Raw genomic sequence first — 55,869 nt, 5'->3', positions numbered from 1 at the left:
CGTTGCAGGCTGGTCCTGTTCGCGCCGTTGACGAACTCCCATGCCGCGTCGATGGCCGCGCGCGGACGGGGATCCCCCGGCACCGCCTGCTCGAACACGGGGAGGACCTCCTGGGCGGTCTCCGCCACGAAGCGCGCCACGACCCGCAGTTCGTCCATGGTCAGGGTGAAGTCACCGGACACAGTCGTCATGGGGCGATCCTGCCACCGGTCGGCCGCCGGGGTGGTGGTGATGGGGGCAAGCCGGGGCCGGCCGGGCTACCAGTGGCCGGGGCGCTCCAGGCCGGCCGGGAGGTGGGTCGCCGCGTCGCCCTTGGCGGCGTTGACCTGGGGCTGGGTGAGGAACAGGGCACCGGTGAAGTCGGCTCCCGCCACCTTGGCGTCGCGCAGGTCGGCGCCGATGAGGTCGGCCCGGCGCAGGTCGGCGCCGCGCAGGTCGGCGGCGATGAGCAGGGCGCCGCGCAGGTCCACCCCACGCAGGTCGGCGCCCTTGAGGTTGGCGCCCAGCAGGTCGGCGCCGCGCCGGTCGCGCCGCTTGCCGCGAACCGGGGCGTCGGCGCGGGCCAGCTCGCTGGCGCGCAGCAGCAGCGGGTTCACCTGGGCGCGCTCCGCGGCGAGGTCCACGCGCGCCAGCTCCTCGGGTGTGCCGCCCGCCAGGCCGTCGATGCGCGCCAGTTCCGCGCGTACCTGCGGGTGCAGGGACTCGGCCTCCGGCAGGGACAGCGCCTCGGTGAGGTACCACAGCAGCTCGTGCAGCCGCTGCACGACCGGGAACGCGGCGAACATGGGCTGCGCCGAGCCGGGGTCCGCCCGCCAGGACCGCCCGCCGAACGTCTCCTGGGAGACCCGCTGACCGGCGCCGAAGCAGTCGAAGACCGTGCAGCCGGAGTACCCGCGCTCGCGCAGCCGCGCGTGGATGCCGCAGCGGAAGTCAGCCTGGAGGTTGCCGCACGGCTGACCCGCGGGTTTGTCGGCCGCGAAGTCGGCGGAGGCGGCGAAGGGCAGGGCCGTGCAGCACAGGCCGAAGCAGTTCGCGCAGTCCCCGCGCAGCGCCGGGCCACCGCCGTCCAGCGGGACGACGGGCAGGGATCGGAACGAGGACGACACGGCGCGGATGCTCCCGGGCGGGTGAAAGGGATGAAGGGGCTGGTGGCGGCCGCGGACACCGGCGGCCCCTCCGAGTCTAGGCGCGGGTGCCGAGCGCTCGGCGCTAGCCGCGGGCTATCCGCCGAGGGCCGAGGCCATGCGGTCGAGGTCGGTGAGCAGGGCGGCCAGGCGCTCTGGGGGAACGGCGGCGATCATCCGGCTCTCCACGGCGTAGACGGCGCGTCGGGCGCCGTCGAGGCGGTCGCGTCCCTCCGGGGTGAGGTGGGCGGGCAGGGCGCGGCCGTGGTCGGAGGTCGTCGGCCGGGTGATGAGCCCGGCGTCCTGGAGCCCGCGCAGGACGACGTTCATGGACTGCCGGGTGACGAAGGCGGCGCGGGCGAGTTCGGCGTTGGACAGCCCGGGGCGCTCGTCCAGGAGTTCCAGGCAGGCGTACTGCGGCACGGTCAGGCCGTGCTCGCGCAGCTCCCGGTCCATGGCGCCGCGCAGCGCGGCGGCGGACCGCTTGAGGCGGTAGCCGACGTGCTCGGTGACGTCCTGGGCGGGGTGGGGAGGTTCGACGGGCGCGCGATCTTCCATGTCAGGATTTTGACATAGAGGAGGAGATGTGCGTACCGTCAGAGATGTCAAAGTCCTGACATGAGAAACGGGGAGACCCATGACCCACAGCACCGGTATCAGCGACACCACCGGCACCGACACCGGAGCCACCGCCGTCGCAGCCACGTCCGCCGCCGTCGCCGGTCCCGACTTCATCGCCCTCCAGGTGCGCGACGTCGCCGCGGCCGCCGCCTTCTACGAGGAGCACCTGGGCCTGCGCCGGGCGCCCGCCTCCCCGCCCGGCGCCGTGGTGTTCGCCACCGAGCCCGTCCCGTTCGCCGTGCGCGAGCCCCTGCCCGGCGTGGACCTCGACGGGGTCGAGCGCCCCGGCCTCGGGGTGGCCCTGTGGCTGCGCGCCACCGACGCCCAGCAGGTGCACGACCGCCTCGCCGCCGCCGGGGTCCCCGTCCTCGCCCCGCCCCGGGACACCCCCTTCGGCCGCGCCTTCACCTTCGCCGATCCCGAGGGTTACGCGATCACCGTCCACGACGCCTGACCCCGTCCCCGCCCCCGGCCACCGTCGCCCGGCGGGACGGCGGGACCGGGGGACGCGGCCGTCACCCCAGATTCCCCAGCGCCCGCGCGGCGATGCCGAGCAGCACGTCCTCATCGCCCCGGTAGTCCGGATCGCCCTCGGTGCCATCGGAGAACTCGTAGCCCGAGACCGCGACGTTCATGTTGTCCTGACGGACGAACACCATGACCGTGGGCGACGGCCTCCTGGCATCGAGGTTCAGGTCCGCGTAGACGAGCAGCGACTGCTCCCCCAGACCCGGTACGTGGCGCATCTCCTCCACCGTGACGTGGCTGCCCTCGGCGGTGAACTGCGCGGTGTCCTGGCGGTACCGGCGCATCGCCGCCGCCTCCGCATCCCACGCGTCGCCGCTGTCCGCGACCCCGGGCCGGTAGGTGATGTCCAGCCCGCCCCGGGTGCCGTCGGCGAAGACCGCGAACCAGGCGCACGACGCCGAGGTGTCGACGCTGATGGAGGTGGCGGGCAGCACGGCGGAGAGGCGGCGCAACTGGTCCACGGTGGCGCCCGCGCAGGGGTCGTCGGGCAGGGCGTACTGGCGCGGCCGCCGCTGCCCCTCCTCCTGCGCCGCCGCACCCTCCGGGGTGCCCGCCGAGGGCAGCAGCGGTCCGGTCACCTCGATGCCCACCAGGGTGGCGGCCACGGTGACGACCGCCAGGCCCAGGGCAAGGCCCACCAGCGGCGGCCGGGCGCGGGCGGTACCGCGCGCCGGGGCCGGCCGCCCGGGGGCGGCGGGCGCGGGGGAGGGGGATGACGCGGGGTCCTGGCGCATGCTCGGTTCCGTTCTCGTCGCGGAGGGGGAGCGGGGGCGGGGCGGCGACGCGCTACCGGCCCATGTCCTCGGCCATGGCGACCAGCAGCGCGTCAACGCCGTCGGACGCGGGAACGGCCTCGTCGCCCGTGACGGAGTACTCGATCGCCGTGAGCCGCTCCCCGTCCAGCACCAGAAGGCTGGTGGTCCCGGTGTGCTCCCCGGTGCCGCCGGTGGAGTTGACGTGGACGAGTACGCCGCGATCCCCCATGTCCAGCCGGTCCTCGCGGACGACCTCGATCTCCGTTGCCCCGGCGAGCGGGTCGGGAGTGCTGAGGTTCTCGCGCTGGACGCTGAACAGTTCGCCGGGCGTGGTCGGGTACTCGTCGTCGGGGTTGTGTTCGGAGGCGAGCGCCGCCGCCTCCTCCGACAGCGGGAGGTAGATCCGGACCAGCAGGTCCCCGGCGGGAAGGCCCTCGGGGCCGACCACCCAGACGCACCCGCTGGTCTCGGCGTTCAGGTGGCGAATCGCCTCCTTCGCGTCCAGTTCCGCCAGCCGGGCGGGCTCCACCAGCGAGCAGGGTTCCTCGGGCAGGCCCGGCGGCAGATCCTGCGCGGCGCGGCGCTCCACCGGCGCGCTCGCGCGCTCCTGCCCCAGGCCCGGCAGCGCGAGTGCGACGACCGCGTGCGTCAGGACGATCGAGCCCACGACGGAGACGAGCGAGACGGCAATCGCGCTGCGGTAACCGGGCCGCGCGCCGGGGGTCCCGGTCGGGGGAGCGGCGGACGGCGGCGCGGAGGGTGGCGGCGCGGATGGCAGTGTGTCGGTCGGGGGCGTGTCGGCCGGGGGCGTGTCGGTCGGCGGCGGCCGCTCACCGGAGGCTGGGCACGGCTCGGACGCGGGGCGGGGCAGGGTCATGGCCGCCTTCGGGGGGATGCGGACTGGGCCGCCTGAATCCTCTCAGCACCCCCCGCCCACCGGTACGCCGAGCGCTGGCCGAATCCGGCCGGGCCGGAAAGCGCGTCGGCACCGGGACGGCTACCGGCCGTCCGGGGTGTCCGGGGTGTCCGGGGTGCCCGCGCTGACCAGGCCGGACTCGTAGGCCAGCACGACCAGTTGGGCGCGGTCGCGGCAGCCGGTCTTGGTCATCGCGCGGCTGACGTGAGTCTTGGCCGTGGCGGGGCTGATGATCATTCTGGCGGCGATCTCGTCGTTGGACAGGCCGCGGGCGACCAGGGCCGTCACCTCGCGCTCCCGGTTGGTCAAGGCGTTCAGCGCCCCCGCCGAGGGGCCGACCGCCGGGCGCGAGACGTACTCCTGGATGAGCCTGCGGGTGATCGACGGCGACAGCAGCGCGTCGCCGCGCGCGGCAACCCGCACGCCCTGGAGGAGGTCGGCCGGGTCGATGTCCTTGACCAGGAACCCGGCGGCGCCGGCGCGCAGGGCGTTGTACACGTACTCGTCGAAGCCGTAGTTGGTCAGCATCAGCACGTGGGTGCCGTCGAGCCGGGGGTCGGCGGCGATCCGGCGGGTGGCCTCGATGCCGTCCACGACGGGCATCTGCACGTCGGCCAGCACCACGTCGGGCAGGTGCTCGCGGGCCAGCGCCACCCCCTCGGCGCCGTCGGCGGCCTCGCCGACCACCGTCAGGTCGTCCTCGGCCTCCAGCAGCGCCCGGAACCCGGCCCGGATGAGCGGCTGGTCGTCCATCAGCAGGACCCGGATCACCGCGACCCCCTTCCGCCGCGCCCGTGGCCGCCAGGCTGCGGGGTCACCGGGGCGCCTCCTCGGTCGCGGGAGAGCCCGGTGCGGTCGGTCCCGCCGGTGCCGCCGACGCCTCCCCGCCCGTCCGCTCCGGCGCCGGAAGCTCGGCGGCGACCCGGAAGCCGCCCTTTGCCCGGGGCTCGGCGCGCACGGTGCCGCCCAGCGCCGCCACGCGCTCGCGGATGCCCAGCAGCCCGGTGCCGGGCACCGGCGGCGCGGCGGGGTCCGCGCCGCCGTCGTCCTCCACGCGGACGGTCAGCACCCCCGGCCCGTAGCCGATACGCACCACCGCGCTCGCGCCCTCGCCCGCGTGGCGGGCGGCGTTGGTCACGGCCTCCTGCACGATCCGGTACGCGGCCCGCTCGACCTCCTCGGGCAGTGCGCGGCGCTCCCCCTCGATCTCCACCGACACCGGCAGCCCGGCACGCCGCGTGCTCTCGGCCAGCGCCGCCAGGTCCGCCAGCCCGCGCGCCGACGCCGGGCCGACCGGAGCCTCGTCCCCCGGCCGGCGCAGCACCTCCAGGGTGGCGCGCAGTTCGCGGGTGGCCTCGCCGCTGGCCTCCTGGATCGCCAGCAGCGCCTCGGGCACCTCCTCGCCGCGCTTGCGCGCCAGGTGCACGGCCACCCCCGCCTGCACCTTGATGATCGAGATGGCGTGCGTGAGGGAGTCGTGCAGCTCCCGCGCGATGCGCAGCCGCTCCTCACCGGCCCTGCGCAGGGCCGCCTCCTCGCGGGTACGCCGCGCCTCGGCGGCGGCGCGCTCGGCCTCGGCGAGGTAGGCCGCGTACTGCCGGAACACCTCGCCCAGCACGCCCGCCGCCGCGAACCAGCCCACCGCAAGCACCTGCTCCTGGAGTTCGGCGGAGTCGGCCCCGCCCTGCGCCAGCGTGGCGCCCACCGCCACGGCCAGGAACACCCCCACCGTCCACGCCGTGAACGAGCGGTGCCCGGCGCGCACGGCGGTGAACACCATTACCAGCGCGGGAAGCACGGTCAGCGGCCCCAGCGTGCCCAGCAGCGCGCCGACGGCCGCCACCCACACCAGCACGGCCACCAGCACCGCGCGCGGCGCGCGCGTCCGCACCGCCAGCAGCGCGGGACCCGCCAGCAGCAGGGGGTAGGCGGGCGCGGCCAGCCCGCCGGCGGGGGCCGCCGCCAGGAGCGCGTTGAGCACGACGAGCACGGCCGTGCCCGCCGCGATCACGGCATCGCGCACCGGGCCGCGCGGCGGCCAGACGTCGAACCTCGTACCGGCGCTCATAGCGGCACCCTAGCCCGGGGGTGCGCGCCGTACCTCCTCCCTGAGGAGGCACTCGCGGCTACTCCCCTGGTGGTAGCCGGGCGTCCGCTGCGCCCGGGCGGGTAGCGCCCGGAGCCGCCACCGGGGCGACGACGCGCGGCCCGCCCCCGCGCCAGGATCGGCCCCGACCACCGTGCGGCCGAAGCCGCGCGGGCACCGACGCGAAGGGCGGGGCCGCAGCCGATGACGACGAACGCCGACAGCCACAACCTCCACGACATCCCAAACGTGCACAACGTCCACCAGTTCGAGGCGTGGAACGGCTACGAGGGGCGGCACTGGGCCGACAACCGGGAGCGCTACGACGCCATGGTCGGCGGGCTGAACCGGCCGCTGTTCCGCGCCGCCGCCATCGCCCCCGGCGACCGGGTGCTCGACGTCGGCTGCGGCACCGGCTGGACCACGCGCCGCGCAGCCCTGGCCGCGCCGCGGGGCAGTGCGCTGGGCGTGGACCTGTCGGGGCCGATGCTGGAGCGCGCCCGGGCCGTGGCCGCCGAGAAGGGGATCGCCAACGCCGCCTTCGAGCAGGGCGACGCCCAGGTGCACCCCTTCACCCCTGAGGGCTTCGACACCGCCATCAGCCGGGGCGGCATGTGGTACTTCTCCGACCCCCTCGCCGCCTGCGCCAACATCGCGGCGGCCCTGCGCCCGGGCGGGCGGCTGGCGTTCGTGACCCCCGACGCCGAGGCGGCCGACCCCGGCGGCGACTTTCCGGATGTGTTCGGCCTGATGGGGGAGTACCTGCCCGAGCGGCCCACGTTCAGCGTCGAGGACGGGCGGAGCGGCGCCGCCGCCATGTCGCGCGCCGCCGACGTGCGCCGGGTGCTGGGCGGCGCGGGCTTCGCGTCGGTGGAGGTCGAGCCGCTGCGCTACACGACGCTGCTGGGCCGCACCGCCGAGGACGCGACCGACTTCCTCTTCGCCTTCGGCCCGGTACGCCACTGGTTCGGCGACACCGACCCGGAAGCGGAGGAGCGCGCCCGCGCGGCCGTGCGCGCCGCGCTGGAGCCCTGCGCGGGGCCGGGCGGCGTGCGCCAGCCCGGCGCGATGCTGCTGGTCACGGCATTGAGAGTGTGAGGTGGGGATGGGCGAGGGCGAACGGGGGAGGCGGTGCGGGCGGCGGGGGTGGATGGGGGGTGGATGATCATCGATCCGCGCCCCAGCGGTTGACGCGGGCGACGAGGCGGCGGGGGCGGCGGGTGATCGGCGCGGGAGGACAAGTCGGGCGCCAGGTGCCTGGAATCTCACGCGGCGAGACGAGAACGGCCTCTTTCACCACGAGATGAGTCTCGGAACGCCGTTCTGAGCGGTGGAGCACTTTCATGGTCCAGGGAAACGGGCATTGCGGACCAACGGGTGCGGCAAGCGCCTTGGGTGTCTCGGTGCCCGTCGCCACCCCGTTCACCCGCCCCGCTGGACGACGACCGCGCGCGGAAAAACCGGTGGAGTCCGGGCGGGGACGGCCGTTAGCGTGGGTGGGTGATCCCGGGTGCCGCGTCCGGGGCGGGTGCGCGTACTGCGCTACGGAAGCACGGAAAGAGGCAGTCGATTTATGACCCGGAACGAGCCGAGCGCTCCTCTTCGCACCATCGGCCGCCGTACCCGTCGCACCCTCCGCAGCCGCTGATCCCGGTCGCGTCCTGACCGGTCCGGCCGCCTCCCGGTGTGCCGGTCCGGGTCCTCCGCGACCGCTGCCGCCGCTGCGTGCCCGCGCCGCGCCGCTCGTCCACAGCCTGGGGGCAACCCCGGCCCGCCGAGCCGCCGCCGGCCGCGCGAAGAGGAAGCCCTCGGCCGCTCCTGCCGTTCACCGTTCGATCCTTCGGCAAGGAGTTCCCCGGGTGTCCACCCACAACACCGGTTCCGCACGCACGACCGACACCACCACCACCTCCACCGCCCCGACCAACCCCGCCGCGTCCGGCTCGGCCGCGTCCAGTCCGCACCTGCGCACCGAGACCTTCACGTGCGTGCGCTGCGGTCTGACCGTCGGCGTCCTCGACCCCTCCGGCGGGCGGCGCGACCACTGCCCGAGCTGCCTGCACTCGCGGCACCTGCGCGACCACGTCACCGGCGGTCCCGCCGACTGCGGCGCGCGCATGACGCCCATCGCCATCGCGGTGCCGCGCGGCGGCGGCTGGACGCTGGTCCACCGCTGCACGGCCTGCGCCACGCTGTCCACCGGCCAGGTCGCGCCCGACGACAACCAGTTGGTGCTGGTGCGCCTGGCGGTACGGCCGATCGCGCAGCCGCCCTTCCCGCTCGAAGCCTTCGGCGACCTGTGAGAGGGGAGGAGACCGCCGTGCCGCGAAAGCGCAACCCGCGCGGGCCGCGCCCCCAGCGGCGCAAACCCGCCTACCGCACCTCCACCGGCGCCGACGGCGCCCCGCACGCCGCCAGTGGTGCGTTCCGGTGCCTGGGCTGCGGGCTCGACGTCCCGCTCGCCGCCCCCGGCACCGCCCACCGCAACCACTGCCCGCACTGCCTGACCAGTCGGCACGTGGACCTGCGGATCCCCGGTGACCGCCGCTCGGCGTGCAAGGGCCGCATGGAGGCGCTCAGCCTCACCGCGCGCCCCGACGGCGAGTGGCTGGTCATCCACCAGTGCCGGACCTGCGGCGCGCTCAGCGCCAACCGCGCGGCGGGCGACGACAACGCCCTGGCGCTGCTGCGGATGGCGCTGCGCCCGCTGGCCGACCCCCGGGTGCCGGTGCGGGCGATGATCGACCACTGATCCCGCCCGCCCCACCGGCCGGGGGGCGGCGGCGTCCCGCCTCCTACCGTTCCCCGGCCGCCTCCGGCGGCGCGTCCTCGCGCGACAGCGGCAGCGTGACGGTCACCGTCAGCCCGCCGCCCTCGCGGGGCCGCGCCGCCACCTCGCCCCCGTGCGCCCGCGCCACCGACCGCACGATCGACAGCCCCAGGCCCGCGCCCTTGGCGGTGACCAGGCGGTCGGTGCCCAGGCGGCGGAACGGCTCGAACAGCACCGGGATCTCGTAGGGCGGCACGAGCGGACCGGTGTTGGCGACCTCCAGTTCCACCAGGCCGTCGGCGCCCACCCGCGTGGCCACCCGGACCCAGCCGCGCGCGCTGCCGCCCGTGCCGCCGCCTCTGCCCGAACCGCCCGCCGCGTCGGCGCCGCCCGCGCCCGCCGCACCGCCCCCGGCCGCGTCGGGTTCCACGTTGTGCCGGATCCCGTTCTCCACAAGGTTGTGGACGAGCCGCTCCAGCAGCAGCGCGTTGCCCAGCGTCGGCGCCTCGCCCACCCCGGAGTCCTCCACCGCGATGCCCGCCCGCCGCGCCTCCGGTGCCGTCTGGGCGATGACGTGGCCCACCACGTCGGCCAGGTCCACGGGGTGGCGCTCGCCGACCTCGTTCTCCGAACTCGCCAGCAGCAGCAGGCCGCTGATCAGCCGCTCGTGCCGCGAGTTGATCTCCAGCAGGTCCTCGCCCAGCCGCTTGACGTCGGGCGACGCCGACTTGCGGTGCATCGCCATCTCGACCAGCGCCCGCCCCAGCGTCAGCGGGGTGCGCAGCTCGTGGGAGGCGTTGGCGACGAACCGGCGCTGCCCGTCGAAGGACCGGTCCAGCCGCTCCACCATCGTGTCGAAGTTGTCGGCGAGGTCCTTCACCTCGTCCACCGGCCCGCGCAGCGCGATGCGCTCGTGCAGTCCCCGGTCGGCGGCGGGCGCGGCGGCGATGCGGCGGGCGGTGTCGGTGACCGTGCGCAGCGGCGCGAGCATCCGCCCCGCCACCAGCCAGCCCAGCCCGGTCGCGGCGGTGCACACGATCAGCAGCGCCACCGACCCCTGCACCAGCAGGGAGGTCACGGCGGCGTCGTTGATGCGGTCCTGCTGCCCGATCAGCCAGTCCCGGGCGTCAGGCCCGGTCAGCCGCGTGCCGTCGGGGGCGATGATGTAGAGCCGCTGCTCGCGTTCAAGGGAGTGGGACTCGGTCCCCGGCCCTGAACCGGCCCCTGCCCCGTCCTCGGATCCGGACTCGCCGTCCGGCTCGCCCACCGGACCCGGACCCTCCACCGCCCCGGGCGGCAGCGGCATCTCGTCGGAGATCCCCGTGCTGTAGGTGCGCGGCAGCGCCCGGTTGAGCTGCTGGGTGAACAGCGCGTAGGTGGCCGCCAGCAGCACCAGCCCCGCCAGCAGGAAGACACCGGTGTAGACGAAGGTCAGCCGGGCGCGCAGGGAGACGCGGCGCGGGCCGCGGGCGGCGCGCCTCATGGGATCCGGTACCCCACGCCCGTGACGGTCTCGATGACCGGTGGGTCCCCGAGCTTGCGCCGCAGCTTCATCACCGCCAGCCGCACCGCCCCGGTGAACGGGTCGGCGTGCTCGTCCCACACCTTCTCCAGCAGCCGCTCCGCCGACACCGCCGCGCCCTCGGCGCGCAGCAGCTCCGCCAGCACGCCGAACTCCTTCTTGGCCAGGGGCACGTAGCGGCCGTCGCGGAACACCTCGCGCCGGGCCGGGTCCAGGCTGATCCCGGCGCGGCGCAGCACCGGCGGGACGAGCGGGCGCGAGCGCCGCCCCAGCGCCTGCACGCGCGCGGCCAGCTCGGGGAACGCGAACGGCTTGGTGAGGTAGTCGTCGGCGCCCAGGGACAGCCCGTCCACCCGGTCGGCGACGTCGGCCGCGGCGGTCAGCATCAGCACCCGCGCGTCGGACCCGGAGGCCACCAGCCTGTGGCAGACCGCGTCGCCGTGCACGCCCGGAAGGTCGCGGTCCAGCAGCACCACGTCGTAGTCGTTGACGTCCACCCGCTCCAGCGCCTGCGCGCCGTCGTAGGCGACGTCGACCGCGTGCGCGTCCTCGCGCAGCCACTCCGCCACCGCGTCGGCCAGCAGCGGCTCGTCCTCGACCACCAGCACCCGCATCGACCGAGCCCCTTCCGCCCGTGGGCCGCGGCGACCGGCGCGCGGACCCGACCGCGCCCATCATCGCCGATCGCGGTGTTTCCTGGCGATAAGTCGCCCCTGGTCAGGGCTTTGGCGGCGGAAACGCGGAGGAAACGGCCCGCCGCGTTGGATCGCGTCTCGACGGCCGGGGAGCCGCCCCGGCCGGTACCTCCCACGAAGACGAGGAGACAGCGATGCGATCGACGCTATCGAGGCGATCGACGCGGACGCCGCTGATCCGCACCGCGCTGGCGGCGGTGCCGCTGGCGCTCGCGCTCGGCCTGTCCGGGTGCGGGTCCGACGGGGGCGCGGCCGACGCCGCCGCCTCGCCCAGCATGGACCCCGACGAGATGGCCGTCGCGTTCGCCGAGTGCATGCGCGAGCACGGGGTGCCCATGGAGGACCCCGAGCCCGGCGAGGGCGTGCGGATCCAGATGGGTCCCGACAGCGGCGTCGACCAGGAGACCATGGACGCCGCCATGCGCGAGTGCGAGGAGTACCGCATGGGCGGCGACGCCATGGGCGGCCCCGACCCGGAGATGCAGGAGGCCGCGCAGGCGTTCGCCGAGTGCATGCGCGAGGAGGGCGTGGAGGACTATCCCGACCCCGATCCTGACATGCCGGGCATCAAGATCACGCCCGAGCTGAAGGCCGACCCCGAGCTCGAAGCGGCCATGGAGACGTGCCGCGAGCACCTGCCCAACGGCGGCCCCGGCGGGGGAGGCCAGTGATGGGCGAGCCGCTGGTCGAGGGACGGGACGGCGCCAACGACCCCGGCGCCCGGCCGGGGCGGCACGAGGCGCGCGCGGACCCGGCGGACCGGGCGGACCGGGACGCGCCGGCGGGCGGCCCCGCCGGGGGCGAGCCGGACGCGAGGGGCGGACGGGGTGCGCGGGACGCACCCGGCGCGGCCGGTGCCGGCACCGGCGCGGAGGCGGCCGCACCGGTGGTCGGCACCGGCCCCGGTGACGCCCCCGCCACGGGCGGCGGCGCCGACACCGCCCCTGGTCCCGGCTCCGACTCCGCCTCCGACTCCACCCCCGACACCGCCTCCGGCGCCGACTCCGGCGGCGCGCCCCCGCCGGGCGGGCGGCGCCCCCGGCGCCGCTGGGACCGGCGCCGCGCCGTCGCGGTCGCCGCGGGCGCGGTGCTGCTGGCAGCCGCCGGCGGCGCGCTCTCCTACGGCCTGGGCGGGGGCACCCCCGAGAGCGAGGCGTCCAGCGGGCTGCCCCCCGCCACCACCGAGGTCGCCCGCGAGACCATCAGCGACGTCGAGACCACCTCGGGCGAACTCGGGTTCGGCCCGGCCTCCACCGCCTCCTCCGGCGCCGGCGGCACGCTGACCCACGTGCCCGGCACCGGCGACGAGGTGGGGCGCGGCGAGACCCTGTTCGAGGTCGACACCGTCCCGGTCACCGTCATGTACGGCGACGAGCCCGCCTACCGGGCGATGTCGGTGGGCGCCGAGGGCGCGGACGTCGAGCAGTTGGAGAAGAACCTCGGCAAGCTGGGCTACGACGGGTTCACCGTCGACTCCTCCTTCACCGAGGGCACGGCCGCCGCCGTCATGGAGTGGCAGGACGACCGCGGCCTGGAGGTCACGGGCACCGTGGAGCCGGGCAGCGTGCTGTTCGCCCCCGGCGCCGTGCGCGTCGACAGCCTCGCCGCCGAGGAGGGCGACAAGGTGCAGCCCGGCGCGCCCGTGCTCGACTACACCGGCACCGAGAAGCTGGTCACCACCGAACTGGAGCCCGCCGACCAGCGGCTGATCGAGGACGGCGGCGAGGTCGAGGTCACCCTGCCCGACGGGCAGACCGTCGCGGGCGAGGTCGAGGAGGCCACCACCGTCATCGAGCCCGCCACCGAGCAGCAGGAGGCCCAAACCCTCATCGAGGTGGTCGTCGCGCTGGAGGGCGAGGACGCCCAGGAGGCCGCGGCCGACTACCCGCTGGCCGCCGTGGACGTGGAGTTCGTCTCCGAGACCCGCGAGGACGTGCTCACCGTGCCCATCGCCGCCCTGATGGCGCTCAGCGAGGGCGGGTTCGGCCTGGAGGTCGTGGACGGCTCGACCACCTCCTACGTGCCGGTGGAGACCGGCCTGTTCGCCGACGGCAAGGTCGAGGTCTCCGGCGAGGGCATCACCGAGGGCACCGTCGTGGGGATGCCGCGATGATCTCCCTCACCGACGTCACCAAGGTCTACCCCGGCGGGGTGGCGGCGCTGGACGGCGTCTCGGTCGAGATCGCGCGCGGCGAGCTGCTCGCCATCGTCGGCCCCTCCGGATCGGGCAAGTCCACCATGCTCAACATGCTGGGCACCCTGGACCGGCCCTCCACCGGGCGGGTGGTGGTGGACGGCCACCCCGTGGACCGCCTCTCCGACGCCGAGCTGTCGGCGCTGCGGGCCACCCGCATCGGGTTCGTCTTCCAGCAGTTCCACCTGGCGGCGGGCACCCCGGCGATCGACAACGTCGCCGACGGCCTGCTGTACACGGGGCTGCGGCCGGCCGAGCGGCGCCGCCGCGCCGCCGCCGCGCTGGAGCGCGTCGGGCTGGGCCACCGCACCGACCACCGGCCGCACGAGCTGTCAGGCGGGGAGCGCCAGCGCGTGGCCATCGCCCGCGCCGTGGCCGGCGAGCCGCCGCTGCTGCTGGCCGACGAGCCCACGGGCGCGCTGGACTCCGCCTCGGGGGCCGGGGTCATGGGGCTGCTGCGGGACCTGCACGCCGCCGGGACCACGGTCGTGATCATCACCCACGACGTGGAGATCGCCGCGTCGCTGCCCCGGCGGGTGCGCATGCGCGACGGCCGCGTGGTCGAGGACGTCGCCGACGCCGACGCCGAAGCCGGTGCGGGGCGGCCCGGGGCGGTGGTGGGCTGATGGCCACCGGCACACCCCTGCGCCCGGCCCGGCTGCGCGCCGGCGACGTCGTCAAGGTCGGCGCGGTGGGTCTGCGCACCCGCCCGCTGCGGGCGTTCCTGTCGGCGCTGGGCATCGCGATCGGCATCGCGGCGATGGTGGGCGTGGTGGGCATCTCCGCCTCCTCCAGCGCCGAGCTGAACCGCATGCTCGACGCGCTGGGCACCAACATGCTCACCGTCAAGCCGGGCTCCACCATGTTCGGCGAGGACGCCGAGCTGCCGCTGACCGCGGAGCCGATGGTGGACCGCATCGAGCAGGTCACCGACTCCTCGGCGATCGGCACCGTGGACGACGCCAACGTCTACCGGACCGACCTGATCCCCGAGGGCGAGACCAACGGCCTGAACGTCTACGCGGCCCGCCCCGACCTGCGCGGCACGGTCGGCGCGGAGCTGGCCAGCGGCACGTGGCTCAACGAGGGCACCAGCCGCTACCCGGCGACGGTGCTGGGCGCCACGGCGGCCGAGCGGCTGGGGATCGGGCGGGCGAGCCCGCAGACCCAGGTCCTCATCGGTGACACCTGGTTCACCGTGGTGGGGATCCTGGAGCCGGCGCCGCTGGCGCCGGAGCTGGACACCGCCGCCCTGGTGGGCTGGGCGGCGGCCGAGGAGGAGCTGGGCTTCGACGGCCACGCCACCAGCATCTACACCCGCTCGGCCAACGAGGACGTCACGGAGGTCCGCGAACTGCTGCGGCCCACCGCCAACCCCGAGGCGCCCGACGAGGTCGACGTCACCCTGCCCTCCGAGGCGCTGGCCGCCCAGCAGGCCGCCGACGAGACGTTCACCGGGCTGCTGCTGGGCCTGGGCGCGGTGGCGCTGCTGGTGGGCGGGGTCGGGGTGGCCAACACGATGGTCATCTCGGTGCTGGAGCGCCGCTCGGAGATCGGCCTGCGCCGGTCGCTGGGCGCCACGCGCGGCCAGATCCGCACGCAGTTCCTGGCGGAGTCGCTGCTGCTGTCGGCCATGGGCGGGATCGGCGGCGCGGTGCTGGGCTCGGCGGTCACCGCCGGGTACGCCCTCTACCAGGAGTGGCCGGTGGTCGTGCCGCCCTGGGCGCTGCTGGGCGGCGTGGCCGCCACCCTGCTGATCGGCGGCCTGGCCGGCCTGTACCCGGCGATCCGCGCCTCGCGCCTGTCCCCCACCGAGGCCCTGGCCGCCCCGTAGGCGGCCCCCCGGACACCGGGGCCCTCCTCGGCGCGTGGGAGGCCCCCGGTCGGGCGCCGCACCCGGCGGCGCCCAGCGGTGGGCGGAGCGGTCCAACGACCGCCCCGCCCACCGCCCGCGCGTCGCGGCCCAGGTGTGGCCGCAACACCTGCGGCACCGGCCTTTCCGGTCCAAGCGCCGCTACCACCGCAAACGTAAGCAACATTTACCAAACTCGGCGAAAGCTGTACTGTTCCGCGCGGCAAAGCGACACGCGGGCGCCGCGAGCGCCCGCTGGACCCGCGTTCCCGGCATTCGCCGACGGCGCCCTGCGGACGGCGGCGGCCGCGCCTGTGTATGCGAAATGCATACGTTGACCGCGCGTCCGCCCCGGATCGCGCCCGCCGCCGCGCGGAGCGGCACCCCTGAGCCGTACCGGTGCCCGGTCGGCGCGAGCCCGGCATCACATGGATCGGAGCTGCCAGTGTCAACGGTCAACGACGTGCGGTCGCCCAACCACGGTCCGGGAGACGAGAACGCACACCCCGCCGGCGGCGCCCCCACGCGGCAGCGGCGCGGTGTGCGCGCCCTGGGTGGCGCCGTGCTGGCGGCGCTCGCGCTGGGGGCGCTGGCGGGCGCGGGCTCCGCCCACGCCGACGAGCCCGAGCCGTCCGCCGGCCCCACTCCCATGATCATCGGGGGCACGCCCGCCGACCAGCCCTACCCCTTCGCGGCGTCCCTCCAGTACGAGCGCAACGGCGTGCCCGACTCCCACCGCTGCACGGGCGCCCTGGTGGAGGAGGAGTGGGTGGTCACCGCCGCCCACTGCGTCACCGCCCTGAGCGACAGCGGCGAGCCCTTCGAGGTGCTGGACCCCGGCATGTTCCACCTGCGGCTGGGCTCCAACGACCGCACTGAGGGCGGCCACGTGGTCGCGGTCGCCGACATCGCGGTGCACCCCGACTACCGTTATCTGGCCGACGAGGGCTCGGGCTCCGACATCGCCCTGCTGCGCCTGGCAGAGGAGGCACCCGTCGAGCCCATCCGCCTGGACCGCCGCATGCCCCGGCCCGGCACCGAGGTCCGCCAGATCGGTTGGGGCTACACCAGTACCGACGCGAGCGACCCCAGCCAGCTCCCCGAGTCGCTGCGGCAACTGGACACCGTGACCCTGCCCGGCTCGGCGCGGGAGTGCCGCGTGGACGAGGAGGGCGACGCCGCTTGGGGCATCCGCCCCGGCGACATCTGCACCGACAACCCCGACGGCGTGCGCGGCCCCTGCGGCGGCGACTCCGGCTCGCCCCTGTTGACGCGGGTGCGGGGGGAGTGGCGCGTCGCGGGCGTGGACTCCCGCGGAGTCGGCAGTGTCTGCGGCACCACCCCCGACATCTACACCAGCGTCGCCGCCCACGACGCCTGGATGGACCGGGTCATGGGCTGACCCCCTTTACCCGCAGGCGGCCCCCGGTGCCCCACCGGGGGCCGCCGTTCGCCGCCGTGCCCAGGCGGCTCGACCGGACCGCGCCACCGCATCCACCGTCCGCACCCGCGCCGCCTCTCCGCGTCCCGGCCGCGCCGGGGGCTGATCAGCGGTCGTCGCGAGCGGGCGGCTCCTCGGGGCGGGGGGACACCACGTCGGCGTCGATCTCGGTGCCGGCGATGGCCGCGCGCAGGCGGTTGAGGCGCTGGCGGGCGGCGACCGAGCCGGAGCGGTCGCGGGAGGCCAGGTCCATGGTGAGGGCGTGGGCCACCAGCCACGGGGCGAAGTTCTCGTCGGCCGCGCCCGCCGTGGACGGCGGGGTGGCCAGCACCGTGTGCGCGCGCCCGCGCAGCGCGGGGCCCAGCGCCTCGGTGATCACCACCACCGGGGCGCCCGCCTCCGCGCAGTGGTCCAGCAGCGCCTCGATCTCCCGGAACAGCCGTAGCGGCGCGACCACGACCACCACGTCCCCCGCGCCGATGTCCAGCAGGTCGTCGGCCAGGCGGAAGCCTGAGGCCTCCACCGCGCGGCTGCGCCGCCCCAGGCGGCCGACCTCGATCGCCAGGTAGCGGGCGGTCGCCGACGCCGGGCCGATCCCGTAGGCCACCACCCGCTCGGCGCCGGCCATCGCCTCCACCGCCGCCGCGAACGCCGCCGCGTCCAACACGTCGGGCAGCCGCCGCAGCAGGTCGGCGCTGTCGGCGATCACGCGCTCCAGCACCGGCGCGCCGCCCAGGCCCTCCAGCCGCTGGTCGAGCACCAGAGCGGGGTCGCGGCGCGCCGTCAGCATGTCCAGCACCGCCCGCTTCAGCTCGCGCAGGCCGCTGTAGCCCAGGGAGCGGGCCGTGCGCACCACCGTGGCGTCGCTGGTGCCGGTCAGCGCCGCGAGCCGGGCCGCCGAGGCCGTCACCGCCTCGGCCGGGCGGTTGAGCAGGAAGTCGGTGACCGCGCGCTCGCGCGGGGAGAGCGCGCCCAGCCGCGCGGTCACGCGCGCGCGGAAACCGCCGTCCTCGCCGCGTTTGTCGGCGCCCGGTGCCCCGTCACCTGGGGCGTCCCCGTCGCCGGGAGTCTGTGAAGTTTTCATTTCATCCTTGAATCGAACATGAAGTGAATACTACGCTCACTGTGAAGCAGATCTCGTCGCAAGGAACCCGAACCCGATGAAGCACCAGTTCGTGATTATCGGCGGCGGCGTCCACGGCTGCGCCGCCGCCTGGACCCTCGCCGACGCCGGAGAGGACGTCCTCCTCCTCGAAGCCGCCGGGCTCGCCTCCGGCGCCTCGGGCGGGTTCGGGCGGCGCGGTGTCCGGGGCAACCGCCGCGACCTGCGCGAACTCCCGCTCATGCGGGCCGCCTACCGGCTGTGGCCCACCCTGTCCGACCGCCTCGGCCACGACACCGGCTACCAGCGCACCGGCGGTCTCAACCTCATCGAGCAGGAGACCACCGGCACCCGCGGCGGCCTGGTCGCCGCCCGCGCCCACGCCGCCGTGCAGACCGCCCAGGGCGTGCCCACCGAGGTGCTCGGCCGCGACCGCGTGCTCGACCTCGAACCCCACCTCGGCCCGGCCGTGCGCGGCGCCCTGTACTGCCCCCTCGACGGCACCGCCGACCACACCGCCACCACCACCGCCTTCGCCGCCGCCGCCCAGGAGCGCGGCGCCGTGGTCCGCGAGCACACCCCGGTCACCGGTGTGGAGCACGCGGGCGGCCGCGTCACCGCCGTGACCACCGCCGGCGGCGAGCGGATCGAGGTCGGCCGCGCCCTGCTGGTGCTCAACAACACCGGCGCCCCCGACCTGCTGCGCGACGCCTTCGGCGTCGACCTGCCCGTGTGGCGCATCCTGCCCCAGGCGCTGCGCGTGCGACCCAAGGCCGACCCGCCCATGACCCACCTCATCGGCCACGACCACCGATCGCTCTCCCTCAAGCCGCTGCCCGACGGCGCCGTCATGGTCAGCGGCGGCTGGCGCGGCCGGTGGAACGCCGACCTCGGCCGGGGCGAGCCCGTGGAGGCCAACGTGCGCGGCAACCTGGCCACCGCCGCCGAGGTCTACGCCGCCCTCGCCGACGCCGAACTCGACCTCGCCGACGCCGCGCGCCCGGAGTCCTGCTCCGCCGACGAGATCCCCGTCGTGGACCGCGTCCCCGGCACCGCCAACGCCTTCGTGGGCACCGGCTGGACCGGCCACGGGTTCGCCATCGCCCCCGCCGTGGCCGAGGCCCTGGCCTTCTGGGCGCGCACGGGCGCCCGCCCCGACAGCCTGGCGCCGTTCACGGCGGCGCGGTTCGGCCACCGCCCCTGACCCCCGCGCACCCGCCGCGTCCGCCGAGCCCACCGCGCCCGCCGCACCGCCCGGCGCCGCGGCCGGCGCGGGAGCCCCTCCCTGAATCCCCCCATCGGCCATCTGCCCGCAAGGAGCGCCATGTTCCCCACAGCCGAAGTCAGCGGCGACACCGCCAACACCCTGTTCTTCGCCCTCACCGCCCTCGGGCTGCTCATCCTCGCGGGCGTGGTCCTGCGCCTGCTCCTGGTGCCGCTGCGCCGGCTGTTCATCCCGGCCGCGCTCATCGGCGGCGTGCTGGGCGCCGCGCTCGGCCCCTACGGCGCCGGCCTGTTCCCCGAGAGCATGATCACCACCTGGGCGGGGCTGCCGGGGATCCTCATCACCGTGGTGTTCGCACCCATGCTGATCGGGATGCGCATCCCCAACGTGCGGCAGAGCTACCACCTCATCGCACCGCAGTTGCTGTTCGGCTACATCGGCGACTTCCTGATGATCGGCATTCCCATGCTGGTGTGCGGGGCGCTGCTGATGCCGGTGTGGGACGTCGGACCCATGTTCGGCACCCTCATCGAGGTCGGCTGGCCCGGCGGCCACGGCACCGCCGGCGGCATGGCCCCCGTCTACGCCGACCTCGGCTGGGCCGACGGCGGCCCCCTCGGCCTCGCCTCGGCCACCGGCGGCCTCATCTTCGGCATCGTCATGGGCATGGTGATGATCAACATCGGCGCCCGGCGCGGCCACCTGCGCCACGCCGCCGGCACCGGCGCCGAGACCGCACCGGAGATCCTGCCCCGCGAGGAGCGCTCCGGCCTGGGCAGCGTCACCCTCAACCGCGACCTGGTCGACGGCCTGGCCTTCCACGGCGCGCTGATCGCGGTCGCGGTGTTCATCGGCTGGGTGCTCCAGTACCTGCTGGGCCTGGTCGTGCCGGGCGTGCCGCTGTTCCCGCTGGCCATGATCGGCGGCGCGGTGGTGCAGGCGGTCATCGGGCGCACCCGGCTGGGCGACGCCGTGGACACCGGCAGCCTGCGCGCCATCCAGGGCGCCGCCCTGGACCTGCTGGTCGTCTCGGCGGTGGCCTCGATCTCGGTGCCGGTCGTGCTGGCCAACATCGTGCCGCTGAGCCTGCTCATGGTCGTGGCGGCCGCGGTGGCGGTGGGGTTCTTCTACTGGGCCGGACCGCGCATGTTCCGCGACTCCTGGTTCGAGCACTCCATCGTCAACTTCGGCTCGCTGACGGCGGTGGCCTCGGTCGGCCTGATGCTGCTGCGCACCGCCGACCCCGGGCTCAAGACCGACGCGGCGCGCGCCTACGCCCTGCGGGCGCCCTTCTTCAGCCCGTTCGTGGGCGGCGGCCTGGTCACCGCCGTGCTGCCGGCCATCGCCTTCAACTACGGGCCGTGGGCGCTGGGTGCCGGCGCGGTGGTCGCGGCGCTGCTGCTCATCGCGCTGGCCCGGGTGCTGCGCATCTGGCAGCGGCCGGGAGTGGCGGCGCCGACGGCGGACACGGCGGCCTGACCCGCCGCGCCGCGACCCCGCCGGTGCGGGGGCGCGGCCACGAGGGGAACCGCGAACGCGGCGGCGAGGACTTTTTCGGCGTCGCGCTCGAAGGTCCAGCGGGCGGCGAGCATGCACAGGCCGCCCACCACCTTGGGCACCGACAGGATGATGAACGCGGTGGCCAGCGACCCTGTGGCGTCGGAGGCCACGCCCACCGCCAGCGGCCCCACCGCGCCGCCCACGGTGACCAGCAGGTTCAGCGCCGCGAACCCCAGGCCGCGCGAGTGGGCGCCGACCACGTCGGCCACCGACGCCATCACGCACGGGATCGCCAGGGCACCGAAGAACGACGACAGGAACAGCATCGCCGTGAACAGCGGCAGCGAGTCGGCCAGCAGCCCGGCGACCAGCGCGGCGGCGCCCAGCAGGGTGCCCGCACCGGCCAGGGTGACCCGCCCACCGCGCAGGGCGCCGTGCGCGCGGCGGCCCAGCCACGCCCCGGCGAGGGTGCCGGTGACCACGCCGAGCACCGACATCCCGCCCGACAGCGACCCGGCCAGCGCCGTGCCGACGTCGTGGGCGCGGGTGAGGTAGCTGGGCATCCAGTAGGCGATCCCCAGCAGCCCGGCGGTGAGGAACATCAGGCCCACCGACAGCAGGCCCAGGGTGGGGATGGCCGCGACCTCGCGCACCTGGCGGGGGAAGGGCGGAGCGGTGGCGGTGGGGGCGGCCGTGGCGGAGGCGTGGGTGGCGCCGGGGGCGGGGCCGGTTCCCGGGCCGGGGGCGGGCGCGTCGGGACCGCCGGGGACACCGGTGGTGTCGGGCGCGGGCGCGGGCGGGGACGTGGGTGCGGACCCGGTGCCCGGCAGGCCGGCGCCGGCCGGGGAGGCGGTCGGGGAGGCGGTCGGGGAGGCGGTGTCGGCCCCGACCGCCGTGCCCGCGCGGGCCATCAGGGCGTCGAGGAGGCCGCGCCGGGGCTCGGCCAGCCGCCAGCAGACGAGGGCCACGAGCACGCCGGGCACGGCCATGATCACGAACGCCGCCCGCCAGCCCAGGAACTCCCCCAGGATCCCGGCGAGGATCGTGCCGATGCCCCCGAGGTAGGTGGTCATCCGCACCCAGCCGTAGGCCTTGGGCCGGTTGACCGGCGGGTAGTAGTCGGCCAGCAGGCTGCTGGAGGCGGGGTTGTCGACCTGCTCGGCGGTGGCCAGCAGCACCCGCATGGCGTAGAACATCGCGAACCCGATCGCCAGCCCCGAGCCCACCGTGGCCAGCGCCCAGCAGAACACGACGATCGCGATGATGCGGGTTCGGTTGCGGCGGTCGCTGAGGTAGCCGGCCGGGATGGCGATGAGCGCGGAGGCGATCGCGGCGGCGGTGGGGATGCTGCCGGCGGCGGTGTCGCTGAAGCCCCACTCCGCCTGGATCAGCGGCAGGGTTCCGGTCAGCAGGGACGCCTCGATCCGGTCGACCAGCCCGACGAGGAAGAGCACCACCAGGGGAGCCCAGCCGTAGGGCGCGGGGTCCGAGACACTGATGCCGCCCGCCCGCGGCGCGCCCAGTTTCCAACGAGTCCTCGGGGAGACGGCTGCCATGACACTCCATTCCTAGAAGAGTGTTCTAGTAATGCGCCCAAGAGTGCCATGGGTCACATTTTCTGACCAGACCCGCAACCCGTGCTTTCGGGGGAGGTGGGCGGCGAGGGCGGCGGGTGGGCAGGGCAGTCGGTGCATCTACCCCAGCGGCGACAACGGGTCCATCCGCCGGATCAGCGCCGCCGTGGCATCGGCGACCGCCTCGGCCTCCTCCTCGCTGGCGCACTCGGCGACCTCGCGGGCCGCCTCACCGATCACCACGGTCAGCACCGACACCATGAACCGGTCCAGGGGCTCCTGCCGGGCGTCCAGCAGCACCGCGTTCTGCCGCACCCACTCGCCCCCGCGCGCCCGGCGCACCGCCTCGAACCCGGGCGGGCCGTCGCCGCTGACGAACAGCCGCGCGAGGTCGCGCCGCTCCCACGACCCCCGCAGGTAGGCCCGCGTCCCCGCGATGAACTGCTCCAACCGGTCGGCCCCGGCCCGCGCCCGCACCCGGGCCACCGCCGCCGCCGCGCTCTCCTCGTGCTCGGCCTGGTGCTGCTCCCACAGCGCCAGGTACAGCTCGGTCTTGCCGCCGAAGTGGTGGTAGAGGCTGCCCACGCTCTGCCCGGACCGCTTCACCACCTCGGCCACCGACGCCTCGGCGAACCCCTTCTCGGCGAACACCTCCCGCGCGGCCGCCAGGAACGTGCGCCGCGTCTGGGCGGTCCGGCTCCACTGCCACGCTCCGGCGCCCCCGGTGCCGGTACGGTCCTGCGCCCTGCGCACCATCGCGCGGTCCCTTTCCTCCCTCCCGGGCGGTGGCGGCCGCCCGGCGTGTCATCTCCCCTTTCGGGGAAGGTACTGGCTTCCGTCGCCCCGGTGCGCCACGACGGCCGGCCGCAGCGGGGCGCCGGCCCGGTTGGTGCCGCCCCGGGGGGCGCCCAGAGCGGCCTTGAACCCGGGTTCGCCGCCCTTCGCGGCGGCGCCGGCGACGCCGGTGACCACCGTGACCCTCGGGGGGACGTCGACCGCCAGGGGGGCGCGGGATTCCGGCACGGTCGCCGGAGCCAGCCATTTGAGGCGCTGCGGCGGGAAGGGCGAGTAGCGGGGACCGTGAACCTCGTCGGGGTAGAGCATGTCGCGGACCATGCTGCGGGTGTGAGAGGCGTCGTCGGCGCCCAGGAAGCAGGCCCGGAAGGCGATGACGGACGTCATGGCGGTCTCCATCTGCAGCCGCCGGTCCGTCGAGTCCGCGGCGACCCTCTCGGTGCACCGCAGGAGGTCGATGTAAGCCGACTGGGCGATCAGGCGCAGAAGTTCGGGGCGGAGGTCGGGCATGCGCTGGCAGACCCTTGCCGGCGAGGAGTTCGCGCTTGTCCACCGCAGTGCGACCACGGCCCGCTCGTGTCTGAGGCCGCTGCTTTGGGCCATGAAACCGGCGAGTTCCCAGTCCACCATCCCCAACGCGAAGGACGGCGGATCGGTCGGGTCCACGACCTGCGGCGAGCGCGCCGTCAGGTTGCCCGTGTGGAGGTCACCGTGGATCAGGCGGGTGAAACGGCCGCCGGGGTCGGGCTCGGTGTGGAACTCCGTCCGCCGCGCCTCCAGTTCGGCGGCCGTCAGCAGGCCGATCCGGTGCAGACCGTCGGCGCCGAAGCGGCGCTCGGCGAACATGGCGCAGCGGATGACGTTGGCGGTCAGCGCCTCCTCCAGCGTGGGACTGTCCGACCACACCGGCAGCGGGATGTGGTCACTCCCCGGCACGGGATCGCACAGGTAGGCGATGTTCTCCCGCTGGTGCGCCAGCGCGGTCTCGTAGGCGCCGCGCAGGTGCGGGGCGGACCAGTCCGTGCGCGCGATCGCGTCCATGTTCTCGAACGCGTAGTGGCTCAGGTTCGCGCGGAACTCCGGGGTCGGCGGCGGATCGTTGAAGACCAGCCCCAGGTAGTCGTGGGTGAGCATCCGCTCGCCCCATCCCCGGTACTCGACCGAGAACACGCGGGGCACGAACGGCACGTGGTCGAGCAGGCGCAGGGTCTCCACCTCGTCGAGTACGCGCAGGTCGTAGGGGTCCTGGACGCGCTGGACGCGGACGACCTTGTAGTGGTCGGGATGGCGGTGGGCGGTCTCGCGCGGTACCACCTCGACCGTGTTGGAGTACCCCTGGCCGCGTGTCTCGCGGACGGCCGGCGGGTGCCAAAACGCTCCCTCGCTCATGCGGCGCTCCCCATGCCGGAAATCCTGCCTTTTGCGCAGAACAGTACTCGCCCGCCACCGCCGCGCTCCGCGCGCCACGGCGAGGGACCAGGCCAGGCCACGCCATGGCCGCCGACCAGGTTCCGCACGCCCGAGCGCCCGCACGCCCGGATGTCCCCACGCCCGCGCGGTCAGCCGCTCGTGGAGTCCCGGCCGGGGTCGAAGCGCTCGCGGTAGAGGTCGCGGGCGCGGGAGACCACGGCGTCGTCCAGGCGGGCGACCGGCTCGACGTCGGCCAGCAGCGGCTCGTGGTCGGGGCCGCGCGCGGTGACGCGGCCGGTGAGGATCCAGGCGTAGCGGTCCTCCTCGGCCTCGCCGAGGTCGGCGTACTTGCGGACCTGCCGCGCCAGCCAGTCCTCCAGCGGCCGGGTCCACCACGGCTCGGGGTCCAGCACGGTGCACGACAGGCCGGGCAGGTCCAGGCCGCTCTCGTAGTCGCGGCTCTGGGTGTTGGCGTCGGCCTCGGGGCCGTGGGAGTAGCGCAGGTAGAGGCCATCACGCGCGCCGACCAGGTCCACCAGGGCGGCGAAGTCGGTGATGCGGTGCAGTTCCCCGCTTCCAGTGGTCACGTCCATAGTGGGCGACCACTGCCCCGGCACCGCGCGCGCATTCGCCTTCCGTGCCCGGCCGGTGCCCGGCCTTGTTTCGCCGCAGCCCACACCCGGCCCGGCGCCTCCCCCTCCTCAGTCGACCACGAGCCGGGCGTCGGCCGCCCCCGACTCCTCGGCGATCACGGCGGCGTCGGCGGCGGCCTCCTCGCGCCGGGGCACTGGCAGCGGGGCAAACGTCTCGACCTGGACCACGAGGCCGCCGCGCTCGCGGCGCTGCCGCCACACTCCGGCGACCTCGCCGTCGACCAGCACCGCGCCCGGGTTGGCGGCGGGCCGCCACACGGCCCGGCGCCGGGCGGGGTCGGGGACGACCAGCGGGCGGTCGGCGAGTTCGGTGAGGGGGTCGTAGGGCGGGAGCAGCCGCACGCCCGCCGGCGCGGGGGAGTCCTGGAGCGCCGGCAGCAGGTCGGCAGGCATCCAGTGCCGCGCGCCCTCGACCGCCACGGGTTCAAGGCCGTCGGCGGCGGCGTCCCACCAGCGGCGCCCGGCGGCGGGCGCCAGGCCCAGCCAGGACGCGAGGTGCGCGGGCTTGGCCGGGCCGAAGGCGGCGAGGAACGCACGCACAAGGCCGGCGCGGGCGGAGGCGGTGGCGGGGCGGGGCGCGACGTCGGCGGCGCGGTAGCGGAACCGGCCGGGGGAGTCCGGGTCGAGCACCGCCACCAGGCCGGCCTGGAGGGTGGCCATGCGGAACAACTGGTCTTGAACGTGCGCGGCGCCGCACCCCTGGCACCACGGGGTGGTGCGCGGGTCCACCCGGGGGCTCACCGCCGCGCTCAGTTCGCCCTTGGTGGGCGCGGGCTGCTCGGCGGTCTCGGCGCGCATCGCGGCGGCGACCGCGTCCAGCGCGGCGCCGAAGGACAGGCCGTCGTCGGCGAGTTCGGCCGCGAACTCGCCGATGGACTGCTTGAGCAGGTCGCGGCCGTCCGCCACGCGCAGCGCCGCCGCCAGGTGCGGGAGGTCGGCGGCGCGGTGCAGGTGCAGGGCGCCCCGGGCGCCGTGCACCAGCACGGTGTCGGGGCCGGGCGGCGCGCCGGTGCGCAGCCGCAGCGCCAGGGCGGCGCTGCGGCCCGGCGGGTAGTCCTGGAGGCCGGTGGCCAGGACGGTGCCGGGGGCGGCACCGCCCCCGGGGGCCAGGCCGTGAGCGGCGAAGCGGTAGGCGAGGACCTGCGCGCGGGTGACCGGAATCATCGGCTCTGCTCCAGCATGGCCCCACAGTAGTGCGGGAGCCCGGCGCCGCCCGGGTGCGCGCCCCGGGCGCAGCGTGTGCGGCGTGTGCGCCGTGCGCACCAACGTGCATACACTCGTATACCTACTGTCGAACACCTGATGGCGGAGCGCCCGGCGGCGGCGCGACCTGGGAGGCGGGGCGTCCGTGGCGGATGTGTACAAGGAGCTGAGGGCGGCGATCGTCTCGGGCGAGTTCGACGCCGGGGCCCAGCTCGGCGAGGTCGCGCTGGCGGAGCGCTACGGCGTCAGCCGCACCCCCGTCCGCGAGGCGCTGCGCCGCCTCCAGCAGGACGGCCTGGTCGAGCGCGGCGACCGGGGCATGCGCGTGCGGGTGCGCAGCCCCGAGGAGATCCTGGAGATCTACGAGGTCCGCATCGTCCTGGAAGGCGCGGCGGCGCGCGCGGCGGCCGAGCGCCGCACCCGCATCGACCTGGCCCGCCTGCACGGCGCCGCCGAGGCCATGGCCGCCACCGACGCCGCCGACGGCATGGCGATGGCCGCCGCCAACCGCGCCTTCCACGAGACCGTCTGGGCCGCCGGCCACAACCAGACGCTGACCGACCTCCTCATGCGCCTCAACGACCACCTCGCCCGCTACCCCGCCACCACCCTCACCACCCCCGGCCGCTGGGAGAGCGCCCTGGCCGAGCACGCCGCGATCGTGGAGGCCATCGAGTCCCGCGATGCCGAAGCCGCCGCCACCCGCGCCGAACACCACATGACCGCCGCCCGCGACATCCGCCTGGAGATGTACTCCCGGGAACTGCACTAGGCAGCGAGGTCGGCGGCCGCGGCATGGTGGGGGCGGGCGCCCCTGCGGCGGCCTGGCGGCGCACGAGCGCGCCCCCGCCGCCGGGGACCCGGGCGGCGGCGGGGGCGCGGGTGGTGAAGGCTAGCTCGGGTGCCGCTGGGCGGCGGCCTGGGCCGCCGCTGTTCCGGCGAGGCGGCCGTAGACCGCGCCCGCCGTCAGGCCCGAGCCGCCCGGGTAGTTGCCCGAGAACAGGCCGCCGACGATCTCGCCCGCCGCGTACAGCCCCTCCAGCGGGGTGCCGTCCTCGGCCAGCACCTGCGCGCGGCCGTCGACGTGCAGGCCGCCGAAGGTGAACGTGATACCGCAGGTCACCGCGAACCCGTAGTAGGGCGGGGTGTCCAGCGGCTGCGCCCAGTTGGACTTGGGCGGGTCCACCCGCGCGGCGCGGCCGTCCTTGACCGCCGGGTCGAACGGCACGTCCACGATGCTCGCGTTGAACTCCTCGACCGTGGCCGCCAGCCCCGTGGCGTCGATGCCCAGTTCGGCGGCGAGCTCCTCCAGGGAGTCGGCCTGGGCGCCGGTGATCGGCGTGGAGTCGTACTCCTCCGTGCGCAGCAGCGGCCGCGTCTTGGCGTCGAAGAGCTGGAACGCCACTCCGCCCGGCCGCTTCAGGAACTCCCGGCCGTACTTGGCGTAGGTGTAGTTGCGGTAGTCGGCGCCCTCGTCCAGGAAGCGCAGGCCGTCGCGGTCGACCACGACCCCGATGGGGTAGCTCTGCCGGGTGCGCTGGTTGGTCAGCTCGCGGTCGCCGCCCTGGGGCGGCGCGCCCGCGTCCCAGGCGACGCTGTGGCACGAGGACCAGTCGCCGTGCGCGCCGGCGCCGCGCTCGATCGCCAGTTCCAGCACCTCGCCGGTGTTTAGCGGGTTGCCCCGCACCACCGCGCGCTCCCAGCCGTCGCCGAGGTGGCGGCGGCGCAGGGTGGGGCTGGACTCGAAGCCGCCCGCCGCCAGCACCACCGCTGCGCTGCGCACGGTCCGGCGCTCGCCCCGCTCGTCGGTGTAGACGGCGCCCTCGAAGCCGCCGGAGGCGCCCCGCAGCAGGTCGGCCACTGCCGCGCCGTAGCGGATCTCGACGCCCTCGGCCAGCGCCGCCTCGGTGTGCTGGGCGACCAGGCCCTTGCCGCCGTCGACCACGCCCAGCGCCAGGCCGCCGAAGAACGTCCACCGCCCCTGGGACAGGTAGGACTGGCGCTCGTACATGAGCCGCCAGCGCACGCCCTTGGCGTGCAGCCACTGGACGGTGTCCCAACTGCGCTCGACCAGGGTGCGGGTCATCTCGGGGTCGCACCGGCCCTCGGTCAGGCGCACCATGTCGTCGGTGAAGTCCTGGGCGGTGTAGGGGGCCAGCGAGGTGTCGGGCAGCTTCTCGCGGGTGGCCTCGTCCACGATCGGCGCCAGGCCCTCGGCGCCGGGGTGGACGACGCGGAAGGCGCCGGCCGTGTAGAAGGAGTTGCCGCCGTCCTGCCCGCGCGGCCCCTTCTCCAGGACGAGGACGCGCGCGCCCTGCTCGGCCGCCGCGTGGGCGGCGCAGAACCCGGCGTTGCCGCCGCCGACCACGACCACGTCGACGTACTCGGAGCCGTCCCGTTCGGCCGCGCCGTCCGCCTGCTCGCTGCTCATCGCTCTCCTCCTTGGCGCGCCGGACCGTCCCGGAGCCGCCGACGAGGCGTGCCCCGCCGGACGCGCACGGTTGGCGGCACACATCCGCATAATCACGTACACAACTGCATACAGAAGAATACGGCAGTCGGTCGAAACCCTGTCAAGGAGGGCATGGGGGTGCGGGCGGAGGACGATGGAGGACGGCGAGGACGACGAAGCGCGTCGACGGCACGGCCACCTGGCGGGCGGCCCGCGAGCGCGCGCGGTTACCGGAGGAGGCCGTTCCCGGGGGCGGGGCCTTGGCGGTAGCGGGCGCGGCCCCTGGACGCGGATACGCCCCGCCGTAGCCGCATGAGCGGCCTGGCGGGGCGGTCGGAGGAAGGTGCGGTCGCGGGTATGCGCCGGGATGGGGCGATGAGTCGACCGGCCACGGCCGCCGGTCAGGCCGGGCGGCGGCTCCTCGGCCGACGGCCGACGGGCCGGTCGGCGGGGGTCGCCCCCGGCGCCGCAACGGGGATGGGCCGCGGGGCGGCCGGCCGGCGCGGTCCCCCGACCGCGACGCCGCCGTGGGTCACGGCGTCGGGGCGGGCCGGGCACGCCGGCGAAGCCTCACTGGTTGCGGTAGACCTGGCTGCTGTCCCCCGGGTGGGTGTGGCCCTCGACCGGGCGCCCGGGCGGCAGCTCCGCGCGCCGCGGCTGGTGGTCGCCGGGCTCGTGCGGGGCCTGCGCGGCGTTGTCGGCGCGCGGCGCCTGGCGGCCGCGGTCGTCGTCATCGTCGCCGGTCGAGTCGTCGGTGAGGCCCTGGGTCTCGGCCTTGAGGATCCGCGCGCTGCGGCCCAGCGACCGCGCGAGCTGCGGCAGCCGGCTGGCCCCGAAGAGCAGCAGCGCGATCAGAAGCAGAATCAGGAGTTCGCGACCGCCAAATCCCACGACAACCTCCATGTGGTGTAGGTGCGACACCCATGGTACGCCCGCCCCCACCTGTGCCATCGGGCACCGCCCGCCCACCTCACCCGGCGCGGCACCGCACGTCCGCGCGGGCGGGGGCCGGGAGGACGGGGCGGGGGCCGGGTGTCACCGCGTCGCCGCCCCGCATTCACCGCCGGGCCGGGGCCGCGTCGCCCGCCGACCGCGCGGGAGGGGGTGCCCCGCCCCCCACCGGATGCGACGCGGATCACTTGACGGCCGTCCCCGCGATGTGCGGCAGCTCCAGGCCGAAGGAGACCGGCAGGTCGAACCCGTCGTGCTCGACGGCCCCGAACCCCGCCCGCGCGATCGCCGCCCCCGTCTCCCGGTTGTAGCGGCAGCCGCCCGGCAGCCGGCGCAGCACCGGGGAGAGGACGTCCTGGGCGCGCCGCGTCCGCGTGGCCGGCGGCGCGGCGACGTGCTCAAGGAACACGTAGCGCCCGCCCGGCCGCAGGACGCGCAGCACCTCGGCCAGCACCCGGTCGGCGTCGGCCACCGAGCACAGAACGAGGGTGCCCACCACCGCGTCGACACTGGAGTCGGCCGCGTCGATGCGCTCGGCGCGGCCGGGGATCAGCCGGGCGGACAGCCCGGCGCGGGCGGCGCCGCGCCGGATGCGCTCGTGCAGGTGGGGGTTGGGCTCGACGCCGGTCCAGCGCACGCCGGGGCCGTAGTACCCGAGGTTGATGCCGGCGCCCGGCCCGATCTCGACCACCTCGCCCGCCAGGGGCGCCAGCAGTCGCGGCTTGACCCGGGCGTACTGCGGCGGCTCCCAGCCGTCGGGCACCATGCGCGCGGCGAGCCGCTGCCCCGCGCCCCCGCCCCGCCCGCTCACGGCCGCGCCCCGCCGACCGCGCCGGCCGAACCGGCTGCGCCGATGCCCGTGCGGTCGGCGGCGTCCGTGCTGACCGGATCCGCCGTGTCGGTCCCGCGCGTGCCCCCCGAGTCCGCCCCCGAGGGCTTGGCCGGGTGCCCCCAATCGGGGTGGACGGCTCCGGCTGTTCCGGTCGCCGGGCGGGTGGCGGGTCTCCGGGCGGCGGCTGTGCCCGCTGCGGTGGTGGGGCGGTGCCTGCCGGATTCCCCCTCCACGGGCACGGGCACGGCGACGACGCGTCCCGGCTGCGGGCCTGGCGGCTCCGGTGGCGGCCCCAGGGCGGTCGAGGGGCGCGGCTCCGTGCCCGGCGCGTACGGCTCGGGCGTCCGCCGGCCGGTGGCCCGCCTCGGCCCTGCCGTCCTCAGCGGCCCCACCGTCCCCGCTGTCCCCGGCGCTCCCGCCGCCGCCCCCGGGGGCCACTTCTTCCGATCGTGCCGTCTCTTCCCCAGCATGGCCGCTCCCCACCTCATCCGTCATGTACGGCGTACATGTACGACGTACAAGGCGCACGTTAACCTGTACGCTGTACGATCGTCAAGCGATGCCTCAGCAGACCCGCAGGTCCTCCGCCGACAGGACGACCCTCACCCCCCGCGCGGTGGTCGACGGCGCGCTCGCGCTCGCCGACGCCCACGGGCTGGAGACGGTGACCATCCGTCGCCTGGCCACCGAACTCGGCGTCACCCCCATGGCGCTCTACTGGCACTTCCGCAGCAAGGACGACCTGCTCGACGGCATGGTCGACCGCGTCTACGACCGCGTCCACGACCGGATCGCCGCCACCCTCGACCCCTCCGCCCCCTGGCAGCGCCAACTGCGGGGCGTGCTGGAGGCCATGGTCGAGGTCCTGCGCGCCCACCCCGCCACCGCCCCGCTCCTGGCCACGCGCGGCACCATGTCCGAAAGCGGCCTGCGCGCCACCGAGGCCGTGCTCGGCGTCCTGCGGCGCGCCGGGTTCTCCCCGGACGAAGCCACGCAGGTCGCCCGGCACGCGCTCAGCACCGTCACCGACCTCGTCGGCCAAGCCGGGCGCGCCACCGCGCCCGCCGAGGAGACCGACGAGGCCGCCGCCGCCCGCCGCCGCGCCCGCGCCCACCTGGCGGCGCTGCCGCCCGACCGCTTCCCCCACGTCATCGAGGCGGCCGGCCCCCTCAGCGCGTGCGAGGACCCCGACGCCCACTACGCCTTCGGCCTCGACCTGCTCCTCGCCGGCATCGAGACCACGGCCGCCCGCCGCCGCTGACCGCGCGCCCGCCCGCCCCCGGAAAACCCCTGCCCGACGCCCCGCCCCTCCACTACGGTGTGGCCATGTCGGACTTCTCCTGGCTCGGACCCCCGCTCGACACCCGCGCCCTGTTCGGCCCCGAGCGCGCCCGGCTGCTGGACCTGCTGCGCGTCCTCACCCCCGCCGAATGGCGGGCCGAGGCGGTGCCCGGCTGGAGCGTGCACGACCTCGCCCTGCACCTCCTCGGCGACGACTACAACCGCCTGGCCCACCTGCGCGACGCCCACCCCGGCGGCCCGCGCCCCCGCCCCGGCGAGGCGTTCGAGGCGTTCATCCACCGCGCCAACCGCGAGTGGGTCGAGGCGACGCGCCGCATCAGCCCGCCCCTGCTCATCGAGGCCCTCGAACTGACCGGCCGCCGCGTCGCCGAGGCGTGGGCGTCCGCCGGCCCCGACGCCCCCGCGCTGCCGGTGTCGTGGGCGGGCGCCGACCCCGCGCCGCTGTGGCTCGACTGCGCCCGCGACTTCACCGAGTACTGGACCCACCGCCAGCAGATCCGGCTGGCCACCGGCCGCCCCGCCGAGGACGGCCCCGAGCACGGGCCGCACCCGCTCGGCGAGGTCGTCGACACCTTCATGCGGGCGCTGCCGCACACCCTGCGCACCGCCCCCGCCGCCGCCGGCACCCGGGTGCGCGTGGCCGTGGGCGGCCCGGCCGGCGGGGAGTGGACGGCGACGGCGACCGCCGACGGCTCCTGGACCCTGGCCGACGACCCCGGCGGCGACCCGGCGGCCGAGGTGGAGTTCGACGCGGCCACCGCGTGGCGGCTGTGCGTGCGCGCCATCGACACCGGCGCGGCGCTTTCGCGGGCGCGGACGGCCGGTGACCGCCGCCTGGCCGAGGCCGCCTGCCGGATCGTGTCCGTCATCCGCTGAGGCCCGCCCGCATCCGCTGCGGCCCGCCCGCCGCGCGGGCGGACGGGCCGCAGGGATCGGTCCCACCGGTTTTCTGCCGGTCCCGCTCGGTCCCGCTCGGTCCTGTCGACTCCGCCGGGGCTGCCGCCCCGGCCCCGCCGGCGTCGGCGGGACCGCGCGAAGCCCGCGCCCCCGGCGGGCTCAGTCCGTCCCGGCCGGCAGCACGCCCAGCTCGTCCAGCAGTTCGCGTGTCATGGGTTCGCGCAGGTCGGCGTGGGCGTCGCTCTCCATTTCCAGGCGCAGCGCGAACGCGGTGACGTCATCGCCGTCCTCGACCCAGCCGACCATCCACCCCGGCATCAGCTCCGGCCCGTCGGCCCACCCCGACTTCCAGTACAGGTCGCGGCCCTCGGGGTCGTCGATGTCCTGGCGCACCATGTCGTGCAGCGTGGCGACGTGCTCGGCGTCCACCGGCAGGTCGCCGGTCGCCACCCGCTCCATGAACAGCGCCTGCTCGGCGGCGGAGATCGAAAGCGGGCCGTGCAGCCAGAACTGATCGATCCGGTCGGGTCCGCCGATGTCGCGGTTGCCGTAGTCGAACCGCTCCACCCAGGAGCCCATCTCCTCGTGCCCGACCCGGCGGGCGAGTTCCTGGAAGATCGGCAGAGCCGAGATGCGGATCGCCTCGCGCATGCTCATGTCGTGCTCCCACTTGTCCACGCGCTGCGGCTCGCCGCCGTAGGGCACGACCTCGTCGGCGCTCTCCACCGCCCCGGCCTGGAGGCTGATGAGGGAGTTGGGGATCTTGAAGGTGGAGGCGGGCTGGACCCGCTCGTCCATCTCCTCGGGGTTGACCACGGTGGTCTCGCCGGTGGCACTGTCGTAGGCGACGAACGTGCCGTTGACCCCGGCGTCGGCGAACACCGCTTCGAGGTCCGCGCGCACGCGCGGCTCGGGCGCGCTCGACGCCGAGGCCGACGCCGATGCGGACGCCGAGGGCCGCTCGGGCGCGCCGTCGTCGGCGGCGCAGCCCGCCAGCGCGGCGGCCAGGGCCAGCGCCGCGCCCGCCGCCGCGGCGCGCCGCGCCCGGCCCTGGCGGGCAGAGTGGGGGGTGGTGGGCATGGGTTCCTCTTCCCTGTCTCGCATGGCTGGGGGTCCGCGGCCGTCAGACCGTGAACGGTTCCAGGTGGCGGGGGTCGAGCACCCGCCCCCGGTCGCCCACCAGTTCGCGCAGTTCGGCCACGACCGCGCGGTTGGCGGTGTCGTGGACGCCGGGGTCGTCCAGCGGCGTCACCAGGTCGTCGTTGTGGGTGGGGATCACGGTCGCGGGCCAGTCCAGCGTCGTCAGCGCCCGCCGGAAGTAGTCGTGGACGGCGGCGTTGCCGCTGGCGCCGAGCACCAGCACGTCGGGTGAGGTGTGGGCGACCTCGCGCGCGTCGAAGTTGGCGGTGCCGCTGAGGAACATGACGCTCAGCCGCCCGGTCACGGTGACCTGGTAGGCCAGCGAGCCGCCCTCCACCAGCTCGCCGAGGGTGGTCGGCTTGGGCGGGACCGAGGTCAGGGTGCCCGCCGGGGAGAACCCGTAGCCGCCGAGCTGGCTGTGCAGGCTGCGGAAGACCTCCACGGTGTAGGCGGGGCGCGGGTGGTCGGCGTCCTTGAGGGGGTAGCGCAGGTGCTCGCCGCCGGTCACCAGCACCAGGTCGGCCTCGCGGTCGGCGGGCACGCCCATCGCCCGGATCAGGTTGAGGTGGGTCTCGTTGCCGAACACCCGGATCCGGCTGTCCCGCCACCGGGGGTGGGACAGCAGCGCGGCGACGTCGCCGAGGTGGTCCCAGTGCCCGTGCGTCACCAGGATGAACTCCGGCGCCTGGGGCAGGTGGTGCTCCAGCACCCAGTCGATGATCCGCGCGTCGGTGGCGATGGGCTTGGCGGGGTCCATCCGCGACCCGCCGGTGCGGTACTCCTGGCGCGACAGGTAGGGGTCCACCAGCACGCGGTGGCCGTCGAACGCCATTTCCCACCCGGCGATGCCCAGCCACCGCAGGCGCACGCCGTGGCCGCCGCCGGAGGTGTCGGCCAGGGCGGGGGCGGGGACGGCGGCGGTGCCCAGGGCGTGGGCGGCCAGGCCCGCCGCGCCCGCCGCGAAGGTCCCGCGAAGCAGGCCTCGTCGGCTGAGGCGCGGGCGGGGGGCCGCGCCGGTGCCCTCGTCGTCGTCCGGTGGTGTCGCGCACGCGTGGCACATGGGGATACGTCCTTACCGTGTCGAGTGGGCGGCGTCCCTCGGCTGCCAAACGGCGCCGGGGGCCGCGGGGAGACGGGCGGAGCGGGGAGCGGGCCGCGCGCGCCCGGTGCGGCCGAGGGGCGCGTACCCCGGCCGCGGAGTGCACCGAACAGTAACAAACGAACCAGTTCGTTCGGTAGGGGGCTGGCAGACTGGGGAGGCCATGCCACGAAGTGCCGCCGAAACCAAGAAGCGCATCCTCGCCGCCGCCGTCGCCGAGTTCTCCCGGCACGGGATCGACGGCGCCCGCATCGACCGCATCGCCGACACCGCCCAGGCCAACAAGCGGGCCATCTACGAGTACTTCGGCGACAAGGCGGCGCTGTTCGGGATCGTCCTCGCCGACCAGCTCGACCGGCTGGCGGCGGCGGTGGAACTGCGGCCCGAGGCGATCGACGCGTTCGTCGGCGAGCTGTTCGACTACTGCGCGGACCACCCCGAACTCGTCCGCCTGGTGCAGTGGGAGGCGCTGTCCCTCAAGCCCCGCGAGGCGCCCCGGCACGCGGAGCGCTCCGCCAGCTACCAGGCCAAGATCGCGGCACTGGCCCAGGCCCAGCGCGACGGCCACCTCGACCCGGCCCTGGACCCCCGCCGGGTGCTGCTCCTGCTCATCGGCATGGCCGAGTGGACCCTGTACGCCCCCCAGTTGGGCGACATGATCCTGGGCACCGACCCCGACACCCCGCACAACCGCGCGGAGCACCGAGCGTTCCTGGTCACGGTCGCCCAACGCCTGCTGCGGCCGGCCCCATGAGCGCACCCCCGGCCCGATGGCCGCCTTCCTGGCCGAGGCCGACACCCTCTGAACCCCTGCTGAACAGCCGAAACGAACGCGGCCCCGGAGCCTGGCTCCGGGGCCGCGTGACGTGCTGGTGGCGGTAGGCCGCCCGGGGCTCGAACCCGGAACCTACTGATTAAAAGTCAGCAGCTCTGCCAATTGAGCTAACGGCCCACCTTGCAGTATAGCGGTGTCGGCATCCCGGATGCCCCTGGATTACCGGCCTGTCGGGTTGTCCACAGCCCGGGGGAGCCGAGCGGCGGAGGTGCGGCCCGAGTGGCTAAGGTGGCTGGCGGTCGGCCGCGCGGGCGGGCCTGCGGGGGAGCGGAGGGGCGGATGTACACGGTTTCGCTGGGCGACGACGGCGCCGAGCTGCGGCCGCTGGAGCCGTGGCGGGCGCAGGAGTTCCTGGACCACATGGACCGGGGCCGCGAGTTCATCGGCCGCCACATCGCGCTCGCCGACGCCGTCACCGACCTCCCCTCGGCCCGGTCCTTCCTTCAGTCCTACGCCGAGCGGGCCGCCGCCGACACCGCCCGCATCCACGGCATCTGGTTCGGCGGCACGCTCGTGGGCGGCGTGCTGTTCCGCACCATGGACCTCCGCATGGGCACCGCCGAGGCCGGGTGCTGGCTGGAGCCGACGGCGGTGGGCCGGGGCCTGGTGACCCGCGCCGCACGGGTGCTCATCGACTGGGCGGTCGAGGAGCGCGGCATCCACCGCGTGGAGTGGCTGGTGGCCGCCGAGAACGCACCGAGCATCGCCGTGGCGCGGCGCCTGGGCATGGTCCGCGACGGCGTGCTGCGCGAGAGCTTCCCCTACCGGGGCAGACGCCTGGACATGGAGGTCTGGTCGGTGCTGGCCCCGGAGTGGCGCGCGGCCCGCGAGGACTCCTGACCCCCGCCTGCCCCCCACTCCCGGTCCCCCCTGCCCCTTCGCCCCCACCCGCAGGTTTCACCGCGCCGCTGGCGGCAAGGCCACCCCCCAGAGAACGCGAAGAGGCCGCTCAGGGAGGCACCCGCCATGCGCGCAGTGACAGTCCGCCCGTCCCAGCGGGGATCGGTCGAGGTCCGGGAACTTCCCGACCCCGAACCCGCCGACGGCGAGATGCTGGTCCAGGGCCTGGCCCTGGGCGTGTGCGGCACCGACCGCGAGATCGCCGACGCCCAGTACGGCGACCCCCCGGCCGGGCGCGACTGGATGGTGCTTGGCCACGAGTCGCTGGGCCGCGTCCGCAGCGCGCCCCCTGGCAGCGGGTTCGCCGAGGGCGACCTCGTCGTCGGCGTGGTCCGCCGCCCCGACCCCATCCCCTGCCCCGCCTGCGCGCACGGCGAGTTCGACATGTGCCGCAACGGCCGCTACACCGAGCGCGGCATCAAGGGGCTCGACGGCTACGGCGCCCAGGCGTGGTGCGTGGAGCCCGACTACGCGGTCCGCCTCGACCCCGGCCTGGAGCGCGTAGGCATGCTCATGGAGCCCACCACGGTCGTGGCCAAGGCGTGGGAGCAGGTCGACCGGGTGGGCGCGCGGGCCTGGTTCGAGCCGCGCCGGGTGCTGGTGACCGGCGCCGGGCCCATCGGGCTGCTCGCCGCGCTGATCGGGGTGCAGCGCGGTCTAGAGGTGCACGTCCTCGACCGGGTCGCCGACGGCCCCAAGCCCGAGCTGGTCCGCCACCTGGGCGCCAACTACCACACCGGCGACAGCGCGCGGGTGGTCAGCGCGCTGCGGCCCGACGTCGTCGTGGAGGCCACCGGCGCCGGGAAGGTGGTGTTCGACGCGATGTCGGGCACCGCCGCCTACGGGATCGTGGTCCTGACCGGCGTCTCGCCGCGCGGGCGCAGCCTCACCGTGGACGCGGGCACCATCAACCGCGAGATCGTGCTGGAGAACGACGCCGTGGTCGGCTCGGTCAACGCCAACCTGCGGCACTACGAGCTGGCCGCCGACGTCCTGGCCAAGGCCGACACCTCATGGCTGGAGCGCATGATCACCCGCCGCGTGCCGGTGGCCGACGCGCTGCGGGCGTTCACCCCCGAGCCCGACGACATCAAGGCGGTCATCGCCCTGGACCCCTCGGCGGAGTGACGCGCCGCCCCCACTGCCACCGTTCCCGGACCGGCCCCGGCCCACCCGTGCCGTCCCCCGGCCGTCCCCGGGGCGTCCCCGGGGCGGTCAGGGTTGCATCAGGGGATCCCCAGGGGGCTTCCCCATGGGCAAACCGGCGCGCGGCGGGCAGGCTGGAGACATGAACGAGAACTTCGGCAAGAAGACCCTTCGGCGCAGCCGCGGCCAGCGGCTCCTCACCGGCGTGTGCGGGGGAATCGGCGAGTTCGTCGGCGTCGACCCCAACATCATCCGCCTGATCTTCGCCGTGCTCACGCTGATGGGCGGCGGGATCGTGCTCTACATCATCGCCTGGCTGGTGATGCCCGAGGAAGGCGGACAGTCCTCCGTCCTGGAGCACATCGTCCGCAACTTCCAGGGCAAGAAGTCGGAGCTGTGATGTGGTCGCTCCGCGCCAGGTCGGGGTTTGTCTCCCGGCTGCCCCACGCCTTCGACGCCCGGCGGGGCGACACCGGGGACACGCGGCCCGGGCGCGGGCCGCTGGCCCCGCACGCGGCTGACGCCGAATCCGGCGGCGAGGCGCGCCCCGCCCACGCCGCCCAGCACCCGACCCGCACGGCGCCCGCCTGGCGCTAGCGGCGCGGCCCGGCGCTCAGGCCGTCTCGGTGTTCATGCGGTCGATGGCGCTCTGGGAGATCCGCGCCCACGGCACGGCCAGCGCGGCGGCGGCCAGCACCCCGGCGATCCCCGCGCCGGTGATGACCGCGTGCGTGCTGGCGACCTCGACCAGCAGGCTGGCCAGGGCGATCCCGATGCCCTGCACCGCCTGGAGGCCCGCCGCCACCAGCCCGAACGCCAGGCCGCGGCCCTCGGGCGGCACGCACAGCACGAACGCGGCGTTGGCCACGAACTGGTAGGAGGCGGCCATGCCCGACAGCGCCAGCAGCACCACCATCACCCACAGCGGCGGATGGGCGAACCACACCAGCAGCGGGGCCGAGGCCGCCACCGCCATGGGGCCCATCAGCCGCATGCGCGTGGCCGGGTTGATGAGCCGGGTCAGCACGAACCCGCCGACCACCGCGCCCATGGAGTGCCCGGCCATGATGAACCCGGCGGCAGTGGGGCCGGCGCCGACCTCGTCGGCGATGGGGTTGGCCAGGCCGTAGGGCATCATGTAGATCCCCGCGAGCCAGGCGAACAGGCCCAGCGTGCGCAGCCGGGAGTCGCCGAAGACCAGGCGCGTGCCGTCGCGGGTGACCTGCCACAGCGACGGGCGCTCCTCGGCGTCCTGGCGCGCGGCCGGGCGGAACCGCACCCCGAACTGGATGATGGCGGCCGAGGCCAGGAAGGTCAGGCCGTTGTACATGACCGCGGAGTTGGGGCCGATGAGTGCGACCACCCACCCGCCGGCGGCCAGCCCCACCAGGGTGCCCGCCTGGGTGGTGAGCTGGATGATGGCGGAGGCCGCTACGTAGCGGTCGCCGTGGACGATCTCGGCCATGAGCGCGGCGCGCGCGGCGGCGAACGGCACCATCGGCAGGATCGAGCAGAACAGCAGCACCCAGATGCCCCAGATGGGCATGCCGGGGATGCCGATGCAGATGACCAGCGCGGCTCTGATGATGTCGCAGCAGACGATGACCCGGCGGCGCGGGAAGAGGTCGGCCAGGCCCGACAGCAGGGGGCCGGCGATGATCTGCGGCGCGAAGGTCAGCGCCAGGGTGACCCCGGCGGCCAGCGCGGAGGCGGTCTGCTGGTAGACGAGGATCGTGACGGCGACGCTGAGCAGGAAGTTGCCGGTCATGGACAGCGCCTGGGCCACCCACAGCGCCTGGAACTCGCGCATGCCCATGACCTCGCGGTAGCTGCGCCGCCAGTCGGGGGCGGGCGCGGGCTCCTGCTGGGGCGGGGGCGAGGCGGCGGGGTCGCTGACCGCGCCGGCGCCGGGGGCCTCGGGAGGCCCGCCGGAGGCGCCGGAGGAGTCGGGGGCGGGGGAGCCGGGGGATTCGTCAGGAGAGGCGGGGGCGGCCTGGGCTCCGTGAGGTGCGGGTGCGCCGGAAGTCTCAGGGGCGGTGGAGGCCGTGGGGGCGCCTCCGGGCGAGGCGGGTGCGCCGGAAGCCGTGGCGGCGGCGCCGGGGGAGTCAGGGGAGCCAGGAGCGCCGGGGGAGCCGGGAGTCCCAGGGGAGTCGGGAGCCTCGGACCCGCCGGGCGCTTCGGGGCCGCCCGGGGGAGCCGGCGCCTCGACGGTGGGATCGGTGTCCGGTTGCGGGCGCGGCGAAGGGGTGTCGCCGCCCGGCTGCGGGGGGACATTGGCCTTGTGGCTGCCCGTGCGCGGATTACCCACCCGGACTCCCTTGCTCAATGGGATAACGCATAGTTGTTGTCTGATCACCTACCGTTCCTGATTGGGCGGTGCGTTCGCAAGCGGTTTGCCGGAATTCGTGTCTGTTTTGTTGTAGGCGTTTTGCATATGCCGTCGTGTGTCGCCATGCGTGCCAATCACTAAACAGGTCGCTATGTCACGATTCCTCTGCATTGGGTGTTGTATCAATGGAGGGTGGCACACCCGTAGCCGAATCGACGGCGCGGCCCCCGGGCGCCCCGGCGGGGCCGCGGCCCCCACGAGGGAGGACGGACCGGCGCGGCCGTCCTCAGCCCCACCCCAGTTCGTGGAGGCGGTCGTCGTCGATGCCGAAATGATGGGCGATCTCGTGGACGACGGTAATCCGGACCTGCTCCACGACCTCGTCGGGAGTGGCGCAGACCGCGCAGATCTCCCGCCAGTAGATCGAGATGCGGTCCGGCAGGAACCCGTAATAGCCGTCACCCCGTTCGGTTAACGGAACGCCCTCGTAGAGTCCGAGCAGACCGGGTTCGGGCGGGGACTCGCTGACGGTGATTACCACGTTGTCCATCAATTGGGTGAGTTCGCCGGGAATGGTGTCCAAGGCTTCGGCCACCAGCTCCTCGAACCGGCCACGCGTGAGTTCGACCACGCCATGCAGTCTCCCGCACACCGCCGCGCCGCACGAGTGGGGTGGGCCACAGTTCCGTCCGGGCAGGACGCCGGGGAGGCCGCCGCGCCCGCCGACCGGGAAGGCCGCCGGAGGACTGCCGGTGGGCCGCCGTTGGGCCGCCGGGACGGCCGCCCGGCGGGGCCGCGTCCCTGCCCGCCCGGGGCCGCGTCCCTGCCCGCCCGGGGCGCGGCCCCGGCGCGGATCCGGCGCGTCGGCGCGCGGCCATGGCGAGGGACACGTTGGCCGGGCGGGCTCATGGGCATGATGGAGGGGTGTTGTCGCGCCTCCGCCCCCGCCTGGCCGCGGCCGGGCGTGCCCTGGCCGGCCGGTTCGCCCGGCTCCGCCGGGGCCGGGCCTGGCGCGTCGCCGCCGTGGTGGCCGCCGGGCTGCTGGGCGGCTGGCTGGGCCTGGCACTGGGCGGGCAGGTCGTCACGCCGATCGGCCCCGCCGACATCGAGCTGAGCGTCAGCCCCGACTGGAACGGCGAGACCGTCCTGGACGTGTCGCCGCTGGGCAAGCTGGAGTTCGACACCCACGCCGCCCCGCTGCGCTTCGAGGCCGGCATCTCCGAGATCCGGTTCTCGGCGGCCGAGGAGATGTTCCAGGACCCCGAGGCGATCGACCGGATGGCGGCCAGCATCGGCTCCGAGCTGCGCACCGGCGTGATCCGGCTGTTCGTCCAGGCCGTGGTGGCGGCGGTGCTGGGCGCGGCGCTGACGGCCCTGGCGGTGTTCCGCGACTGGCGGCGGGCCGGGTTCAGCGCGCTCACGGCGCTGGGGGTGCTCGCCGGCGCGGGCGGGCTGACCTATGCCACCTTCAACCCCGCCGCCATCGCCGAACCCCGCTATACCGGCCTGCTGGCGGGCGCGCCGCAGGTGGTGGGCAGCGCCGAGAACGTCGTCAACCGGTTCTCCCAGTACCGCGAGCAGTTGGCGGGACTGGTGGGCAACGTGTCGCAGCTCTACGAGGCGACCTCGGCGCTGCCGGTCTACGAGAACGACGACGATACCATCCGCGTGCTGCACGTGTCCGACATCCACCTCAACCCGGCGTCGTGGAACGTCATCCGGTCGCTGACCGAGCAGTTCCAGATCGACGTCGTCGTGGACACCGGCGACATCACCGACCGGGGCAGCGCCGCCGAGGACGTCTTCGTCGACGACATCGGGTCGCTGGACGTGCCGTACGTGTGGGTGCGCGGCGCCCACGACTCCATGGGGACGCAGCGGGCGGTGGAGGCCCAGGAGAACGCGGTCGTGCTGGACGGCGGCACGGCCGAGGTCCGCGGGATCACCTTCTACGGCGCCGGCGACCCCCGGTTCTCCCCCGACCAGACCCGCGACAACCCCGACGACGAGGAACTGGCCGCGATCGGCGCCGAGCAGGCGGAGGAGACGGCCGGGGCCGAGGAGGCGGTCGACATCGCGGTCCTGCACGACCCGGCGCAGGCGCAGGCGTTCAGCGGGCGGGTGCCGCTGGTGCTGGCCGGCCACGGGCACGACCGGTGGACGGAGGTGGAGCCTACGGGCACCCGGTTCTTCGCCCAGGGGTCGACGGGCGGCGCGGGACTGCGCGGCCTGGACCGGGCCGCCGACGAGCCCACGCCGTACGAGGCGTCGGTCCTGTACATCGACCCGCGCACCGACCGCCTCCAGGCGTGGGACGACGTCACCCTCGGCGGCCTGGGTCTGACCTCGGCCCAGATCGAACGCCACATCGAGGAGGACCCCGACCGCCCCCTCACCCCGCCGCCGCCCACGGCCACCCCCACCCCGCCCACCCCGTCGGTGTCGCGGTCCCCCTCCCCGGAGGAGGAGCCGTCCTAGGGCGGGGCGAGGGCAGGAGGAGGCCGGTGCGGCGCCGGCACCGGCGCCGGGGCAGCGGGGTGGGGCCGGCCCGGCGGCCGCAGCCCGCCCCTCGGGGCCGGATGACCAGCCCCGACACGGGCCGGGCGGACCACCACCGCCCGACAGGCCCGCCAAACCGCTTTGCCACTGGGGTGAAATCTCCCCTATGCTTGACCCGTTCCCGACGACTGACGAAGTGGGAAGTGACGACCTTCGTCGTCGAGGCCCCCATCGTCTAGTGGCCTAGGACGCCGCCCTTTCAAGGCGGTAACGCCGGTTCGAATCCGGTTGGGGGTACGGCTCCGGTCGAACCACTGCCGAAGGTCTGGCAGAATAAGACCCGGAGCGCGGAGCGAGTCACCAGCCGGACCAGGTGCCGACCACCGCGTACAACAGAACAAGGTCCTGTGGAGCAGTTAGGAGTGCTCGCCACCCTGTCAAGGTGGAGGCCGCGGGTTCAAATCCCGTCAGGACCGCTCACACACCGACCGGTGTGCCTGGGGCCAGGTAGCTCAGTTGGTACGAGCGTCCGCCTGAAAAGCGGAAGGTCGGCGGTTCGACCCCGCCCCTGGCCACACAGCAGCAGTGCGAAGAAGCCCGGAAGCCAGTAGGCGCCGGGCTTTTTTGACAGCAACCGTGACAGCAACGGCGACGGCCGCGCGCACTCACTCCAAGGCGCGCCCAGGCGGCCTGCCGAGCGTCCGCCGCCTGTCGTTCAGCCACCCGTGGACGTAGAACGCCATCGTCACGCCGATGTCGCTGTGCCCGAGGATCTCCCGGACCACCTCCGGCGGGACGTCGAGGTTGAGCAGCAGGGTCACGCACGTGTGCCGGGGGTCGTGGAAGCGCACGCCGTCGAGACCGGCCTTGCGGCGCAGCGGCTCCCAGTTCCGGCGCAGGTCGTCCGGCTCCAGCGGCGTCCGGCGTCGGGAGGGGAAGACGAGCCCGTTCTCCGCCCAGTCCGGCGCGGCGTCCGACCGTTCGGCGAACTGGCGGTTGCGGTGCTCCCGAAGCGCTTTCACGCAGAGGTCGGGCAGCGGGACGATGCGAGAAGAGTCGTCGGTTTTCGGCGGCACTAGGTTCAGCCCGCGATTCACGACGTAGCGGGGCGGCGAAACCTTGACGAGCTTGGCGACGTTGCACGGGATGATTGCCTCTCGCGTTGCCGATTCGAGGGCGTTGCGCAGGACGGCGTGCATTGACTTCACCATGGGCGTCGAAAGGGTGGTGTGGCAGCAGTCCTTGTCGGGCGCGGCACAACGCACGCCCACGGAACTCCGGCGCTCCGATCGACGGAATGAAATGTCATCAAACACTTTTTGGCTCCTTCAAAACGCAACCACTCCTCAATAGAGATGCCTCATTAGTGCACTCAATTTACCGGTTTGTTTCTTTAATATAATTTCTCCGGTTGTATTCGTATATAGAGTTGAGGAGAATTGAGGAAGTGTCCCGGGGCCACAATTCCATTGTCCGATTTGAACGTCAAACTTAGAGTGGATGATATTACTGGCCCACGCGATGGCATGGCTCAGACGAACCGGCTCACGGAGGCCATGCTGCGATAAGACATGGGAGATAACCCAGTCATCCGGATGGCGCCTGAGTTGCCAGATGGTCGCTGATAGGGCGTCGAATGTGACCCACGCTCCATGTTGTTTTGTCCATCCAACCAACCTCGCACCACTTTGCGAGAGTTCCGTTTCGGCCCATCGAAGAGCTTCTTTTTTCGGCATGGATGGGGAATTGGCCACGCCGCATAGGATTCCGACTGAAATGCAATCTGGATGATTGTCAAGCATAAATGTCAAATTCGAAGACGGCGTGTAGGTTCGCCTTCGAGGTTTTCCATGTATGGCGCGGAGGCTGTGGACGAGGAAGGGGTCATCCCAGAAAAAATTGAGGACATTCTCCGTATTTATGAGAAGGCGTATCAAGGATTTATGGCAGGGCAACGAATCGATATCGCGCACCACCGGGACCAAGCCAACCCCTGCTAGGCTACCCGAGACTAGGATCTTTTCAGCGATTTCTGCACCCAGAGGGTCACTCAGGATTTCATCGGAATCGTCGATAAAAATCATGATGCCCGGTGCAGTTTTCGAGGGCACTGAGTACCCCTTGTGCGCGTTCCTTGCGTCGATTACTCTTGCCATTCTTTCAAGGTTGAAAATCGTTTGCTTCTTATTGTGAGAGACCCATGATGGATCAGGAGTGAAGCTTCGAAGACCATCAATTTCGCTTGTCGGCGATCTCGGGAAAGCGGGTGCGATGACGAAAACCCCAGATTTAAGAGTCTCTGTCATTATAACGCGAAGAGTATTCGTTTTGCCGGAGCCGTCTCCGCCGAGTATAAGGCCGGAACACACCCCTCCGGTGGGAAAATTCAGGCGCCAAAAAGAAGGCTCCTTCGTATCCGTGTACCATCCCACCTTCACTGTCCCCGAATGAGGCTCATAGGTCGGTTGAACCGGGACTTGCGACTCGATTTTTTCAGATTCGCGCTGTTCCTGAATTTTGCGGCGTATATCGCTCAACCCAGCGAGTGCAGGAGTACTTTTCGTGCCTGTGTTGAGAGAAGACCCACGCGGAAAATGAAACGACGGCGGTCGCCTGACCTCCGGGGCCTCTTCTCCAAAGACACGCAAGTGCACATCGGCGTCCTCAACTTCCGTTGCAAAAATCTTATGTCCTTCCCGGTAAGCAACGCCCTCCAGTGTCCATTGTTTCAATGTCTTGCTTGCGTCTGATTGGCTGATCAACTCATGAGTTATAAAATGACTTCGAACGGCATCAGGTCGCGCCTCAGAGACAAACCTGGATAGCCCAAACCATCCGTCGAGGTGCACATAGAGAAGGCGAAACCCAGCCGCTCGCATGTCCCTCATAGAGGCTGTCGGCGTTTCCGGACTCCATCCAATAAGCTTCTCATTGTACGGCGGTTTGAAGTAGTTGATCATCGAGTGTTCGATCAGATCAACAGATGCTTGCCTAATATCGCCGTTTTCATGGGCGAACTTCTCGTAGTACAGTCGCATGCTCGGTCCGTCGTCTGTGTCATCCAGGTGATCATCACTGCTCCATGTTCTTTTATTGAGAACCAGGGGGGAAACAAAAATATCCCAACTTAACCCACTGTGATCCTCATATATACGCTGAAGTTTCTTGTGCTTCGACGTTCGGTCCCAAGCGTTGCTCGTGCCTCCTTTGAAAGCTTGTCCTACGTACATGACCTCCTGGGTAGCCAACCCCGCGTCTGCCCCAGAAAGGAAAGAAGCAAGAGCCCACGCGTCGCCGTGATAGATTGCTTCTTTGGTGCGTAGTGAAAAATATGATCCGTCGGTGTGTATCTTTAAGTCGCGCGCCTCCCCTATCGTATTTAGATCCATTCCTAGCTCCCGATGTTCCGTTCTCTCTTCCTCTGTCCGGATTTCAAAAACCGCAGTCAATATGTTGTCGTATATCTGCGCTGAGTTGTTGACTATTCGGACGGATGGTCGCCTAGATATCAAGTACCAGTGGCAGTCTTTTAGTGCCTTGGCTAGTTCTGGAGAATCGAACTTCCGCTGGAATATATGCCGAACGCCTAGGTTGTATGCGAGGGTGCCTGCCATGCATTTAGGGTACGCGGCAGGTTTGAATAATCCAGCACCTTGCCAGAAATGCACCTTAATGCCTAGATTGCATAAGTTAAAGCGTATGTGTGCCTAGCTGTCGAGTTAAGCTCTGTTGGATCAAGCTGGTGACCGTCCGTGCCGTCACCCAGGGGTGTTCCGGTGTGCGTGTGGAATGTGCTCTCGGTCCGCCGTTCGGTCTGTCCTCGCCGCAGGCGTTCCGGCCGCTGGTGCGGCGGCCTTGGCGGCCCCGCCACCAGGGGTAATGCCGCTCTCTCCGCCCCGCGAGCAGGGGATCCACGGGTCTGGTGAAGGCTGTGGGTTACATGACGCGCCGTTCGGGGAGGGGAGAGGCCGATGCGGTATGCGTTGTACCTTCCGCCCCTTGGGGAGCTTGCGGATCCCGGGGTATTGGGCGAACTTGCGGAGAAGGCCGAGGCGGCCGGGTTCGACGGGGTGTTCCTGCGGGACCACGTCGTGCGGCCCTCGGCCGGCCTCGCCGTGTGCGATCCGTGGATCGCGCTCTCGGCCATCGCCCTGTGCACGACGCGCATCACCATCGGCACCTGGACCACGCCGCTGGCCCGGCGGCGGCCGCAGGAGGTGGCGCGGCAGGCCGTCGCGCTGGACCGGCTGAGCGGCGGCCGGTTCGTCCTGGGGGCCGGCGACGCCGACGGCGGCGGTGAGTCCGGCGAGGGCGACGGCCGCGATGGGACCGGTGGCGCCGACAGCCGCGACAGGGCCGGCGGCCTCGACGGCGCCGATGGGACCGGCGACGCCCATGGCGGTGACGGGAGCGGCGGGGACGGGCGCCCCTATGCCGCAGGTGCGAGGGGTGATGGCCCTGCCCAACCGCCCGCCGGGTCCACCGCCGACCTCCCGGACGTCCCCCGCCCCCGCGACGCGGTGCTGGACGAAAGCCTCGACGTCATCTGCCGGCTGTGGTCGGGTGAGCGGACCACGCACGCCGGGCCGCACTTCCGCATCGAGGACGTGCGGTCCCTGCCGCGTCCGGTGCAGCGGCCCCGCATTCCCATCTGGGTCGCCGCGCGCCCCGGCGATACCGCGCCGCTGCGCCGCGCCGCGCGGTTCGACGGCCTGTGCCCCGAGACCTCACCCGAGGGGCTGCGGGGGATGCTCGCCGAGATCGAGCGCCGGCGCGGCGGCCTCGACGGTTTCGACGTCGCCGTCGGCGGCCCGCCCGGCGCCGACCCCGCCCCCTACCGCGACGCCGGCGCCACCTGGTGGGTGATGCGCTTCCCCGACACCGTCGGCGCCCGGGACGTCTCCGCCGCGCTGGACCGGTTCGACGCCCGCCCTTCCTCCTGACCCCGGCGGTCCGGGCCGGACCGCGTGCGGCAGGTCGCGGGGGAGCAGGGGATCATGGACGGGAGGGGGTTGGGCGGCGCGGCATCGGCCGACGTCGGTTTCCGTTCGCGGCGGCCGCGCACCCACGTGCACCCACGTGCACCCGCGTGCGGCGGAATGCGGCGGAATCGGTGAGGAGGAGGCAGCGTGATCGGACGGTGGACGATAGCGGTGGCCGTGGCCTGTGCCCTGGTCATGGGCTACTTCTGGTTCACGGCCTACCGCGCCGACGGCTGGAGCCTGGAGGCGATCGTGTTCGCCCTGCTCGCCGTGGCGATGCTCGACGGCGCCTGGGTGTTCCACCGCCTCTCGCGCAACCGCCGCCGCGCGGCAGCGGCGGCGAGCGGAGTCGAGGACCCGTCGCAGGACGGCCTGGCCGGGCCTCCCGAGGACGGTCCCCGCTAGATGTTGGGGGCCGCCCGTCGCCCCCGAGGGCCGGGGGCGAACGCCCGCGCCGGGCGGGCGTCCCGCCCGCCCGGCCGCGTCACTTCTTGTCCGTCCAGGCCAGCGTGATCTCGTACTCGCTGAACCGCCAGCCCTTGGGGGTCCGCACGGCGGTGCAGGCGGTGCGCAGGCCGCTGGTCTGGTGGGGCGGTTGGCCGTCGCGGTAGAAGTACACCAGTTCGTCGGCCGTGGCCCGCGCGCGGTCGCCGTCGAGGTGCACCAGCACGTTGCCGTTGACGTGCTGGGCGTGCTCCCCTTCCACCTTGCTGCTCCGGATGAACGCGGTCACCTCGTCGATGCCGCGCAGTTCACCGCCGCGCGGCGAGTGCACCACGACGTCCTCGTGGTAGACGCTCGCGGCGTCCTCCGGGCGGTGGCCGTCCAGCAGGGCGGCCAGTCGGGCGAACAGTTCGGTGATCTCCAGGCGGTCGGCCGTCTCCGTGGCGATGGACACCATGACTCCTTGATGGTCGCACCAATGTTGGCTTGACCAACAATAGCCTGTTTTGTTGGTCGAGCCAACATCATCTACGGAGGAGGCGGGCTGTTCTTCGCCGACCGGGCGAGGTCGCGCGCCAGGTGGGATCGGTGCGGCCGCCGGGTGCGCCGCAGGCGCGCCAGATCGGCGCGGTTCTGGTGGGAGAGCTGCACGTGGAAGTAGTTGACGTGCTCTGCCAGCGCGAACACCGCCAACCCCGCCCCCGGCCAGACGTGCGTCCACGGCACCTGACCGGCGAACCCCCACGCGACGACCGCGCCCCCGGCCGCCAGCAGCACCGGGTTGGCCATCCGCAGGATGCGGAACAGCGGCAGCCCCGCAGGGCGAAAGGACCGCGAACGCACCTGCGCGGCCTTCGCCCACCAGTAGGCCGAGCCCTCGACCAGCAGGAGCGCGAACAGGGCGAACCCGGCCAGGTTCGCGGGCGCCGGGGGCAACCGGAGGACCCCGAACAGCACCACGGCGAACAGCGGGATGTTGACCAGTTCCAGCACGGCCAGGGTGCGGAGGCGGGAAGGCATGCTCGATTGTCGCCGAGGGCGCGGCACCGGCGGCATGGAACCCCCGTGCGGGCTCGCGCGCGCCCTGGACGGCACGCGTGGCCGAGGACCGGCGGCGGTGCCGCGTCCGGCGGAGGGAGGGGAAGGAGCACACTCTCACCCGGCGGCGGCGGATCCGGGCGGGGGTAAGCGCGGCCGGAACCTGTCGCGCATGCGGGCGGCTTGTCCCAGCGGAGCGCCGGGACAAGCCGCCGCGAGGTCAGCGTTCTCCGCGCAGGCGTTCGATCTGGCGGCGGTCGCGCTTGGTCGGGCGGCCCGCGCCGGGGTCGCGGCGGGGGACCGGGGCGCGGGCCTGCGGCGGCGGCTCCGGGCTGCGGTCGGTGTAGCAGCGCACAGCGACCGGCGCGCCGACGCGCTTGTCGATGATGTGGGTGACGTCCACGATCCGGGTGATCCCGTGCAGCCGGACCTGCACCTCGTCGCCCACGCGCACGGTGGTGGCGGGCTTGGCCGCGCGGTCGTTGACCTTCACGTGGCCGCCCCGGCACGCGCGGGCGGCGTCGGACCGGGTCTTGACCAGGCGCACCGCCCAGATCCACCGGTCCACGCGGCCGCTGGACCGCCCCGGCGGCAGGGGCGCCGCCGGGCGCGCGGCGTCGGCGCCTTCAGTGGACTTGACGCCCTCGGCGCCCTCGGCGCCCTCGGCGGTCGTGGCGGGCTCCGCGCTCTCGGCGCGCCGTGCCGTGCCGCCCTCAGCGGTGTCCGCGCCGTCGGTCCCGCGCGCGGTGACGCCCTCGGCGGGTGCGCCCGCCCGCCGCGCGTCCGGCCCCTCACCGATCCCGCCCCGCGCGGACTCCGGTCCGCCGCCCGTGGCCGCCGGCACCGTGTGCTCCGGATCGTTCACGTGCGCATCCCCTCCAGGCTCGGGACCGAACCCGCCGGCACCGCCGACGGCTCCTCCTCACCGCACTGTAGTGCGCCCCCGCCTGCCCGCGCCCGCGCCGAACCCAGCGCCTCCGCGACCACCGCCTGGAACGCCCGGATCGCCGCCGTCTCGGCCGCCGTGCGCCACACCAGGGCCAGCGCCGAGGCCGCCATGCCGCTGACCGGCACGTACACCACGTCGTCGCGCCGGTAGTAGTCCGCCGTGGGGCGGCACACCAGCATGGCCCCGGCGCCCGACGCCACGGCGGTCAGCCCCTCCTGGAGGGTCTTCACCGGCTCGGTGTGCCCGATCGGCCGCCCCTGGGGTGTGCGGTCGGGCGCGTGGTCGGCCCGCCAGTAGGCCGGGGCGGGGTCGGCGAACGGCACCAGCGCCACCCGCGCCAGGTCCTCCACGTCCACCCCGCTCCGCCGCGCGAACGGGTGGTCGGCGGCCACCGCCAGCATCCGCCCGTACTGGGAGAAGGTCGCCCCGAGGGTTAGGCCGTCCTCGGCCACGGGTGTCAGCACGGTGACGGCGTCGACCTCGCCCCGGTGCACGGCGCCGAAGGGGTCCGACAGCGGCAGCTCGACCACGGAGACGCGGCACTCCGGGTGGCGCCGGTGGAACAGCGCGATGGCGGCGGCCATGTGCCGGTAGACCGTGCCCTGGAAGCCCACCCGCAGCACGCCCGCCACCTCGCGCGCGGCCGACCGGGTGCGCTCGACGGCCGCGCGCACCGCCGCGTAGGCGGGCGCGAGGTCGGCGTAGAGGTCGGCGCCGAGGGGGGTGAGGCGGACGCGGCGGCTGGTGCGCTCCACCAGGCGGGCGCCGACGCGCCGCTCCAGGGCGCGCAGGAGCTGGCTGACCCGGCTCTGGGAGACCAGCAGGCGCTCGGCGGTACGGCCGAAGTGGAGTTCCTCGGCCAGGACCAGGAAGCACTCCAGTTCCCGACTCTCCACGTGCTGCGCCATTGCCGCCTCCGCACTCGCCGAGCTGGAACGATGAGCCCAGCTTATGGAACGGCGAGGACTTCGCCGTTGTTCGGGGGCGGCGGCGCCGGTTGGCTGGCGGGCATGTCGAACTCCATGCCCACCGCCGCATCCCCTGATCCCACGTGCCCTGATCTGGCCTCCGCCGATCCGGCGTCCCGGGATCGCGTGCCGCCCAACACCGCGCCGCCGACCGCGCGGCCCGCGCCGGAGCCGGTGCCCGCGCGGGGCTGGCTCGCGGCGGTCGCGGTGGCCCTGGGCACCTTCACCGTCGTCACGGCCGAGATGATGCCGGTCGGCCTGCTCACCCCGATGGGCGCGGCCCTTGGTGTCTCCCCGGGCACGGCCGGGCTCACGCTGACGATCACCGGCCTGGTCGCGGCGGTCGCGGCTCCGCCCGCAACGCCGCTCGCCGGGCGGATGGACCGGCGGACGGTCCTGGTCCTGACGGGCGTGCTGCTGGCGGTGGCCAACCTGGTCGCGGCGGCGGCGCCGAACTTCGCGGTGATGGTGGCCGCGCGCGTGCTGGTGGGGATCGGCATGGGGTTCCTCTGGACGTTCGCCGTGGGCGTGGCGCCGCGCCTGGTGCCGGGGCACGCGGCGGCGAAGGCGACGTCGATCGTGTTCAGCGGGGTCGCGGTGGCGTCGGTGCTGGGGGTGCCGCTGGGGACGCTCCTCAGCGGCCTCGCGGGCTGGCGCGCGGCGTTCGCCGCCGTGGCGGTGCTGGCGCTGGTGGCGGCGGTGGTGATGGCGGTGCTGCTGCCCCCGCTCCCGGCCGAGGGGCCGGTGCGGGTCGGGGGAGTCGTCCGCACCGTGCGGATCCCGGCGGTGCGGGCCGGGCTGGCGCTGACGGCGCTGCTGGTCGGCGGGCACTTCGCCGCCTACACCTACGTCCGCCCGGTGCTGGAGGAGGCGCTGGGCGCGGGCGCCGCCCTGATCGGCACGCTGCTGCTGGTGTACGGGCTGGCGGGCGTGACCGGCAACTTCGGGGCGGGCGCCGTCGTCGGGAGCGGCCCGCGCCGGGTGCTGGCGGCCATCGCCGCCGTGCTGGCCGTGGTGATGCCGCTGGTCCCGTGGCTGGGCGCGACGGGGGCCGGCGCGGCGGCGGCGCTGGTGGTGTGGGGGCTGGCGTACGGCGGCGTGTCGGTCAGCACCACGGCCTGGACCACGGCGGCGGCCGGGAGCGAGCGGGAGGCGGCGTCGGGCCTGTTCGTCGGTGTCTTCAACGCCGCGATCGGCGCCGGCGCGCTGCTGGGCGGCGCCGTGGTGAACGCGGTGAGCCCGGCGGCGGCGATGTTCACGGGCGGAGGACTGGCGCTCGCCGCCCTGCTGGTGGCGGCCACGGCCCGCTCGCCACGTCCGGAAGCATGAGGGAGCCGCAGGTGGGAGGGCTTCTCGCGGGACGGGGTGCTCCGGGAAACCACCCGGAGCCCCCGCGCCCGCTGAGGGCGGCGGTGGCCCGGGTGAGCGGATACCGGGCCGCACACCCGTGGTCGATGCGGGGGCGGCGACGGCGGCGTGCGCCGCCTGAACCGTCCGCCCACTCGGCCGGTGACCGCGGGCCGGGTCCGCGCTCGGTCCCGGTGCCTCGGCGCCACCCGGCCGCCCGCCCCGGCAACCGATGACCGCGCGCCCCTCCCCGAAAAACCGGTCGACAGGCCGCCGGAGCCCTCGGCATAGTGGCCGCACATGGGCCACATTGACGTCGCCGGTATCGGTTACCACCTGCCCGATGGCCGGGTTCTCCTCGATGACGTCTCCTTCCGCGTCGGGGACGGCATGAAGGCGGTCCTCGTCGGGGCCAACGGCAGCGGGAAGACGACTCTGCTGCGGATCGTCGCCGGAGACATCGACCCCTCCGAGGGGGCCGTCACCCGCAGCGGGCGGCTCGGGGTGATGCGGCAGTTCATCGGGTCGCACTCCGGCTCGGCCGCCGGGAGCGACGAGGACCCCGACGGCGTCACCGCGCCGCTGCGGCCCGACTCCCGCGTCCACGACCTGCTGGTGTCCGTCTCCCCGCCGCGCGTGCGCGCCGCCGCCCGCGAACTCGCCGCCGCCGAGACCGCCCTCGCCGCCCGCGACGACGAACCCGCCCAGCTCCGCTACGCCCAGGCCCTCGCCGACTGGGCCGACGCCGGCGGCTACGACACCGAGGTGCTGTGGGACGTCTGCACCGTCGCCGCCCTCGGCCTGCCCTACGACACCGCCCGCCACCGCGCCCTGCGCACCCTCTCCGGCGGCGAGCAGAAGCGCCTGGCCCTGGAGGCGCTGCTGCGCGGCCCCGACGACGTGCTCCTCCTCGACGAGCCCGACAACTACCTCGACGTCCCCGGCAAGCAGTGGCTGGAGGAGCGGCTGCGCACCACGCCCAAGACCGTGCTGTTCATCAGCCACGACCGCGAACTCCTCGCCCGCACCGCCACCCATGTCATCACCGTCGAGGGCGGCGGCGCCGGCAACACCGCCTGGGTGCACGGCGGCGGCTTCGACGGCTACCACCGCGCCCGCGCCGACCGCCATCTCCGGTTCGCCGAGATGCGCCGCCGCTGGGACGAGCGCCACGAGCAGCTCCGCGAACTCGTGCGCGCCCTGCGCCAGAAGGCCCACACCAACGACTCCATGTCCAGCCGCTACCAGGCCGCCCTCACCCGCCTGCGCAAGTTCGAGGACGCCGGCCCGCCGCCCGAGCCCCCGCGCCCGCAGAACATCACCATGCGGCTGCGCGGCGGGCGCACCGGCGTGCGCGCCCTGACCTGCCGCGACCTCGAACTCACCGGCCTGATGCGGCCCTTCAGCACGGAGGTCTTCTACGGCGAGCGCATCGGCGTGCTCGGTTCCAACGGCTCGGGGAAGTCCCACTTCCTGCGGCTGCTCGCCGACCCCGCCTCGGTGCGCCACACCGGCGAGGCCCGCCTGGGCGCCCGCGTGGTCCCCGGCCACTTCGCCCAGACCCATCACCATCCCGAGTGGAACGGCCGCACCCTCACCGCCGTCCTGGCCGAGGACCACGCGCTGCCGCTGGGGGAGTCCGCGCCGCTGCTGCACCGCTACGAGCTGGTCCACCAGCGCGAGCAGCGGTTCGAGACCCTGTCCGGCGGCCAGCAGGCCCGGTTCCAGATCCTGCTGCTGGAGCTGTCGGGCGCCACCATGCTGCTGCTGGACGAGCCCACCGACAACCTCGACGTGGAGTCGGCCGAGGCGCTGGAGGCCGCCCTGGAGTCCTACGAGGGCACCGTGCTGGCCGTCACCCACGACCGCTGGTTCGCCCGCTCCTTCGACCGGTTCCTGGTGTTCGGCGCCGACGGCCGCGTGCACACCTCCGACACCCCCGTGTGGGACGAGGGCCGGGTGCGCCGCCAGCGCGCCTGACCCCGGCCGACGCGCCGCCCGCGCCCGCCGCCCGACCGGGGCGCACCGTGGTTCGGCGCACTCCCAACTGCCGGTAAAGTTGGTGCTCGTGCGCGGTCGCCCCCGGGCGGCCACCCACCCAGGTCCTGTGGAGCAGTTAGGAGTGCTCGCCACCCTGTCAAGGTGGAGGCCGCGGGTTCAAATCCCGTCAGGACCGCCCTTTTCTCCCTCCCGGCCCGCGCCGCCCGTTCGCGAGGAACCAGCCGTGGCCTACCGCTACGCCACCGAGCGTGCCGACCACTCCGACCTGGCCAGTGGCGCCGTGCTGCGCTCCGCGCCCGGCCACCCCGGGTTCCCCGTCCGCCTGGCCAGCGAGCTGTTCCAGCGCGCCGCCGCCCGCGCCGCCCCCGCCGGCCGCCCCGTCGCCCTGTGGGACCCCTGCTGCGGCAGCGGGCACCTGGCCACCTCGGTCGGCCTCCTCCACCGCGACCGCCTGTCGTGGGTTCTGGCCACCGACGCCGACCCCGCCGCCCTCGGCATCGCCGAACGCAACCTCGCCCTGCTCACCGCTGAGGGCCTGGCCGAGCGCGAACGCGGCCTGCGCGCCGACGCCGCCGCCTTCGGCAGACCCGCCTTCACCGAGCGGGCCGAGGCCGCCGCCCGCCTGGCCGCCCGGCTGCGCGCCGCCGGCGGCGACCTGCCCGCCGCCGCCCGTACCGGCGACGTGTTCAGCCCCACGCCGCCCGAGCGGCCCGTCGACGTCGTGCTGACCGACATCCCCTACGGCGGCCTCAGCCACTGGCGGCACACGCCCGCCGGCACGGCCGACCCCGTCGCCGCGCTGCTGCGCGCGCTCGCCGCCGTCCTGCCGCCCGAGGCCGTGATCACCGTCACCGCCCGCACCCGCAAGGTCGCCCTGCCCGAGGGCGTCGCCGCCCTGGAACGCGTGCGGGTGGGCAACCGCGCGGCCGTCCTGGTGCGCGCCGCCGACGCCCGCCCCTGAACCCTCGCCCGTCCCGCCCGACCCGCGCCCACCCCGCATGCGTTGACCCCGCCCGCCTGGGTATGGGACCCGCCACTGGCTGCGGGGGCTCGACGGGACTCGTTCGTTCGCGTGCTGCCACGACGCAAGGGGCGAGTGATACCAATGCACAACGGCGCCAAGGTGGCCGGGGGACACGGCCGCGCCGGTGAACTCCTGCTGTGCGCGGGGGCGCACCTGACCCGGACGGCGGCGCCGCCCGGGCGGCCCGACCGCGTCCGGGGCCGCCCCAGCGCCGACACCCTGGACGAGGCGCGCTGCCACGCCGTGCTGCGCCAGGCCGCGGCGATCCTGCTGGGCCAGCCCGACACCGCCTTCTACCGGCGGCTCCCGCTGGTCTACCGGGCCCTGCTGGAGTTGCCGCCCAGCCCCGCCCGGCGCGGGCTCGCCGGGTTCTGCGACCACGCCGCCGCCGAACCCGAGGCCGACCTGGCCGCCCACTACGCGCGCGTGTTCGACCCCCGCGGCCGCCGCGCCCTCCAGTTGACCGTGCACACCTTCGGCGGCCACGGCGACGTCCGCCGCCGGGGCCACGCCCTGACCCGCATCCAGCGCGTCCTGGCCGACCACGGCTGGAGCGCCGCCGGGCCCGAGCCGCACGACCACCTGGCCGTGCTGCTGGAGTTCGCCGCGCGCGGCGACGCGGCGGCCGGCGAGGCCCTGCTGGTCCGCTTCCAGCCGGGGATGGAGTTGCTGCGGGCGCGGCTGCACCAGGACCGCAGCGCCTACGCGCCCGTGCTCGACGCGGTGTGCGCCACCCTGCCGCCCCCGTCCGGCCCGCGCGCGCCGGAC

The 55,869-nt window shown here is 74.3% G+C and carries 53 protein-coding genes, 5 tRNA genes and 1 pseudogene (1 of these 59 only partly in view); 30 read left to right on the top strand and 29 right to left on the bottom strand.

Going from position 1 to position 55,869, the window contains the following annotated elements:
• The 3 genes from LG943_RS10690 to LG943_RS10680 all read right to left on the bottom strand — a co-directional run.
• Window positions 1-191: the 5' end (the start) of a putative immunity protein gene (locus LG943_RS10690; protein WP_270072076.1), read on the bottom strand. It extends 349 nt beyond the left edge of the window; only the first 191 of its 540 coding nucleotides appear in the window; it begins with the start codon at window positions 189-191; its stop codon lies off the left edge, out of view.
• Window positions 192-257: 66 nt separating this feature from the next.
• Entirely contained in the window at window positions 258-1,106 is an 849-nt protein-coding gene (locus LG943_RS10685) for a pentapeptide repeat-containing protein (protein WP_408648579.1), read from the bottom strand.
• 114 nt (window positions 1,107-1,220) lie between these two features.
• A complete protein-coding gene (locus tag LG943_RS10680; protein WP_270072075.1) occupies window positions 1,221-1,682 on the bottom strand; it encodes a MarR family winged helix-turn-helix transcriptional regulator in 462 nt (153 codons plus the stop codon).
• A gap of 79 nt (window positions 1,683-1,761) precedes the next feature.
• Between LG943_RS10680 and LG943_RS10675 the strand changes: the two genes are divergently transcribed.
• Window positions 1,762-2,199, top strand: a complete 438-nt coding sequence (locus LG943_RS10675; protein ID WP_270072074.1) for a VOC family protein — start codon at window positions 1,762-1,764, stop codon at window positions 2,197-2,199.
• A gap of 61 nt (window positions 2,200-2,260) precedes the next feature.
• Here the strand turns inward: LG943_RS10675 and LG943_RS10670 are convergent, their stop codons facing one another.
• The 4 genes from LG943_RS10670 to LG943_RS10655 form a co-directional block, all read right to left on the bottom strand.
• Window positions 2,261-3,007, bottom strand: coding sequence for a hypothetical protein (locus tag LG943_RS10670; RefSeq protein WP_270072073.1), 747 nt, complete (start codon window positions 3,005-3,007; stop codon window positions 2,261-2,263).
• A 52-nt stretch (window positions 3,008-3,059) separates the two neighbouring features.
• Entirely contained in the window at window positions 3,060-3,695 is a 636-nt protein-coding gene (locus tag LG943_RS10665) for a hypothetical protein (protein ID WP_270072072.1), read from the bottom strand.
• A 330-nt stretch (window positions 3,696-4,025) separates the two neighbouring features.
• Window positions 4,026-4,715: a response regulator gene (locus LG943_RS10660; protein ID WP_270072071.1), complete on the bottom strand. Its 690-nt coding sequence runs from the start codon at window positions 4,713-4,715 to the stop codon at window positions 4,026-4,028.
• 43 nt (window positions 4,716-4,758) lie between these two features.
• Window positions 4,759-6,012 carry a sensor histidine kinase gene (locus LG943_RS10655; protein ID WP_270072070.1) on the bottom strand — a complete coding sequence of 418 codons (1,254 nt, stop codon included), beginning with the start codon at window positions 6,010-6,012 and terminating at the stop codon, window positions 4,759-4,761.
• A gap of 222 nt (window positions 6,013-6,234) precedes the next feature.
• Between LG943_RS10655 and LG943_RS10650 the strand changes: the two genes are divergently transcribed.
• The 3 genes from LG943_RS10650 to LG943_RS10640 all read left to right on the top strand — a co-directional run bounded on the left by LG943_RS10650 (window position 6,235) and on the right by LG943_RS10640 (window position 8,782).
• A complete protein-coding gene (locus LG943_RS10650) occupies window positions 6,235-7,128 on the top strand; it encodes a class I SAM-dependent methyltransferase (protein ID WP_270072069.1) in 894 nt (297 codons plus the stop codon).
• Between the two features lie 761 nt (window positions 7,129-7,889).
• A complete protein-coding gene (locus tag LG943_RS10645; RefSeq protein WP_408648578.1) occupies window positions 7,890-8,333 on the top strand; it encodes an RNHCP domain-containing protein in 444 nt (147 codons plus the stop codon).
• Window positions 8,334-8,350: 17 nt separating this feature from the next.
• Window positions 8,351-8,782 (top strand): RNHCP domain-containing protein, encoded by a 432-nt coding sequence (locus LG943_RS10640; protein ID WP_270072068.1) that lies wholly within the window; start codon window positions 8,351-8,353, stop codon window positions 8,780-8,782.
• 43 nt (window positions 8,783-8,825) lie between these two features.
• Here LG943_RS10640 and LG943_RS10635 read toward each other — a convergent pair whose 3' ends face one another.
• Window positions 8,826-10,283: a sensor histidine kinase gene (locus LG943_RS10635; RefSeq protein ID WP_270072067.1), complete on the bottom strand. Its 1,458-nt coding sequence runs from the start codon at window positions 10,281-10,283 to the stop codon at window positions 8,826-8,828.
• Window positions 10,280-10,936: a response regulator transcription factor gene (locus LG943_RS10630; protein ID WP_270072066.1), complete on the bottom strand. Its 657-nt coding sequence runs from the start codon at window positions 10,934-10,936 to the stop codon at window positions 10,280-10,282. Before LG943_RS10630 ends, LG943_RS10635 begins: the two co-directional genes overlap by 4 nt.
• 215 nt (window positions 10,937-11,151) lie before the next feature.
• Between LG943_RS10630 and LG943_RS10625 the strand changes: the two genes are divergently transcribed.
• From LG943_RS10625 to LG943_RS10605, 5 genes are all read left to right on the top strand, one after another.
• Window positions 11,152-11,688, top strand: coding sequence for a hypothetical protein (locus LG943_RS10625; protein WP_270072065.1), 537 nt, complete (start codon window positions 11,152-11,154; stop codon window positions 11,686-11,688).
• A 215-nt stretch (window positions 11,689-11,903) separates the two neighbouring features.
• Window positions 11,904-13,130, top strand: a complete 1,227-nt coding sequence (locus LG943_RS10620; protein ID WP_270072064.1) for a peptidoglycan-binding protein — start codon at window positions 11,904-11,906, stop codon at window positions 13,128-13,130.
• Entirely contained in the window at window positions 13,127-13,837 is a 711-nt protein-coding gene (locus tag LG943_RS10615) for an ABC transporter ATP-binding protein (RefSeq protein ID WP_270072063.1), read from the top strand. Before LG943_RS10620 ends, LG943_RS10615 begins: the two co-directional genes overlap by 4 nt.
• Window positions 13,837-15,045: an ABC transporter permease gene (locus LG943_RS10610; protein WP_270072062.1), complete on the top strand. Its 1,209-nt coding sequence runs from the start codon at window positions 13,837-13,839 to the stop codon at window positions 15,043-15,045. Before LG943_RS10615 ends, LG943_RS10610 begins: the two co-directional genes overlap by 1 nt.
• 463 nt (window positions 15,046-15,508) lie before the next feature.
• The gene (locus LG943_RS10605; protein WP_270072061.1) at window positions 15,509-16,465 is read left to right on the top strand and encodes a S1 family peptidase; all 957 of its coding nucleotides are present in this window, start codon (window positions 15,509-15,511) and stop codon (window positions 16,463-16,465) included.
• A gap of 145 nt (window positions 16,466-16,610) precedes the next feature.
• Here the strand turns inward: LG943_RS10605 and LG943_RS10600 are convergent, their stop codons facing one another.
• Window positions 16,611-17,588, bottom strand: coding sequence for a MurR/RpiR family transcriptional regulator (locus tag LG943_RS10600; RefSeq protein ID WP_270072060.1), 978 nt, complete (start codon window positions 17,586-17,588; stop codon window positions 16,611-16,613).
• A 76-nt stretch (window positions 17,589-17,664) separates the two neighbouring features.
• On the opposite strand from LG943_RS10600, the gene LG943_RS10595 reads away from it, so the two are divergent.
• Together LG943_RS10595 and LG943_RS10590 are read left to right on the top strand one after the other, a co-directional pair.
• The gene (locus tag LG943_RS10595; protein ID WP_270072059.1) at window positions 17,665-18,810 is read left to right on the top strand and encodes an NAD(P)/FAD-dependent oxidoreductase; all 1,146 of its coding nucleotides are present in this window, start codon (window positions 17,665-17,667) and stop codon (window positions 18,808-18,810) included.
• Window positions 18,811-18,930: 120 nt separating this feature from the next.
• The gene (locus LG943_RS10590) at window positions 18,931-20,310 is read left to right on the top strand and encodes a sodium/glutamate symporter (protein WP_270072058.1); all 1,380 of its coding nucleotides are present in this window, start codon (window positions 18,931-18,933) and stop codon (window positions 20,308-20,310) included.
• A 77-nt stretch (window positions 20,311-20,387) separates the two neighbouring features.
• Here LG943_RS10590 and LG943_RS10585 read toward each other — a convergent pair.
• The 5 genes and pseudogenes from LG943_RS10585 to LG943_RS10565 all read right to left on the bottom strand — a co-directional run.
• A pseudogene (locus LG943_RS10585) lies at window positions 20,388-21,887 on the bottom strand (MFS transporter); the annotation flags it as partial.
• Between the two features lie 138 nt (window positions 21,888-22,025).
• On the bottom strand, window positions 22,026-22,661 hold the full coding sequence (locus tag LG943_RS10580) for a TetR/AcrR family transcriptional regulator (RefSeq protein WP_270072057.1): 636 nt from the start codon (window positions 22,659-22,661) through the stop codon (window positions 22,026-22,028).
• 48 nt (window positions 22,662-22,709) lie between these two features.
• Window positions 22,710-24,089 carry a phosphotransferase family protein gene (locus tag LG943_RS10575; protein ID WP_270072056.1) on the bottom strand — a complete coding sequence of 460 codons (1,380 nt, stop codon included), beginning with the start codon at window positions 24,087-24,089 and terminating at the stop codon, window positions 22,710-22,712.
• Window positions 24,090-24,259: 170 nt separating this feature from the next.
• Complete coding sequence (locus LG943_RS10570; protein WP_270072055.1) at window positions 24,260-24,697, bottom strand: DUF6098 family protein; 438 nt, start codon at window positions 24,695-24,697, stop codon at window positions 24,260-24,262.
• Between the two features lie 114 nt (window positions 24,698-24,811).
• Window positions 24,812-25,927 (bottom strand): DNA glycosylase AlkZ-like family protein, encoded by a 1,116-nt coding sequence (locus LG943_RS10565; protein ID WP_270072054.1) that lies wholly within the window; start codon window positions 25,925-25,927, stop codon window positions 24,812-24,814.
• Window positions 25,928-26,111: 184 nt separating this feature from the next.
• Between LG943_RS10565 and LG943_RS10560 the strand changes: the two genes are divergently transcribed.
• Entirely contained in the window at window positions 26,112-26,738 is a 627-nt protein-coding gene (locus tag LG943_RS10560; protein WP_270072053.1) for a GntR family transcriptional regulator, read from the top strand.
• A 120-nt stretch (window positions 26,739-26,858) separates the two neighbouring features.
• On the opposite strand, the gene tcuA is transcribed toward LG943_RS10560, so the two are convergent.
• The 3 genes from tcuA to LG943_RS10545 form a co-directional block, all read right to left on the bottom strand.
• Complete coding sequence (tcuA, locus tag LG943_RS10555) at window positions 26,859-28,397, bottom strand: FAD-dependent tricarballylate dehydrogenase TcuA (RefSeq protein ID WP_270072052.1); 1,539 nt, start codon at window positions 28,395-28,397, stop codon at window positions 26,859-26,861.
• Between the two features lie 591 nt (window positions 28,398-28,988).
• Entirely contained in the window at window positions 28,989-29,309 is a 321-nt protein-coding gene (locus tag LG943_RS10550) for a twin-arginine translocase TatA/TatE family subunit (RefSeq protein ID WP_270072051.1), read from the bottom strand.
• A 244-nt stretch (window positions 29,310-29,553) separates the two neighbouring features.
• Window positions 29,554-30,180, bottom strand: a complete 627-nt coding sequence (locus LG943_RS10545) for a class I SAM-dependent methyltransferase (RefSeq protein ID WP_270072050.1) — start codon at window positions 30,178-30,180, stop codon at window positions 29,554-29,556.
• A 580-nt stretch (window positions 30,181-30,760) separates the two neighbouring features.
• Here LG943_RS10545 and LG943_RS10540 point away from each other — a divergent pair.
• Together LG943_RS10540 and LG943_RS10535 are read left to right on the top strand one after the other, a co-directional pair.
• Complete coding sequence (locus LG943_RS10540; protein ID WP_270072049.1) at window positions 30,761-31,462, top strand: TetR/AcrR family transcriptional regulator; 702 nt, start codon at window positions 30,761-30,763, stop codon at window positions 31,460-31,462.
• Window positions 31,463-31,527: 65 nt separating this feature from the next.
• The gene (locus LG943_RS10535) at window positions 31,528-32,379 is read left to right on the top strand and encodes a maleylpyruvate isomerase N-terminal domain-containing protein (protein ID WP_270072048.1); all 852 of its coding nucleotides are present in this window, start codon (window positions 31,528-31,530) and stop codon (window positions 32,377-32,379) included.
• 180 nt (window positions 32,380-32,559) lie between these two features.
• Here the strand turns inward: LG943_RS10535 and LG943_RS10530 are convergent, their stop codons facing one another.
• Window positions 32,560-33,480 (bottom strand): penicillin-binding transpeptidase domain-containing protein, encoded by a 921-nt coding sequence (locus LG943_RS10530; protein ID WP_270072047.1) that lies wholly within the window; start codon window positions 33,478-33,480, stop codon window positions 32,560-32,562.
• A 43-nt stretch (window positions 33,481-33,523) separates the two neighbouring features.
• Entirely contained in the window at window positions 33,524-34,600 is a 1,077-nt protein-coding gene (locus LG943_RS10525; RefSeq protein WP_270072046.1) for an MBL fold metallo-hydrolase, read from the bottom strand.
• 202 nt (window positions 34,601-34,802) lie between these two features.
• On the opposite strand from LG943_RS10525, the gene LG943_RS10520 reads away from it, so the two are divergent.
• Window positions 34,803-35,393 (top strand): TetR family transcriptional regulator, encoded by a 591-nt coding sequence (locus LG943_RS10520; RefSeq protein ID WP_270072045.1) that lies wholly within the window; start codon window positions 34,803-34,805, stop codon window positions 35,391-35,393.
• A gap of 125 nt (window positions 35,394-35,518) precedes the next feature.
• On the opposite strand, the gene LG943_RS10515 is transcribed toward LG943_RS10520, so the two are convergent.
• Window positions 35,519-35,591 (bottom strand) — tRNA-Lys (locus LG943_RS10515).
• 162 nt (window positions 35,592-35,753) lie between these two features.
• On the opposite strand from LG943_RS10515, the gene LG943_RS10510 reads away from it, so the two are divergent.
• The 4 genes from LG943_RS10510 (at window position 35,754) to LG943_RS10495 (ending at window position 38,117) form a co-directional block, all read left to right on the top strand.
• Window positions 35,754-36,314: a GNAT family N-acetyltransferase gene (locus LG943_RS10510; RefSeq protein ID WP_270072044.1), complete on the top strand. Its 561-nt coding sequence runs from the start codon at window positions 35,754-35,756 to the stop codon at window positions 36,312-36,314.
• 126 nt (window positions 36,315-36,440) lie between these two features.
• Complete coding sequence (locus LG943_RS10505) at window positions 36,441-37,502, top strand: glucose 1-dehydrogenase (protein WP_270072043.1); 1,062 nt, start codon at window positions 36,441-36,443, stop codon at window positions 37,500-37,502.
• Between the two features lie 160 nt (window positions 37,503-37,662).
• Complete coding sequence (locus LG943_RS10500; RefSeq protein ID WP_270072042.1) at window positions 37,663-37,920, top strand: PspC domain-containing protein; 258 nt, start codon at window positions 37,663-37,665, stop codon at window positions 37,918-37,920.
• A complete protein-coding gene (locus LG943_RS10495) occupies window positions 37,920-38,117 on the top strand; it encodes a hypothetical protein (RefSeq protein ID WP_270072041.1) in 198 nt (65 codons plus the stop codon). The genes LG943_RS10500 and LG943_RS10495 overlap by 1 nt, the downstream gene beginning before the upstream one ends.
• Before the next feature lie 16 nt (window positions 38,118-38,133).
• Here LG943_RS10495 and LG943_RS10490 read toward each other — a convergent pair whose 3' ends face one another.
• Complete coding sequence (locus LG943_RS10490; protein ID WP_408648581.1) at window positions 38,134-39,336, bottom strand: MFS transporter; 1,203 nt, start codon at window positions 39,334-39,336, stop codon at window positions 38,134-38,136.
• Between the two features lie 799 nt (window positions 39,337-40,135).
• The gene (locus tag LG943_RS10485; RefSeq protein ID WP_270072040.1) at window positions 40,136-40,480 is read right to left on the bottom strand and encodes a metallopeptidase family protein; all 345 of its coding nucleotides are present in this window, start codon (window positions 40,478-40,480) and stop codon (window positions 40,136-40,138) included.
• Window positions 40,481-40,725: 245 nt separating this feature from the next.
• On the opposite strand from LG943_RS10485, the gene LG943_RS10480 reads away from it, so the two are divergent.
• The 4 genes from LG943_RS10480 to LG943_RS10465 all read left to right on the top strand — a co-directional run bounded on the left by LG943_RS10480 (window position 40,726) and on the right by LG943_RS10465 (window position 42,923).
• On the top strand, window positions 40,726-42,327 hold the full coding sequence (locus tag LG943_RS10480) for a metallophosphoesterase family protein (protein WP_408648577.1): 1,602 nt from the start codon (window positions 40,726-40,728) through the stop codon (window positions 42,325-42,327).
• Window positions 42,328-42,572: 245 nt separating this feature from the next.
• Window positions 42,573-42,645: transfer RNA gene (locus LG943_RS10475), tRNA-Glu, on the top strand.
• Window positions 42,646-42,749: 104 nt separating this feature from the next.
• A tRNA-Asp gene (locus tag LG943_RS10470) sits at window positions 42,750-42,824 on the top strand.
• Window positions 42,825-42,849: 25 nt separating this feature from the next.
• Window positions 42,850-42,923: transfer RNA gene (locus LG943_RS10465), tRNA-Phe, on the top strand.
• Between the two features lie 90 nt (window positions 42,924-43,013).
• Here LG943_RS10465 and LG943_RS10460 read toward each other — a convergent pair.
• Both LG943_RS10460 and LG943_RS10455 read right to left on the bottom strand, forming a co-directional pair.
• Window positions 43,014-43,547: a site-specific integrase gene (locus LG943_RS10460; protein ID WP_270072039.1), complete on the bottom strand. Its 534-nt coding sequence runs from the start codon at window positions 43,545-43,547 to the stop codon at window positions 43,014-43,016.
• 147 nt (window positions 43,548-43,694) lie between these two features.
• Window positions 43,695-45,962, bottom strand: coding sequence for a hypothetical protein (locus LG943_RS10455; RefSeq protein WP_270072038.1), 2,268 nt, complete (start codon window positions 45,960-45,962; stop codon window positions 43,695-43,697).
• A 411-nt stretch (window positions 45,963-46,373) separates the two neighbouring features.
• On the opposite strand from LG943_RS10455, the gene LG943_RS10450 reads away from it, so the two are divergent.
• On the top strand, window positions 46,374-47,291 hold the full coding sequence (locus LG943_RS10450; RefSeq protein ID WP_270072037.1) for an LLM class flavin-dependent oxidoreductase: 918 nt from the start codon (window positions 46,374-46,376) through the stop codon (window positions 47,289-47,291).
• Between the two features lie 186 nt (window positions 47,292-47,477).
• A complete protein-coding gene (locus LG943_RS10445) occupies window positions 47,478-47,735 on the top strand; it encodes a hypothetical protein (RefSeq protein ID WP_270072036.1) in 258 nt (85 codons plus the stop codon).
• Between the two features lie 79 nt (window positions 47,736-47,814).
• Here the strand turns inward: LG943_RS10445 and LG943_RS10440 are convergent, their stop codons facing one another.
• From LG943_RS10440 to LG943_RS10425, 4 genes are all read right to left on the bottom strand, one after another.
• On the bottom strand, window positions 47,815-48,228 hold the full coding sequence (locus LG943_RS10440; protein ID WP_270072035.1) for a nuclear transport factor 2 family protein: 414 nt from the start codon (window positions 48,226-48,228) through the stop codon (window positions 47,815-47,817).
• 74 nt (window positions 48,229-48,302) lie between these two features.
• A complete protein-coding gene (locus LG943_RS10435; RefSeq protein ID WP_270072034.1) occupies window positions 48,303-48,794 on the bottom strand; it encodes a hypothetical protein in 492 nt (163 codons plus the stop codon).
• Between the two features lie 238 nt (window positions 48,795-49,032).
• Window positions 49,033-49,407 carry an RNA-binding S4 domain-containing protein gene (locus LG943_RS10430; protein ID WP_270072159.1) on the bottom strand — a complete coding sequence of 125 codons (375 nt, stop codon included), beginning with the start codon at window positions 49,405-49,407 and terminating at the stop codon, window positions 49,033-49,035.
• Window positions 49,408-49,673: 266 nt separating this feature from the next.
• Complete coding sequence (locus LG943_RS10425) at window positions 49,674-50,669, bottom strand: LysR family transcriptional regulator (RefSeq protein ID WP_270072033.1); 996 nt, start codon at window positions 50,667-50,669, stop codon at window positions 49,674-49,676.
• A 186-nt stretch (window positions 50,670-50,855) separates the two neighbouring features.
• On the opposite strand from LG943_RS10425, the gene LG943_RS10420 reads away from it, so the two are divergent.
• From LG943_RS10420 to LG943_RS10400, 5 genes are all read left to right on the top strand, one after another.
• Entirely contained in the window at window positions 50,856-52,058 is a 1,203-nt protein-coding gene (locus tag LG943_RS10420; RefSeq protein WP_270072032.1) for an MFS transporter, read from the top strand.
• 318 nt (window positions 52,059-52,376) lie between these two features.
• Complete coding sequence (locus tag LG943_RS10415) at window positions 52,377-54,056, top strand: ABC-F family ATP-binding cassette domain-containing protein (protein WP_270072031.1); 1,680 nt, start codon at window positions 52,377-52,379, stop codon at window positions 54,054-54,056.
• A 121-nt stretch (window positions 54,057-54,177) separates the two neighbouring features.
• Window positions 54,178-54,252: transfer RNA gene (locus LG943_RS10410), tRNA-Asp, on the top strand.
• A 48-nt stretch (window positions 54,253-54,300) separates the two neighbouring features.
• Complete coding sequence (locus LG943_RS10405; protein WP_270072030.1) at window positions 54,301-55,038, top strand: rRNA methyltransferase; 738 nt, start codon at window positions 54,301-54,303, stop codon at window positions 55,036-55,038.
• Window positions 55,039-55,182: 144 nt separating this feature from the next.
• Window positions 55,183-55,869: nitrate reductase molybdenum cofactor assembly chaperone (locus LG943_RS10400; RefSeq protein WP_270072029.1), on the top strand; the 687-nt coding region annotated here is incomplete at its 3' end.

It is taken from the genome of Streptomonospora mangrovi, from assembly GCF_027604915.1.
Taxonomy (GTDB): Bacteria; Actinomycetota; Actinomycetes; order Streptosporangiales; family Streptosporangiaceae; genus Streptomonospora; species Streptomonospora mangrovi.
This window is presented reverse-complemented; position numbering and strand designations above follow the sequence as displayed.

Bases quoted from the DNA above. Each gene is read 5' to 3' on its own strand.
- LG943_RS10680 (WP_270072075.1), bottom strand. From the start codon at position 1,682: ATGGAAGATCGCGCGCCCGTCGAACCTCCCCACCCCGCCCAGGACGTC.
- LG943_RS10675 (WP_270072074.1), top strand. From the start codon at position 1,762: ATGACCCACAGCACCGGTATCAGCGACACCACCGGCACCGACACCGGA.
- LG943_RS10670 (WP_270072073.1), bottom strand. From the start codon at position 3,007: ATGCGCCAGGACCCCGCGTCATCCCCCTCCCCCGCGCCCGCCGCCCCC.
- LG943_RS10655 (WP_270072070.1), bottom strand. From the start codon at position 6,012: ATGAGCGCCGGTACGAGGTTCGACGTCTGGCCGCCGCGCGGCCCGGTG.
- LG943_RS10650 (WP_270072069.1), top strand. From the start codon at position 6,235: ATGACGACGAACGCCGACAGCCACAACCTCCACGACATCCCAAACGTG.
- LG943_RS10635 (WP_270072067.1), bottom strand. From the start codon at position 10,283: ATGAGGCGCGCCGCCCGCGGCCCGCGCCGCGTCTCCCTGCGCGCCCGG.
- LG943_RS10630 (WP_270072066.1), bottom strand. From the start codon at position 10,936: ATGCGGGTGCTGGTGGTCGAGGACGAGCCGCTGCTGGCCGACGCGGTG.
- LG943_RS10625 (WP_270072065.1), top strand. From the start codon at position 11,152: ATGCGATCGACGCTATCGAGGCGATCGACGCGGACGCCGCTGATCCGC.
- LG943_RS10615 (WP_270072063.1), top strand. From the start codon at position 13,127: ATGATCTCCCTCACCGACGTCACCAAGGTCTACCCCGGCGGGGTGGCG.
- LG943_RS10610 (WP_270072062.1), top strand. From the start codon at position 13,837: ATGGCCACCGGCACACCCCTGCGCCCGGCCCGGCTGCGCGCCGGCGAC.
- LG943_RS10600 (WP_270072060.1), bottom strand. From the start codon at position 17,588: ATGAAAACTTCACAGACTCCCGGCGACGGGGACGCCCCAGGTGACGGG.
- LG943_RS10595 (WP_270072059.1), top strand. From the start codon at position 17,665: ATGAAGCACCAGTTCGTGATTATCGGCGGCGGCGTCCACGGCTGCGCC.
- LG943_RS10590 (WP_270072058.1), top strand. From the start codon at position 18,931: ATGTTCCCCACAGCCGAAGTCAGCGGCGACACCGCCAACACCCTGTTC.
- LG943_RS10580 (WP_270072057.1), bottom strand. From the start codon at position 22,661: ATGGTGCGCAGGGCGCAGGACCGTACCGGCACCGGGGGCGCCGGAGCG.
- LG943_RS10575 (WP_270072056.1), bottom strand. From the start codon at position 24,089: ATGAGCGAGGGAGCGTTTTGGCACCCGCCGGCCGTCCGCGAGACACGC.
- LG943_RS10565 (WP_270072054.1), bottom strand. From the start codon at position 25,927: ATGATTCCGGTCACCCGCGCGCAGGTCCTCGCCTACCGCTTCGCCGCT.
- tcuA (WP_270072052.1), bottom strand. From the start codon at position 28,397: ATGAGCAGCGAGCAGGCGGACGGCGCGGCCGAACGGGACGGCTCCGAG.
- LG943_RS10540 (WP_270072049.1), top strand. From the start codon at position 30,761: ATGCCTCAGCAGACCCGCAGGTCCTCCGCCGACAGGACGACCCTCACC.
- LG943_RS10535 (WP_270072048.1), top strand. From the start codon at position 31,528: ATGTCGGACTTCTCCTGGCTCGGACCCCCGCTCGACACCCGCGCCCTG.
- LG943_RS10530 (WP_270072047.1), bottom strand. From the start codon at position 33,480: ATGCCCACCACCCCCCACTCTGCCCGCCAGGGCCGGGCGCGGCGCGCC.
- LG943_RS10525 (WP_270072046.1), bottom strand. From the start codon at position 34,600: ATGTGCCACGCGTGCGCGACACCACCGGACGACGACGAGGGCACCGGC.
- LG943_RS10520 (WP_270072045.1), top strand. From the start codon at position 34,803: ATGCCACGAAGTGCCGCCGAAACCAAGAAGCGCATCCTCGCCGCCGCC.
- LG943_RS10510 (WP_270072044.1), top strand. From the start codon at position 35,754: ATGTACACGGTTTCGCTGGGCGACGACGGCGCCGAGCTGCGGCCGCTG.
- LG943_RS10505 (WP_270072043.1), top strand. From the start codon at position 36,441: ATGCGCGCAGTGACAGTCCGCCCGTCCCAGCGGGGATCGGTCGAGGTC.
- LG943_RS10500 (WP_270072042.1), top strand. From the start codon at position 37,663: ATGAACGAGAACTTCGGCAAGAAGACCCTTCGGCGCAGCCGCGGCCAG.
- LG943_RS10495 (WP_270072041.1), top strand. From the start codon at position 37,920: ATGTGGTCGCTCCGCGCCAGGTCGGGGTTTGTCTCCCGGCTGCCCCAC.
- LG943_RS10490 (WP_408648581.1), bottom strand. From the start codon at position 39,336: ATGGGCATGCGCGAGTTCCAGGCGCTGTGGGTGGCCCAGGCGCTGTCC.
- LG943_RS10480 (WP_408648577.1), top strand. From the start codon at position 40,726: ATGGCGAGGGACACGTTGGCCGGGCGGGCTCATGGGCATGATGGAGGG.
- LG943_RS10460 (WP_270072039.1), bottom strand. From the start codon at position 43,547: ATGCACGCCGTCCTGCGCAACGCCCTCGAATCGGCAACGCGAGAGGCA.
- LG943_RS10455 (WP_270072038.1), bottom strand. From the start codon at position 45,962: ATGGCAGGCACCCTCGCATACAACCTAGGCGTTCGGCATATATTCCAG.
- LG943_RS10435 (WP_270072034.1), bottom strand. From the start codon at position 48,794: ATGCCTTCCCGCCTCCGCACCCTGGCCGTGCTGGAACTGGTCAACATC.
- LG943_RS10425 (WP_270072033.1), bottom strand. From the start codon at position 50,669: ATGGCGCAGCACGTGGAGAGTCGGGAACTGGAGTGCTTCCTGGTCCTG.
- LG943_RS10415 (WP_270072031.1), top strand. From the start codon at position 52,377: ATGGGCCACATTGACGTCGCCGGTATCGGTTACCACCTGCCCGATGGC.